The organism is Mucilaginibacter panaciglaebae (assembly GCF_039539265.1).
GTDB classification, from domain to species: domain Bacteria; phylum Bacteroidota; class Bacteroidia; order Sphingobacteriales; family Sphingobacteriaceae; genus Mucilaginibacter; species Mucilaginibacter panaciglaebae.
Genome location: NZ_BAABCV010000001.1, coordinates 288,358 through 346,028, shown reverse-complemented (window position 1 = coordinate 346,028; position 57,671 = coordinate 288,358). Strand labels below are relative to the sequence as shown.

Below are 57,671 nucleotides of genomic sequence, written 5' to 3'. Positions count from 1 at the left end.
TGCCGCAGGCTTTGGTTAAAAAGGCTGACACAAATTAACCGCTATGGTGGCGATATCCGGGATTTTCAGGATTTTTTGCCAATAGAGGAAGAAGAGATTGAGCAACACAATGACCGTAATATACAGTTTACCAAAATGGAAAGCGCGCTTAAATTATTAGGCGAGCCATGCAAAACCATAATGGAAGACTTTTATATACATAACAGATCGATGCAGGATATCTGTGAGCGTTTTGGTTATACTAATGCAGATAATGCCAAAACGCAGAAATATAAATGCCTGCAAAGGCTGAAAAAATTGTTTTTTCAGCAAAAGTAAAGAGGAGCATGAAAATGAGTGATAATCAGCTTTTAGAGACAATTGAACGTTACCTTAATGGCGAAATGAAAGCCGATGAGCGTAAGAAATTTGAACTGCTGCGTAAAGAAAATGCCGAGGTGGACAGCAAGGTTGTCGAGCACAAGCTTTTTATAAGTTTGTTAAAGCAATACGGCGAGCGCGTAGAACTGGAGAGCCGCTTAAACGCTATCCATGACGAAATAGACGTACATACTTTAAAAGAAAATCTGATGGTACATCCCATCTGGATCGTTCAATTTTGGCGTCATCATCATTCGAAAATATCGGTTGCTGCGTCGATAGGTATCATTGCATTTTTGTCGGCTATGTGGTTTACCGGAAAACTGAATAATAGTACCAACTCAGAAATCATCGGCCTTAAAAATAAAATGAACAGGCTGGAAGGGTCAATCACTAATCAGGGGCGTTATATTAACGCTATTAAATCAGAAAAAGGTAAAACTACTGTTGACAAATACAGTGCTACTGCAACCGGTTTTGCTATAACATCTGACGGGTTGATTGCGACCAACTACCATGTGGTTGAGGATGCTGATGCCGTATTTGTACAAAATGCTGACGGAAATACGTATAAAGCCGAGGTGTTGTATACAGAACCTCAGCATGATATTGCTATTTTAAAGATCACTGACAAATCTTTTGAAAAACTGGGTACAGTGCCTTATACTTTTAAAAGGGGAGAGGGCGCACTGGCCGAACAGATATCAACTTATGGCTATCCTGACGGCTATCCGGCTTATGTTCCGGGATCGTTGTCATCATTATTTGGCCAAAACGGCGACACGCTGCACTATAAAATTACTATGCCAATCAATCCGGGCAATAGCGGCGGACCGTTATGGGACAGCAAAGGCAACGTAATTGGTATAACAGATTCAAAAGAAGCACATTTTGAAGGGGAGCATTTTGCCATCAAAGCCAAATACCTGTTAGATGCTATTAAAAACATCCCGGCCGATTCGCTGGAAAATAAGGTAATATTAAACAAAAAGAATACGCTGACAGGGTTATCTGAAGCGCAAAAAGCGGCTAGGGCTAAGAACTTTGTATTCATGGTTAAAGTTTATTAACCCTGAGTATTCTATCTACCTATGGACGAGATAAGGCGCTGTTAAGCGCCTTTCTTGTTTTTAAATACTTTGTTTCTTTGTCATCTTTGACTAACGGGAGAGAACTATACAGAAGCTAAGCATGGATTAATATCAATGCATAGATTTCTCGCTGTAGCTCAAACTGACAAGGGAGAAAAGTGTTATCTATCTACTTCACCCAATACAAAATCTATACTACCCACAATTGCAATCAAATCCGCAATCATTACGCCTTTGGCTATTTCAGATAAAACGGAGAGATTATTGAAACTCGGGCCTCTGGCTTTTACCCTAAAAGGAACTTCTGACCGGGGATCAGTGTGTATAAAATAGTAACCCAGTTCGCCTTTTGACCCTTCACCTCTTACATAATAGTCTTGTGGCTTGGGGGTAAGTTTCCGTGGTAATTTGGCGCGGGGATCAAAATCGGGTGTGCGTTTCAGATCTTTCTGCAAACGATCTAAGCATTGTTCCATAATATTCAAACATTGCTCAATTTCATCTACACGCACTTTGTATCTATCCCAGCAATCACCTACCGAGCCCATTTCCCCTTTTCCAATAGGAATATCAAAATCAATTTCGGGGTAAACTGAGTAATTATCGATACGGCGCAAATCCCATTTTAAACCAGAAGCGCGCAGCACAGGGCCCGAACAACCGTAGTTAATAGCTACGTCGCGCGGTAGTATACCGACATTAGCTGTGCGGCTGATGAAGATTTGGTTATCAGTAAGCAGTTGGTTAAGCTCTGCCATTTTTGGTTTAAAGTATTCGATAAACTCACGGCAGCGCTCTTCAAAGCCTACCGGCAGATCATAAAATAATCCGCCTACCCAAATGTAGTTGTAAAGTAAGCGTGAACCTGAAGCCCATTCCAGCATACCCATAATATGCTCACGGTCTTTAAATACCCACAAAAAGGGCGTGAAAGCGCCGATATCAATTCCATAAGTACCTATAGAAATTAAGTGGGATGCAATGCGGTTCATTTCACTCACCAACACGCGGATATACTCTACCCGCTTAGGTATGTCTTTGTCAATGCCAAGCATGCGTTCAACACCCATTACCCACACATGGGCATTAGTCATCGAAGCCAGGTAATCCATTCTGTCCGTAAATGGTATAGTCTGCTGATAGGTAAGCGATTCTGCGTGTTTTTCAAAACAGCGGTGAAGGTAACCTACATGCGGAATTACTTCTTTAACAATCTCACCATCGGTAATTGTTTCTAACCGTAAAACGCCATGCATTGACGGGTGCTGAGGCCCAATATTCAAGACCATGTCCTCAACACTGGCGTTAGCGATTTTTTGATAATATGCTTGTAATGCGTCAGTCACTTTAATTCACTGTTATATTGTTGTCGTTGCGAGGAGGTAAACAAATCGCGAATTTGCTGGTATTTTTTTCTCCTTGCAATTGCCGCGCTACGCTCGCAATGACATTTTATTGAATCAATCTATCTTAATTCCTTTATAATATTCTGCGTTTTTGTAATCCCTTCTTAATGGATAACCTTCCCAATCATCAGGCAATAATATTCTTCTCAAATCAGGGTGGCCCTCAAAAAAGATCCCTACAAGGTCATATGCTTCGCGTTCGTGCCAGTCGGCGGTCCGGTACACTGATGATACGCTTTTAAATACTGGTTCGCCGCCCTCCGCCCGATCAAAGGGCCTGCTTATTTTTAGCGTCAGCTGTAGTTGATAGGGCATTGATGTTAAATGATAAACCACACCAAAACATCCGGCTTCAACACCATAATCAACACCGCTAAGGCAAGCTAAAAAGTCAAAATAAGTTTTGGGATTTTTGCGTAACTCAAGGCATACTTCGGTAATTTTATCCGGTGCTATGAGCAACGCAGGCTGTAAGCCGCTGGTTTCGTCGCCTTCAATGACATCGGCACCAAATTTATCAATTAGTAGTTGTTTGATCTCCCCGAAACTCATGGCGCTAACCTAACTTTTTTCCAGTTTTTGTTGTCAATCTTTTTGTACACAATGCGGTCATGCAAACGGCTACGACCGCCCTGCCAAAACTCAATTAGCCGGGGCTTTAAAACATAACCACCCCAATACGATGGTTTGGGTACTTCTTTTTCAGCATATTCTGTTTCTAACTGACTCATTTTGTTCTCCAATTCGTCGCGGTCAGTTATTTCCTGGCTTTGTGGCGATGCTAATGCGCTAATCTGACTTAATTTAGGACGCGAATGAAAATATCTTTCAGATTGCTCCCTGCTCAATTTCTCGATAGTGCCCTCAATACGCACCTGGCGTTCAAGGCCTATCCAATGAAATACAATAGCAGCGTTTGGGTTTTTAGCCAGTTCTTTGCCTTTGCGGCTTAAATAATTAGTGTAAAAAGCAAAGCCGGTATCATCAAATCCTTTTAATAACACAATACGGGCAGATGGGCGGCCGTCACTGGTAGCTGTTGCCAGGGTCATGGCGTTTGGCTCAGGTATTTGGGCTTCAATGGCTTCATTAAACCACTGATCAAACTGTTTTATAGGGTTAGCGCTGATGGTCTTTTCTGATAGAATAGCAGCGCTGTAATCCTGTCGTAGGTTCTGTAATTCTTCCTGATTCATTACTGCAAACTTACAAATTAATTATACCGTAAATAGTTAATATTATATTTCGTGCAGCCATGTTGAACATATTTTACTTTAACTTGTTAATTAAATGTAACCTAAGAATAAGTTTATGTTAAATTCTACCACAGCCGCCCCGGGGCGATTATTAATATCTGAGCCTTTTATGATGGATCCTAACTTTAAGCGGTCGGTTATTCTACTTACAGAATATGCTGATACAGGCGCTATGGGCTTTATCCTGAATCATCAAAGCGAATATTTGCTGGGCGATGTTTTACCTGATATTTCATACTCCGAAATACCTGTTTACGTCGGTGGGCCGGTAGCTGCAAATACTTTACATTTTATACATTGTGTGCCCGAAAAAATAGAGGGCGGCATTGAAATATGCGACGGCGTATACTGGGGCGGTGATTTTGAAATTATTAAAGAATTAATAAATACCTACCGGTTAAATGAAAACGAGATTAAGTTTTTTATGGGGTATTCAGGCTGGACGCCGAGCCAACTGGATGAAGAATTACAGGAAAACAGCTGGATAGTAGCAGAAAAATGCAGCGCCGGAACTTTGTTTAGCAATAGCGAACACAATATGTGGAAGGAAGTAGTAATAAGCCTTGGTAGCCGTTTTGCGCATATTGCTAATTTCCCTGAAAATCCTCAGTTAAATTAACGGAGTATAGCTCGGGTGACATTATTATTATTTCCCCGGTGCCTTCATTTCCTCAGCCGATTCTTCAACTTTCTTCTTCAGGTTTTCTTTAAATGCGATGAGGTTTTTAACCACTTGCTCATCAGCAGTTGAAATGATTTGCGCTGCTAGTATCCCTGCGTTTTTGGCCGCATTTAAAGCAACCGTAGCAACCGGAATACCATTGGGCATTTGCAGTATGGACAGGATAGAATCCCAACCATCAATAGAGTTACTTGATTTTACCGGCACACCGATAACCGGCAGATGGGTTAATGAGGCCACCATGCCAGGTAAGTGAGCTGCACCGCCTGCGCCGGCTATGATAACCTTGATACCACGACCGGCGGCTTCACGTGCGTAGGTAAACATACGATCGGGCGTACGGTGAGCCGACACCACAGTAATCTCATAATTAACGCCTAGTTCGGCTAACACGTCAGCGGCATCCTGCATAACCGGAAGATCCGATTTGCTGCCCATAATGATTCCTATTTTTGGTTGGCTCATATTCATATTTAAAGCCGTCATTGCAAGGGACGAAGCAATCTCTGCAATAGACAGTCAATCTAGTAAATTTAATTCAGCGAAGCTATTAACTATTAATCAACGCTTGATTACGAGTATATATAGACCCGCAATAATACGAGTGGGACTAGCTTATTACCTTTAGCGTGCCCTGCACAAATCTGGCTTTCTCAATGGCCTTTTCTCTGTCAGTATCCACTACCGTTACATGCCCCATTTTACGGAATGGCTTAGTTAAAGCTTTGCCATACAAATGCACATATACGCCCTTACACTTTAATATTTTTTCAATTCCCTGATAAACGGCAGGCCCTTCAAAGCCGGGCTCGCCCAGTACATTGATCACTACTGCATTACCTATGCAGGCGGTATCGCCCATTGGCTGGTTAAATATCGCACGCAGATGTTGCTCAAACTGAGATACTACATTCCCCTCAATGCTTTGGTGACCGCTGTTATGCGGTCGCGGTGCCAGTTCGTTTACCAATATACGGCCATCTTTTGTTAAAAACATCTCAACCGCCAACAAGCCGATTATTTTAAGATCCTCCGCAATTTTTCGGGCAATGCGATCGGCCTCTTCCTTAATTTCCGCAGAAAAAGTGGAAGGCGAAATCAGAAATTCCACCAGGTTAACTTCAGGATTGAATTCCATTTCCACCAATGGAAAAGTTGCTACTTCGCCATTCTCATTACGGGCTACTATAACACTGATCTCTTTTTCAAAATCTATCAGTTGCTCAATCAGGCTGGGTTCAGTAAAAGCATTTGCCAATGAGCTTTCGTCGGCAACTTTATAAACTCCGCGCCCGTCATAACCGTCGCGTCTTAATTTTTGTATGTAGGGGTAGTTAAAGCCGGCTTGTTTTAATTCATCAACAGAACCAATTACTTTGAACGGCGCCGTAGGAATATCGTTCTCCTTGAAAAACTGCTTCTGCAGCCCCTTATCCTGTATCAGGCGAATGATGCGTGGCTGTGGATAAACGAGTACGCCTTCTCGTTCCAATTGCTCTAAAGCGTCAACATTTACTTTTTCGATCTCGATAGTCAGGAGGTCAACCTTTTTGCCAAATTTGTAAACGGTTTCATAGTCGCCCAAAGAACCTGCTACAAATTCATCGCATAGTTTGCGGCAAGGAGCCTCACGATCTGGATCGAGCACTTTCACCGTTACATTATAGTTTATGGCTTGCTGTATGAGCATGCGGCCCAATTGTCCGCCACCTAAAATTCCAAGTTTAAGATCTCCGTAAAATGCTTTCATTTTGTAAATGCAAGTTTACCCCAAATCTTTTAATTATAGATAATCAATTTTGGTTTTGTGTGGATACGGTGATTCATCCGGCAATTAATTGCTCGCCTTGTATCTTTTTCTGTAATTCAATAATAGCGCCGATCAGCGCTTCAGGGCGTGGAGGGCAGCCCTGTACATAAATATCTACCGGGATAACACGGTCAACCCCTTTTACCACATGATAGCCATGCTGCCAATAGGGGCCGCCACAGTTTGAGCATGAACCCATGGAGATAACATAACGCGGCTCGGGCATCTGTTCGTACAGCCGTTTAATACGCTCTGCCATTTTAAAAGTTACTGTGCCGGCAATGATGATAACGTCCGACTGCCGGGCTGAGGGACGCGGAAATACGCCAAGGCGGTCCATATCATACGACGAGGCGTACGATCCCATCATCTCGATCGCGCAGCAGGCAATACCAAACCCCATTGGCCATAATGATGACAAGCGCGACCAGTTTAACAAGTCGTTTAGTTTGGTGACTATTACGCCGCCGCCTTCGCTGTTAACATCGTTACTCATCAGTTGACTTTTTAAAAGTTGGTTTAAACATAGGCTTACGTATTGGCGCCGGAAAAGCTCTTTCAGACGTTGCTATAACAGCTTCTTGCTGTACAGTTTCGGCTGTAAATGCGCGCACTTTAAACGAGCTTTGATCAATATTTAACTGATCATATAACGAATCAGGAATGTTTGTATTGCTTGAAGGTATAGCTTGTTTGGGTTTTATCCAATCCAAATCACCTTTAACCCAAACGTATACCAAACCTAATATCAGGATACCTAAAAAGATAAACATTTCTGCTAACGAAAACCAACCCCAGCGCGCGTCGGCTGCTATAATTTGATGATTGCCGAAAACTGTCGCCCATGGAAAGACAAATACCATTTCTACGTCAAACAACAAAAATACCAGGGCAATTACATAAAAACGCGAGTTAAATGGCAGCCAGGCGTTGCCGGTTGGTTCTTCACCGCACTCATATGAAGTTAGCTTTTCGGGCGTAGGATTATGAGGGGCTATCAGTCTGTTTATAAAAAACATCAGCCCCATGAAGATAAATCCGGTGATCAGGAAGATAAGTATCTTGCCAAATTCTGATATTTGCGGAACTTCGACCATGTTGGCAAATTTAATAAAACAAACAGATTTTGACGCCATAATTATTGGCGGTGGCGCTTGCGGATTAATGTGCGCCGTACAAGCGGGCTTTTTAGGCAAACGTACGTTGATACTTGAAAAGAATGATAAAGTAGGCGCCAAGATATTAATTAGCGGTGGTGGCAGGTGTAATTATACCAATTTATATGCCTCGCCCAAGCAATTTATATCTCAAAATGAGCACTTTGCGAAATCGGCTTTTGCACAATGGACAGTGGACGACACTATTAGCTTTTTTGAAACTTATGGTATTATCGGCAAAGAAAAAACGCTCGGCCAGTTATTCCCACAAAGCAACAAAGCCGCCGATGTAGTAAAAGTTTTTACAGAACTATGTCATGATCTTGACCAGGAAATACTTACTGAAGCCGATGTTAAAAGCATTGATCAGGTGGATGGTGGATTTGAGGTGACTTATGAAAATAAGGGAAAAACTATCAATTTATATTCCTCCAAAGTAGTTATAGCAGCTGGCGGATTACCCATTCAAAAGATGGGTGCAACTGATTTTGGCCTGCGCATAGCCCGAAAATTTGGTTTAACAATAGCCGACACAGCTCCGGCGCTGGTACCATTAACCATTACCGGTAAAGAGCAGCAATGGTATGAGCAGCTATCAGGCAACAGTATTTTTTGCCGGGTTTGGAACGATAAGGTCAGTTTTGAAGAAAATATTTTGTTTACACATTGGGGATTGAGTGGTCCGGCAATTTTGCAAATATCGTCTTACTGGCGGCCTGGCGAATTTATTTATATTGATTTATTACCCAATCAAAACATCGCCCAATTAATACAATGCGAACGGGAGACAAATGGCAAAAAGACCTTATTAAACTACCTATCGGGTTTGTATACCCGCAAGTTTGCCGAAGCTTTAAACGGTTATCTCCCGATAGAAAAAAATTTGGCGTCACTAAGCAAAACAGATTTAGGGGCAATCGATGATCTGATCCATCAGTTTAAAGTAAAGCCTGCCGGCGATAAAGGCTATGATAAAGCCGAGGTCATGCGAGGCGGCGTATCAACCAATGAGCTTTCTTCAAAATCCATGGAGACAAAAAAAGTTCCCGGCCTTTTCTTTGGCGGCGAATGTGTAGACGTTACCGGTTGGTTAGGTGGCTACAATTTTCAATGGGCGTGGGCAAGCGGCTTTGTTATTGCACAAAACATTTAAAATTTTTTAGGAGAATTTTACAAATAAATTTATATTTGTAACGTTCTTGTTACAACTTCTGAATTAGGACATTTTGATGTCTTCTATAAATAAACGAACTGCCGGCAAAGCCGGCTATTACAAGACAGGGCCAACTGATGCTTTTCCCCAAACCATCGGAAATGGTTCATATCAATAGGCCAGGCCCGCCTTGTAATATCTCTGCAAACAAACATCGCACATCTGATATTTCTGAATTGTTGTATAATTGTAGCTCGTGAGCAACAGGAAATTTCTTTATTTAACCGGCTATCAATGGCTTTGGGCACTTTATATTGCGGTGGCTGTATATACTTGTATTTTTAAGTATACCCGTGGTATAGATAACAATTACAAAATTTTTAGGGCCTCATACTTTCATGCACGGCAAGAAAAAGACTTATATGCGAGCTACCCGCAAGAGTATGGCGATTTGTATTACTATGGCCCCGTATTTCCGCTTGTCATAGCACCATCCTCCTTGCTTCCTCATGGTTGGGGCTTTTTGTTGTGGGAGTTAGCTAATGCGATAGCAATTTTATGGGCCATTCATCTGTTGCCCTTCACTGTCAGGCAAAAGAATCAATTACTGCTGCTTTGTGCTATTGAATATGCTAACTCGGTGTTTTACATGCAGTTTAATCCGGCTATTACAGCCATGATTTTGCTGAGCTTTATATTGGTTGAGCGTGGGAAAGAGCAATGGGCCACATTATTTATTGTGTTAGGGTTTTTAATCAAACTATATCCAATTATAGGTTTAACGTTCTTCTTGTTTTCGCGCAATAAAGGCAAATTTGTTTTGTGGGCAGCCATATGGGCTGTAGTACTCTTAATTGCTCCGCTTATTTTATATAGTCCGGGATATATGGTCAACTCATATCATCAATGGCTCGCGGCGGTGCATAGCAAAGTCGGGTTAAATGCCTATTTTGATTCGCCGCAGGATATATGTGTTATGGGGGTTGTAAGAAGACTTACTCATAATATCAATGTACCTAATGGTCCGTTTTTAATTGCAGGGGCTTTTTTATTTTTATTGCCGCTGCTTAGATTTAGTCAATATAAATCCTTTAAATACCGCGCCCAGGTGCTGGCTTCAGCTTTAATATTGGTGGTGATATTTAGTACAGGCGCCGAGCATCCAACTTATATTATTGCGGTTACCGGAGTATTTATCTGGATGCTGATACAGGATAAACCGTATACAACGGGCAATATCATTTTGCTGGTATCGGTGCTGGTGTTAACCGGTTTAGGCTTGACCGATGCCTTTCCCAAATTTATTCGTGAACCGTACATCGCTAAATATTCAATGAAAGCCTGGCCCGTGATAGTGATATGGGTAAAAATTGTTTACGAGCTGCTGTTCAATAATTTTGTAGCCGAAAACACCAAGATCGATCGGCAATATGAGCGCCTGAAGAGTAAAGATTGGCTAATGAGCATCAGCTAAGCTTACTGTCCATGGGCTGCTTGTACCTGATAAAAGTAAGTTAACAGCTTGTTTATATCACGCAGGCTAAACTTTTTGGTCTGTATTTTTTCTACGACATCGGGCTCGTCACCCATGATCTCTGTCATTACATCGATGAAGTTTTCATTAGTAAGGGGTTTCATACTTGCTGTATTTGCGCCATAGTAGTAAACCGCTTTACCGCTCCGCCCTCGACTACCACCACCTATCGGAATGGATATACCGCCACCAAGCCCGCCACCAAAGCCCCCTGTGCCACCTCCACCCGCCATACCAACACCAATACCCGGACTAAGACCTACACCGCTGCCATCGCCGGCGCTGCCTTTGGCTTCAAAGAGGCGTAAAGGGCCGTCAACGGCTACACGGACAAAATCCAGATCATATTTAGCCCAGCCCTGTGTCGGAGCTACGGCAACTACAAAACTGTCGCGGCCGGCTACGAATGAGCGCAGATCGCTGGCACTTAGTTTAATAGTTTCGGCTTTTTCATCCTCTTTATATTCTATGAAACCTTCGCCTTTTATAGGCCCCTTGCCGCGCGGATCAATCCGGATAAATCCTGTATTTTTGGTTCCTTTGATGTCATAAAAGCGGCCGGGTTGCCATGATTGTGATTTTGCTGTTATAGACAACAGCATACAACATAAAATGATTAAAATTGGTCGCATAAGAGATACAAAACACAAATAACGTAATTTTAAGCTATTTAATATGATTACTGTTGATTTACGCAGCGACACCGTAACTAAGCCCACTCCCGGAATGCTGGCTGCTATGTTTAGTGCCAAAGTGGGCGACGATGTATTTGGCGAGGACGAAACTGTAAATGCACTTGAGGAGAAGGCTGCGGCTATATTCGGTATGGAAGCGGGTATCTATTGCCCATCGGGTACTATGACTAACCAGATAGCCATTAAATGCTTTACGCAACCACTAGACGAACTGATTGCCGATCAAACCGCACATGTTTACCGGTACGAGGGTGGAGGTGTTGCATTTAACTCGGCGGTATCAACCAGGTTGTTGAATGGGTATCGCGGGGTATTAACTGCGGAGATGATAGAACCCGAGATCAATGCAGAGAATGTGCACTACCCGCGCACCAGTCTGGTAGTTTTGGAGAACACTGTGAACAAAGGTGGCGGGGCCTGTTATACTTTAGACCAGATCAAACCTATTGCCCAACTTTGTAAAACACGCGAACTTAAGCTGCATCTTGACGGAGCCCGCATATTCAATGCCCTTACCTATACAGGCGACAACGCTGCGGATTACGGTAAGTACTTTAACGGTATATCTGTATGTTTATCTAAAGGTTTAGGTGCTCCTGTAGGTTCTGTTTTATTGGCTGATAAGGAAACAATCAAATATGCACGCCGCGTGCGTAAGGTTTTGGGAGGCGGCATGCGGCAGGCCGGTTTTTTGGCAGCAGCAGGTATTTATGCTCTTGATCATCAGGTAGAGCGGTTAAAGATCGATCATGCTCATGCGCGTATTGTTGCCGACGCACTATCAGCCTCGCCGGCCGTGGCGAATGTTTTGCCTGTTGAAACTAATATCGTCCTGTTTGACACTATTGAACCCGCCGACACTATACTCAACAAACTGGCTGCTCAAGGCATTCGGGCTATGTCCACCGACAAGCACCGTATCCGCTTTGTGCTGCATCTGGATGTGCATCCTGAACAGGTAGAACATGTGATTAAAACGATTGGTTTGTTAGTTCAGTAGTATCAGGTGTTTCGCTAAAAAGTGAAACACTTTGAAACACTTGAAACACTTTTTTGCTTTAGTATACTGTAAATGAGGTTGTTGTGAAAAACGAGTGAAACACTTTGAAACAGTACAAAAGGTTGAGGTAAATGGTGTTAAATTATTGATAAACAACAACTTATTATGTTTTTACGGCTTGCCAGATAAAATGCGGTGAAACACCCTGGCGGGACAGTAAATCATAAAACATTTTTCGCTTTCAGAATCCGGGCAAAAAAAGAGACGCAATATATTGCGTCTCTACCAAAATTAATCGTTGTTCATGGGTAGTTCATAAATGAATCAATGAAACCAGTGAACTATTTAACCAGCCTGTCGCTCATTTGCCTTTCAACCATCCACCCGGGATATTCTTTTGGTAACGCGCTGATCTCGTCAATCCGTTTCAATTCATCAACAGATAATTGAATTGTTGTTGATTTCAGATTGTCATTTAACTGATCGATATTTTTAGCACCAATAATAGTACTGGTAATGCCCTTTTGCTGTCGCACCCATGCCAGCGACACCTGGGCCACCGACACACTATGTGCTTTACTAATATCGCTCAACACATCAATAATATCGTAGGCCTTTTCTTTATTCACCGGCGGGAAATCAAATTTTTCCCTGCGTGCATCGTTTACGCTTTGATTGTTACGTGTATATTTTCCTGACAGAAAACCACCGGCTAACGGGCTCCAGGGCATAATCGCCAAATTTTGATCTTGTGCCAGCGGAACAATCTCGCGCTCGATATCCCTACCCGCAACCGAATAATAATATTGCAGACCCACAAACTTATTCCAGCTATGTTTTTCAGCAATACCCAGGGCTTTCATCACCATCCAGGCCGGCCAGTTGCAAATGGCTATATAACGTACCTTGCCGGTCGAAACAATATCATTCAAGGCACGTACAGTCTCTTCAATCGGTGTAAACAGATCTGCACCATGTACATAAAGTAAATCAATATGATCCAGTTGCAAACGAGTTAAACTGGCATCAACCGACTGGAAAATATTAAAACGACTCAGTCCCACATCATTCACGTCTGGGCTCATTCGGCCGCGCACTTTGGTTGCAATCACCAGGTTGTTGCGGTTCAAACCTAAGTCAATGATCGACTGACCCAGCAGTTGCTCAGATTTACCGTACGAGTAAACGTTAGCCGTATCTACAAAGTTAATACCGGCATCTACAACGGTTTTCATCATCTGGTTAACCTCGTCTTGCTGCACGCGGCCAATATTACCCCATATGCCCTCCTCGCTGCCACCAAAGGTCATGGTGCCAAAGCAGATCTCGGATACCAGCACGCCGGTATTTCCTAAAAAGTTGTATTTCATAAGTTGATTGGTTTATGTATTAAAGTATAAAGTTGGGTATTGTGTTTAAATAAAATTGTCAAACATTCATGAAAAATTGCTGACTTACAATTTTACCGTCCCGAACGCCGTAAACACATAGTTCTTTTACCTTTTTGTCCAGACCTTCTATTGTTAAATCCAAAAGTAAACTGATTGCAAAATGAGTGTCCCCGTATATGGGTGCCGACACTTCTACCGAATGCATTATTACCCGCCGCAAAAACGCTTTTTCACGTTCGATAAGCACGGCAAGCCCTTCGTTTGGCGGTGCTTGAGGGTGCATAGGATCAATACTGGTGGCATTCTCGCTGTAAAGCTCTTCGTAGGCTGTTACAAATTGCTGTTCTTTGAGTAAGGTAACTAATCTTTCGGCAATAGTGGTTATTGTTTTCATAGGTTATCTTCAATACTTGGAAAATTAACATTTACGTCTAGTTGCATAACCAATCACCTATAATTCAACATTCGGCTGACAATCCTGGTCGTTTGCATGATTCATCCGATCTCTGATCAACTGGCCTAAAAGCTCAAACTAATCATCCGCGAAACCGTTATTATCACAAATGAACAGACTCATCAAAAAGCTCGAAAAAATTGGGCGCGACCCAAAGGTTACTGCAAAGGCTGTCGGACTGCGTTATGTGTCTGATTCGATGCCCGGTTATACCCGAAAAAAAGCAGGCAGCAGCTGGAGCTATATTGATCCGGACGGCAAGGTTGTTAAAGACAAGAAACTCATCCAGCGCTTCAATAAACTGGTAATACCGCCAGCTTATACCAACGTTTGGATATCGCCTTATGAGAATGGACATTTGCAATTTACCGGTACTGATGTTGCCGGCCGCAAACAATACCGCTATCATGCCGAGTGGAACAGAATACGCAATCAATCTAAATATTATCGTTTGCAAAGCTTTGCCGCACATTTGCCGGCCATTCGTGAACAGGTAGATAAAGACCTGGCCCGCCGCGATCTTGACCATGAAAAGGTAGTTGCGCTGGTGGTGCGGCTCATGGAGTTAACCAGTATCAGGGTAGGTAATGAATCGTACAAAAAACTATATGGCTCATTTGGGTTAACCACGCTGCAAGACCGCCACGTTAAGATTGAAGGCTCAAATCTGAAATTTGAATTCAAGGGCAAAAAAGGTGTCTTTCACAAAATAGCACTGCAAAGCCGAAAGTTGGCCCGTCTGGTTAAACAATGCCGTGATATACCGGGTAAAGAGCTGTTTCAATATTATAACCAGGATGGGACACGTTGTTCCGTAGGATCGGGCGATATCAATACTTATCTTAAAAATATTACCAGCGAGGATTTTACTGCGAAAGATTTCAGAACATGGGCGGGCAGCGTAAGTGCACTGTATGCTTTTAAAGAGGCCGGAGCCTTTGATACCGTTACTGAATGTAGAAAGAAGATCGTAAGTGTATTAGATGAAGTCGCTATAAACCTGGGTAATACCCGCACCGTCTGTAAAAAATACTACGTGCATCCCACCATTATTAAAAGCTATGAAGAAGGCAGGCTGTTTAATTATATTAAAGAGCTGGATGAAGATAAGGATATCAAAGCCACCGAGTTGAACATGGCTGAGAGAGCGTTGCTGGAGATTCTGGATAAAGAAAAGCTGGCAGAGGCGAGTTAGAACAAAATCTGACTGTCATCTCGACCAACGGGAGAGAACCATACACAAGTTAAATATAATTAACTTATTGGTGTATAGCTTTCTCGCTCTGCTCGAAATGAACAGGGCTTATCATTACGTCCTATTTTGCCAACGTATACTCACCCCAAAAATCGGTGGCCGCTTGTCCGCCAAGATTTGGGTTATCGGGAGCGATTAAAAAAACGGTGATAGATTTGTGTACGCCGTCAGAACTAAACTTTGTTATCATATTACTGCCTCTTTCATTAATCATTACCTGGTAGGCAAACTTTATGGGGTTTTGAATATTCAATCCCAGATCTTTTAATGAAATAGCCGCTTCATAGTTAAAACGCAGTTGATGGTCTATTGCACACGCAGCTTTGATACCGTCTAGGTTATAAACAGAAATTAAGCTGTCTGCACCCTTAATACCTATTACTTTAATCATCTTTGTTTTTTGTTGAATATAGGTGTTTGTCGCAGCGATAAATGAATCTAGTGCGGCAACGGCAGCGTTATCGCCCGGTTTTGCCTGCGGTGCATCCTTTACGTTTATTCCCAAATAACTATCGGTTACAGGGTAGGTTACTTGTATGCTTTCGGAGTCTTTTTTCTTACCCGATCTGTTGATGGTTAAAGTAATGCCGCCTTGTGTTATGCGGTCAATAATATCCTGCCGTATGGCCTGTACGGTAAGGTATAGATATTTATCGTCGTTAGACATGGTGTAATAAAACTGCGTATGGCCGCTGTAAGCCTGCAGCTTGTCGCCCCACTCATTAAGCTTGCCGTCAATTTTGATATTGGCGGGTGCGCGCAAACTGTTTTTTTGTGATGAGGTAACTTTTTGGGCGTGTGCGGTTATGCAAATACATGCCAGCACCAGGCAGGTAATAGTTTTCAGATTCATGATAGATAGGTTGGTGTTCGTTAAGTAGTGTTATTGCTGCTTCGTGGTTATCTCAATGCTCTTATTTTTTTCGTCATTGGCCTGATTGTTATTTTTGGAATCATCGGCCGGAGGCTTTTTGTCATCGACTATCCTGATTTTTTCTATCATAGATGATGCTGTTTTTTTCAAATCGTCCGGCGTAGCTTTTTTACCGTTAATTCTGATAGCCCGGATCACTTTCCCCATCCGCATAGCGGCACTGTCGTTATCTGGCCTAAACAACATAACTTTTTCAATATTTTTACCTTCAAACGGCTGGCTTTGCATTGCTAATTCCGGCGCATTATCTGGTGGTCCGGCAACATCATCACGAAAGGTTATAAACCCGCGCTTTTGTGCAATGCCGTTCTGTTTTTGGAAATGTGCCAGGATATTAATGGTATCCATTTTAGCATGCGGCCGCATAGCCTCGAATTCTCTGGCAGATACCGGCTGACCGTTGATTGTATAAGCAGATAGCTGTCCGGATACTTTTTTAACCTCAAATGTCAGGTTCTTTTTGGCGATGGAATCGTTTTTAAATTGAAAGATCACAGGCATAGCCGTTCTTTTATCGGTGTTGATTAAATGTACCAGAAACTTGTGATTTCTCTTTTTCTTAGCTTTAATAACCACCTCGGCAATAGGGCCGCCCACTATCTGCCGTACCGATGCACTGATGCTGTTATAGGCGACTTTGCTTTTGCCAACAATGCCGGCTTTTGAAATGCTGAACACAAAAAGGCAGACTACTACCGTCGGAATCAACAGGGCGTAACGGGTGAGATTGGCTTTTGACGAACGGCGGGCATTCATCATGCGGATACGTTTCTTTAGCGTCGAAAAGTTAAAATGAGTAGTGATACCTGGCGATGTATTGATGCCCAGGCCAACGTTTAAAAGGCTATACTGGTAAGCTTTGCTATCTGTGCCTTGCTGCAATATTTTCCTGTCGGTAATAAACTCAATATTTTCGCTGATGGCTTTCTTGATGAGCCATATACCGGGGTTGAACCAGTAAAATATTGCGCTGATCTCAGCGAGTAAAATGTCTAAAGTATGCCATTGGCTTACGTGCACGTGTTCATGCTGCAGGATGCTTTTCAAATCGGCAGCGTCAATATTATTAGGATTGATAAAAATGCTGCGCCAAAATGAGAACGGACTAATGTCGGCATCAGTAATCCGCACCTCGTATTGCTGCAGGCTGCCTGGTTCTGAGCGGCGATAAATACGGTAGAGTGATATAAACTGTACCACCAATCGCATAGCAAAAACGGCGGCACCAATCCAGAATATCATGGCGGCCCAATTCCAGTACCATTGATTGGTCAGCAGTTTTTCGGCAGGGGTTTTCAGATTCACTACTACCTGGCGTATCGGCGCCAATTGTTGATGCCGGCCTATAAAACTATCGATATTAATAAAGGGATAGACCGACGAAAAGATAATCCCTAATACTAAATAACAACGGTTAAGTGTATAAAAAGTGAGTTTGCGCAGCACCAGGTAGTATCCGAGGCAAAAAGCAATAAGCGCTATGTTAACTTTAAGCAGGAAAATAAATAGTGCCGGCATGACATCAAGGTTTAGGATTCTCAATAAGGTTAATGATCTCCTTTAACTCGCTGGCGCTGATCTTTTTGTCTTTGGCAAAAAAGGCTACCAGGTTTTTATAGGAGTTTTCGAAATAATCGTTCACAAAACCGCTCATAAAGCGTTTTTTATAATCTTCTTCTTTAATAGCTGCTTTATAACGGAACGAATTACCTATTTTTTTGCTGGTGACAAATTGTTTACGTTCAAGGTTCTTTACGGTCGACGCCAGTGTGGTGTAGGGAGGTTTTGGCTCGGTCATAGCATCTAAAAAATCTTTAATGTAACCTTCGTTGCATTGCCATATGGCCTGCATAGCCTCTTCTTCCTGTATCGATAATTTTTCCATTTGATTACGATGTTTTCGTAAATCTACGAATCGTTCGTAATTAAACAAAATTAAATTGCCATATATAATTAACAATTGTGTTACTTTAACATATTTTAACACCATGGCTATAACAACTACGGTAATAACCGGCGCAACATCTGGCATTGGAGAGGCTGTAGCTTTTGCGCTGGCTAAGAAAGATCATGCGCTTTACCTGCTGGTGCGTAATGTTCAAAAAGGTGAGGAGGTTAAACAGCGTGTTGTTAAAGAAACCGGTAACCAGGACATCCATATCATCTACTGCGACTTAACTGATCTGGCTACTATAGTTGCCGCTGCCGAGCAGTTAAAATCAAAGCTTTTTAATGTCCAGGTGCTTATCAACAACGCTGGCGGTATGTTTAATAAATTCAAATTGACTAAAGACGGTTTTGAAACTACTTTCCAGTTAAATCATTTAGGCCATTTTCTGCTTACCGAACGGCTGATGCCGCTACTTGAAAAAGGCCACGCACGCATTATTAATGTAAGCTCTGCGATGCACAAAACGGGTAAGCTGGATGTTGAGCATATCAACGATAGGCAGCGCTATGCTGCAACCAAAGCCTATAGCAACAGCAAACTATTTAATATATACTTCACCAAGTCGTTAGCCGGGCGGTATGCCAGTAAAGGAATAACTGCCTTTGCATTGCATCCGGGTGTGGTTAAGACCAACTTCAACACCAAGTTAAGCGGTGGGTTAAAGTTTTTTTTCTCGCTCGCTACGCCTTTTATGATTAGTGCCGAAAAAGGTGCGCAGACAATTGTATATCTGGCTACGGCGCAGAAGCTGCAATCAAAAAGCGGAGGTTATTTTGTTAAACAAAAGGCGGTTAGGCCCGCTAAGATAGCCAATGATGAAGCAGCCCGCGAAAAGCTATGGAGCCTGAGCGACAACATGGTAGCAAAATTTAATACATAACTTTAATAAATATTTGTTGGAACATTAAAAACTATCTGCTACTTTAGTGACTTAAATATGACAATCATGCATTTCAACAAAAAGCTCTTAATACCCGTAGCGTTGATCTCAGGTGTAATTTCCCTGGCATCAATGACGATGATTAACCAGCAACAACCTCAACAACAGCGCGTTGACCCGCCGGTTACTAATCTTAAAGTTTTGCCTAAGAAGCTTACCCACAAAGAGGTTGAACATATTATGGATAACTGGGCGGCTGCTTTAGGCGTAAAATGTGGTTTTTGCCACGAACCTAACACCACCGGCAGAGGAATGAACTTTGCCAGCGACGCGAAACCTGAGAAAAAAATGGCCCGCGAAATGTATTTAATGGCTGCCAAGCTCAATAAAAAATATTTTAAAGGAGAGAAAGACTCATTAGGCGTAGCTAAATTGGGCAGCGTAAACTGCTATACTTGTCACCGCGGTGTTGCGCACCTGGAAGCTGCAACATGGCCTGAACGTAAACGTGGTAATATGCCGCCTCCGGGTAGTGCAAGGCCACAAGGCGGTGCCCCGCAGCAACGCTAATAATCGCCGAACAAAAAAGCCTTACGAATACTAATTCGTAAGGCTTTTTTGCTAATAGTGATAATTATTTTATAAATGAAAATGCTGAGTTGATAAATGAGAATACTGAGTTAATATAAGAGTGTTTTGATCCGTGGGTTTGATCTTGTACCTGCATAGATGTACCTGTATTATTACTTAATGACAAATAACACTTGGTACAGACAATCAATATAATAAATATAGATACTATTAAAAATTGGAAATCTTCTTTGGTTTTGATGTTTCTATCGAACCATGATAGCAGTCCGCGTTTTTTAGACATAAATAGGCAGCATTTATATTTTATTCTTGTGGCGATAATAAATGCAAGCTTAACAAATGTTATCAATAAAAGTTTGATAAATTATCAAATTGTTAACAATTTATTTTTATAACTAATTTATTTACATGCAGTAGTGGTTAAGTCAAATATTTTACATTTGTTTAGATATGCAAAAAATATTAATAGCCAATCGCGGCGAAATAGCTTTAAGAGTAATGCGTTCGGCGCGCGAGATGGGTATAAAAACGGTAGCAGTTTACTCGGCTGCCGATAGGGATGCTTTGCATGTACGTTATGCGGATGAAGCTGTTTTTATCGGCGAGGCGCCGTCCAACCAATCATACCTGTCAGGCGATAAAATTATCGAAGCCTGCCGCATTACAGGTGCTGAAGCTATACATCCCGGCTACGGTTTTTTAAGTGAGAATGCCGCATTTGCACGCCAGGTGCGCAACGCCGGCTTAATCCTGGTCGGCCCGTCTCCTGAGGCTATGGAGGTGATGGGTAATAAGCTGTCAGCCAAAGCGGCGGCCATGCAATATAACATACCGATGGTGCCCGGTACCGAGGAGGCAATTACGGATATTACTGAAGCCAAACGACGCGCTATCGAAGTTGGCTTTCCTATTCTGATCAAAGCTGCCGCAGGGGGCGGGGGCAAAGGCATGCGTATAGTTGATACCGTAGCCGATTTTGAAGAGCAAATGCAGCTGGCTGCGTCAGAAGCAACCTCGGCTTTTGGTGATGGTTCGGTTTTTATTGAGCGATATGTGTCGTCGCCTAAACATATCGAGATACAGGTGCTCGGCGATACGCATGGTAACATTGTCCATTTATTTGAGCGCGATTGTTCGGTACAGCGCCGGCACCAAAAGGTAATTGAAGAAGCACCATCGGGTATACTGACGCCTGAGATCCGCAAAGCTATGGGCAAATGCGCGGTAGATGTTGCGCGGTCTGTTAATTACACAGGCGCGGGTACAGTTGAGTTTATCATGGACAGTGAGCTCAATTTTTATTTTCTGGAGATGAATACCCGCCTGCAGGTTGAGCACCCCGTAACCGAACTGATTACCGGCATCGACCTGGTAAAAGAGCAAATCAAAATAGCCCGTGGCGAGGCTATTAAGTTTAGGCAGGAAGACTTAAGGATAAGCGGACATGCCATTGAGCTGCGGGTTTATGCTGAGGACCCTGCCAATAATTTTCTTCCGGATATTGGCACGCTGCAAACTTATATAACCCCAAAAGGCCCCGGGATACGCGTGGACGATGGCTTTGAGCAGGGTATGGAAATCCCGATTTACTATGATCCAATGATCGCTAAATTGGTTGCCTACGGCAAGGACCGGCCAGAGGCTATCGACCGTATGGTTCGTGCTATTGAGGAGTATACCATTACCGGAATTGCTACTACGCTGGGTTTTGGAAAATTTGTGATGCAGCACGATGCCTTTATCTCGGGTAAATTTGATACTCATTTTGTAAAGAAATATTTTACCCCCGAAGTACTTCAACAGGATAATGAGGACGAAGCTGAAATAGCAGCTTTGGTAATGCAGCAATTGCTTAGTACTGCTAAAACCACGGTTGCTGAGCCGGCCACTGCCCCGTCAAATTGGACAAAGAGCCGGCGCGAATTTTAGTTACTTTGGAGTAATGACTGCAGTTCGTCGATCAACGCTGCTTGCGCAGCATTTAGTTTCATTTTGGCATTATCGATACTAAACCATCCCGCCCGGTCAACCTCCGGGAAGCTGGACAATTTACCTGACCGTGGCGGCCATTCCATCTCAAATAAATTACTTACAATGGTATCGGCATTAATTTCACCTTCGGCGGCCCAGGCATGTACTATCTTTCCGCTTTTTTGTTTGATAGGCGATAACTTAATAAATTGATCAGCAGCGATCTGCTGACCGGTTTCTTCCTCAAATTCGCGCTTAGCTGCAGTTAATGGATCTTCATCAGTCAAAAACTCGCCTTTGGGTATTGACCAATATCCGTCGTCCTTATTCTTAAAAAACGGTCCACCGGGATGCACAAGGAAAATCTCCAGTTGCCGATTTATGTTGCGATATAGTAAAATTCCGGCACTTTGATTAGAGATATGCATACGTGATAGATAAACCTGATTTAATATAATTAGTTTTGCAGCACAAATCTATAAAGGCATTATGTTTACAGGGATAATTGAAACCTTGGGTAAAGTTACTGATTTGCAGCATGAGCAGGGTAATCTGCACATTACAGTAGCGTCGGCAATATCAAATGAGTTAAAGATCGACCAGTCTGTAGCTCATAACGGTGTTTGTTTGACCGTAGTGGCTGTTGAAGACGGTAAACACACCGTAACTGCTATTGAAGAAACCCTGAATAAAACTAATCTTGGCCATCTCCAAACCGGCGAGCCTGTTAATCTTGAACGTTGTATGCAAATGAATGCCCGCCTTGACGGACACATTGTACAAGGCCACGTAGACCAAACCGCTGTTTGTATACAATTTAAAGAGCTTGACGGTAGCTGGGAATACACCTTTGAATATGACGCTACCACAGGCAATGTTACGGTGGAGAAAGGCTCCGTTTCTGTTAACGGCATTAGTTTAACTGTGGTAAACTCGCAGTCAAACAGTTTTTCGGTAGCAATTATCCCTTATACCTATGAGCACACCAATCTGCATAATGTAGGGGTTGGGTCTGTTGTAAATCTGGAGTTTGATATTATTGGTAAGTATGTTGCACGATTGATGAATCGATAACTACTTCCGGCCCAGTTCTGCAATACGTTGTTTGCTGTAATTAATATAGCCTTGCTGCCATTTGTCGGGTTTGCCGGCTATATACTTTTTGTAATACTTTAATGCGTTGCGTTTGTCTCCGAATTTACTGTCGTACAAAGCACCCAGATAATAATAAGTTAGCGGGTCGTCGTTATAAAGCAACGCTTTTTTATAAGTTAACAACGCTGTGTTTAATTGCTTAAGGGCTTCATAGCTATCAGCCATTTCGTTGTAGTAAGTAGCGGTAGCAGGCGATATACTGGCTACCACGGCCTTGTTAAGGTACACAATAGCATTCTTTTGGTCCTTTAATTGTTTATAACAAACACCTGTGTAATAACAGGTGGTCTCATTTTGCTGTGCTTCGGGTAGCGCAAGCAGGGTTTCTAATCCGCATTGATAATTTTTAAGCTGATAGTAGGCTATACCCAATTTGGTGTTGGTAGATATAGATATGTCACCGAGCTTTAGCAGCTGTTCGCCTGTTTTTACTGTCTCTACCCATTTTTTTCGTGCTGAATACAACCTGAGCAGGCTTTGCAGCAACACAATGTTCTCCGGATCGGCAACTAATGCCTGATTGAGCACCTTTTCGGCTTGTGGAAGTGAATCTGATTTAATGAACAGATCGCTCAGATCGGATGCCACATCAAACTCTGTCGGGTCAATATTATTAGCCTTTTTAAGATAGTTTAATTGTCGGGGCTCATCATAGTTTTGGCTGCTGATACCGGCCATTTGCTTGTATACCCAGAAATTGGAACTGTCTTTTAAAATGTATTTCTGATAATAACCTGCAGCCCTTACCGCATTACCACGGCGCAGGTTAATGCCAGCAACATTATACAACGCTATCAGGTTAGTAGTGTCGGTGTAATAAACGCGCTGATAGTAGGTTTCCGCATCGGCAAGTTTGCCTGCCATTGACGCGGTATAGGCCAGGTTCGACAGCTCTCTCACATCAGAAACCGGCTCAGTGTAAATACTCTTCAAATAACTTAAAGCCTCTTTAAACTGTTGGTTTTGATAGTATTGCAGCAATAGGCCGTCGTCGGTTTTGCGAGTTTGCTGCGCTGTTACCGGTGCATTAAATAAGGTGATCGTCAAAAATAGAAGAGATAGATATTTCATACAACTAATTTGTTAGTTTTATCAACTAATATATTAGTTATAAATAAAAAATCCAAATCGGAACGATTTTTGGTTGTGATTAACAAACAACACTATAACTTATGGATACTTTAAAAAAATTTGGGCTGATGGAAAAGATTGTCCATGAATTGGAGGATCTGAAAAATAGCCAGCAGGCGGTTATCGCCAAATTGACGAAAATAGAAGTGGATAATATTGATCTGGGTGATAAACGCCTGGAAAAAGAATTACCAGACATGCACCAGCGGGTGTCAGACAATCTGGATACTATTGCCAGCCTGCTCGGAGATTTTGCATCGCAAACAGATGCCTTCAGCAATAAAAACAATATTAACGCCTTAAAAGAGCAGGAAGCTTTAAAAGCGTAAAGGCAAACTTTATCGTCGTCACTTTAATTGACGATTTTAAAAGGCTCCCTTTGAGGGAGCCTTTTTGTTATCAGTTGGTGAAAAAGCCATCGTATTTTATAATCTTATAATCATCAATAGTTGCGTCAAGCCTGGCGGTTCCGTTGGGTTCTAAATTAAAAACATATTTAGTGATCTTACCGCCTTTAGGCTTGATAGTGATCGTTATGTCACCGTTCTTTTTCTGTTTTACCTGGTAATCGTACGTGGTAGCTACAGCTTTGCTTGGGTCTTGCGCAACCGACGTAGTAGTATTAGCGTCTGTCCCCTGCGTTTTTGTTTTATCAAAGTAGGGCAGATATGATACCACAGAATCAGGCGTAAGCGTCGCATAATAGCCTCCGCCTAATGTCTTATGATTATCCTCAGTACGGTCTGAACTAACCGAGGCGCCTATTTGATTGGCATCCTCAGGCAATGTAGCAGCTTTAGCGGTAAATCGAAATTTTTCGTCGTCGGCCATTTTCTTAATATCCGTAGCCGAATAAGTTTTTTGTTGATCCTGAGCGTAAGCAGCATTGATACTTACGATGGCGAATAATAGCAATAATAAACGTTTCATTTTTTTAAGTGTCAGCGTTAACAAAATATAATCGTCTACTTGAATTACAAATCCGGTAGCTATCTGTTTAATTTTAATTATTATTTTTACAGATAAGTAACCACACACCATTATGACCGTACCCGAGATAATGGCTACCCTGCAACAACACGGCGACGAAGGCATCAAGAAGATTCTTTTGAAGCATGGTGTTAAAGAACCTTTCTTTGGTGTTAAAGTTGAGTACTTAAAAATTATCCAGAAAAAAATCAAGACCAATTACCAATTGGCCAAAGACCTTTATGCCACCGGCAATGCCGACGCCATGTACCTGGCAGGATTAATTGCCAGTGATGAGCATATGAGCAAAGGTGATCTTCAAACCTGGGTTAGCGGGGCACTGTCGAATAATATAGCTGATTATACCGTGCCCTGGGTAGCTACAGGCAGTAATTATGGTTTTGAGCTGGCGCTGGAGTGGATTGATGATGTTGAGGAAAATGTTGTCTCTGCGGGATGGCATACACTGGCAAACCTGGTGTCACTTAAACTGGACAGCGAATTAGATTTAAAAGAACTGAAGATTTTACTGGGCAGGGTTGAAGAAAATGTGCATACCTCGCCTAATCGCATACGTACCGGGATGAATAATTTCCTGATTTGTTTAGGTAGTTACGTAACGCCTATGACCGATGAAGTTATTGCCGCCGCCAATCGTATAGGGCAGATAACCGTTATAAAAGAAGGCACAGCCTGCAAAACTCCTTTAGCAGCCGATTACATTGCAAGAGTGAAAGCTAAAGGCAACTGGGGCAAAAAAAAGAAAACGGTAAAGTGCTGACACTTTACCGTTTTCCAGATCTTATAGCAAGATAGTTGCTAATCTAACTTATCATCTATGTTTTTACCTTTCATAGCGGTGGCAATAGCCTGATCCATTAGTCGTTCGGCAAAGGGGCGGGTAAATTCGTTTACCATATCGATTTGCTTTAAGATAGCGTCTTTATCGCCGGTTGCCAGGATATCCTTCAGGTCTACAATATATTGTTTAGTAGCTGTAAGCTCATCCGCTGATAAATAACTTCCGTTTTTATCTATAAAGCGCTCAATGGTGTAAACCATTTGCTCACCCTCGGTACGGGCTTCAATCAACATGCGTGCATTCACGTCATCTTTAGCGTGAGTAATGCTGTCCATTAGCATTTGTTCAACCTGAGCGTCGGTAATACCGTAGGTTGGCTTTACATCGATTTCCTGTTTAACGCCCGAACGCAGTTCGATTGCCTGAATCTTCAGGATACCGTCGGCATTCAGCAAAAAGTTAATATCCACCTTAGGGAAGCCCGCAGGCATAGCCGGAATGCCTTTCAATTCAAATTCGGCTAACTTCCTGTTTTCTTTGATGAGATCGCGCTCACCCTGGTATACAGCTATTTTCATGTTTACCTGTCCATCCTTCGACGTGGTGTACTGCCGGCCGGCTTTAGTAGGTACTTTACTGTTACGCGGAATGATCACATCCATCAGGCCGCCCATAGTTTCAATGCCAAGAGACAGCGGCGTAACATCCAGCAACAAAATATCTTTACGGTTGCCGGCCAAAATATCTGCCTGTATGGCTGCACCTAAAGCTACCACCTCGTCAGGGTTTACCTGGTCATGGACGGGGCGTTTAAAGAAATCGGCCACCATTTTTTTAACTACTGCCGTGCGGGTTGAGCCGCCCACCATTACTACTTCATCAATCTGGTCGATGGTTAATTTGGCATCGCGTAAGGCATTTTCGCAGGCTGCAATGGTTTGTTGTACCTTAGGCAATATCAATTGCTCAAAGGTGTCGCGGTCAAGTGTGCACCAGATATCGCCCAATTGTTCGTTGAAAAGGCTTTGATGGCTGAATGCTTTCTTTGCTTCCTCCGCTTTTAAGCGCAGGGCCTGAGCCAGTTCGTGGTTGGCCACCAATTCAGCCCTGTTCAGCTGGTTTTTCTCTATCCAGTAGTCAACAATAGCGCGGTCAAAATCGTCACCCCCTAAAAAGGTATCGCCATTGGTTGACAGCACTTCAAAAATGCCGTTTTGTATTTGCAGTATCGATACGTCAAAAGTACCGCCCCCTAAATCGTAAACCGCAATGGTTTTCGTCTCGTCGGGGTTTAAGCCAATGCCATAAGCTAAGCTGGCTGCTGTAGGCTCATTTACGATACGTAAAACGTCCAGTCCGGCCAGTTTACCGGCATCGCGGGTGGCCTGGCGTTGCGAGTCGTTAAAATAAGCAGGCACGGTGATCACGGCACGGTTGACCGGGGTTTTCAGAGCATGCTCAGCACGTGCTTTTAACTCTTTTAAAATCAAGCCCGACAGTTCGATAGGTGTATAAAATTTATCGCCTACGTTTATTTTTACCAGGCTTTCACTATCATCGTCGATAACTTTATAACTGAAAAAATCTTTGTAATTTTCAATGTCTTTATAGCTGCGGCCTAATAATCGTTTAACGGAGAATATGGTATTCCGCGGGTCAGTCACCAGGTAATCCTTAGCTTCATTGCCTACAGTAACTTCGCCATTAGCGCCAAAATGTACCACCGATGGTACCAGTACGCCTTTGCCGGCGTCATTAATCACTTGCGCATCTTTATCCGGATTGATAAAAGCTACCAGCGAGTTGGTAGTACCCAGGTCAATACCTACAATGATCTCCTCTTTTTGCAGAGAGCCGGTTGCCAGGTTGATAGAAATTTTAGCCATTACTAGTATTAAAAATAATGGGCAAATGTAGGTAGTTTTACGTTAGCCCGTGTCATGGACTTATAATTTTGGAGTAGCTTTAGCCGTAATACCGATGGTCGGGAGATTTTATAATAGTCTTGAATACACAATTGGCGAAAAACAAGAAGGTAAATAACAATAAGGTCTTCATGGTGTTACTGTAAAACTTACTAAATTGTTTGAAAACTTTAGAAGCTTCTGTATTTTATGAAATTTTGCCTTAATTAGTCGTAGGATGCGAAAGCCTATCAAATTTATAGTGCCGTTATTATTTGTTGGAGCCGTTGCCCAAGCACAAGTATTTGGCGGCAATCCACCCTCAATCAAATGGCGACAGGTGAACACCCCGGCAGCTAAAGTTATCTTTCCGGCAGGTATGGATTCTATCGGCTCAAGGGTCGCTGACATTATAAGCCGTATTAATCCGGCGGTGCAACCTACTATTGGTTATAAGCAAAAGCAGATCAGTATTTTGCTGCAAAATCAAACGACAATCTCAAATGCTTATGTTGGCCTGGCGCCGTTCAGGAGTGAGTTTTATTTAACCCCCGATCAAAACAGTTTTGAAATAGGCACCTTGCCCTGGGCCGATCAGCTGGCTATACATGAATTCAGGCATGTGCAGCAATATAATAATTTCGACGTTGGTTTATCAAAAGCACTCCATGTAGTATTTGGACAGGGCGGGCAGGCCCTGGGCAATGATCTATCCATACCTAACTGGTTTTTTGAAGGCGATGCCGTTTTTAATGAGACACATGTAAGCCGACAGGGCAGGGGGCGGATTCCCTACTTTTTTAATGGCTATCGCGCACTCTGGGATGCCGGTAAAAACTACAGCTGGATGAAGCTGCGCAACGGCTCATTAATTGATTATGTGCCTGACTGGTATCCGATGGGTTATATGATGGTGGCTTATGGTCGCGAGAAATATGGCGATGCTTTCTGGAAAAATGTAACACACGATGCCGCATCTTACCGGGGTTTGTTCTACCCGATGCAGAAGGCTATAAAGCGCTATTCCGGTCAGGATTTTGATCAATTTACTAAAGCCGGTTTTGACCATTTTAAATCTATTTACTACAAGGACGAACATATCGTTGATAATAGCCCATACGAAAGCCAGGAGTATCCGGTATTTGCAGATGACAGCACGTTGATATACGTTAAAACAACGTTTAAAAATTTATCAGAGTTTATCATCAATCATAATGGTATCGAGCGTAAAATTGTTACCCGCGCGTTGTCTTTAAATAATTATTTTGATTATGCCAACGGTAAAATTGTTTATGGGTCTGTTCGCCCTGATCTGCGCTGGGGCTATCGTGATTACAACGAGTTGAGGCTGCTAGATGTAAACACAGGCAAAGAGATAACAATTACTCATCATACCAAATATTTCTCCCCGTCGCTGAGTAAGGATGGCAAAAACATTGTAGCCGTTAAGGTTGATCCATACGGAGCTAATCAATTGAATATCTTAAATGCCGCCGATGGTAAGCTTATCGTATCTATCCCTAACCGGGAAAATCTTTTTTACACATATCCCAAGTTTTATAGCGATACTCAAGTCATTGCCGCTGTACGTGACAGACAAGGCAAAGTGAGTTTAGCTTTAGTCGATATAGCAACCGGCCGTGTGAAATACCAGCTGCCATTTTCTTATCAGCCAATAGCATTTCCGGCAGTATATGGCAATATGGTGTATTTCTCGGCCAGCTCGGGGATCAATGACCGCTTATTTGCCATGAATGTTGCTACAGGAAGATTGTATACCACCAACCAAACCGGATTAAACAGGTATCAGCCTGCGGTAACTAATAATAAATTGGCCTGGGTTGAATTTACGGCTACGGGTTACAAAATCAGGCAGGTAGCTAACACCCCCGATAAATGGGCTGCGCTGCCTGGCAATAAAATCCCAGGCAGGCTGGCATCCTTCAATATTTCAAGTTTGGCTAAAGATTCGGCAACTAATTTGTTGCCGGATATTCCTAATAAACCCATGCCGGTTACCAGGTATAATAAGGCTTATCACCTGTTTAACTTTCATAGTTTGACGCCCGATTTTAGCGATCCTAACTATACTGTTACGCTCGAAGGCGACAACGTGCTGAATACCTTCCAATCGCAGGTGCTTTTTAACTATAACCGCGACGAAGGTTATAAAGAGTTTGGTTTTGATGCTGCTTACGGCGCGCTGTTTCCATTTATTACGGGTGGCGTTGATTACACGCTGGACAGACGTGCTGTTTATCAAAACACCCAGGTTTACTGGAATGAAAGCGACGTGCATGCCGGTTTGCAGGTGCCACTTAACTTTAGCGCCGGCAGGAATATTACCGGGCTTACTGTTGCTTCCTCGATCCATTTTGCGGCTACATCTTTTCAGCAGACCTTACAGAAAATATTTAATAAATCATACGCGTACCTGAACAATACAGTAAGTTTCAGCAATTTCATACAACAGGCCCGGCAAAACATTTATCCGCGCTTTGGCGAAAGTATCACGTTTAATTATAAAGTTGCTGTAAGTAGTTTAACGGCTACACAAACATTAGTTACCGGTACACTGTATCTACCTGGTTTGGCCACAAATCATAACCTGTTAATTAACGTGGCGCAGCATCAAAAAGGGCAAGAAAATGTGATCAGCTTCTCCAACGATTTCCCGTTTAGCCGCGGTTATACAGCCGAAAATTTGCATGAATTGCAGAAGATTGGAGCCGATTACCATTTCCCAATTGTTTACCCCGATGCCGGTATTGCCAATACAATTTATCTGATGCGGATTCGGGGTGATTTGTTTTTTGACTATACCCATGCCAGATATTTCTATACCCGCACTGAATTAATAGGTTCAGATTTCAGGTCGGTTGGAGGCACTTTATATTTTGATACCAAGTGGTTTAACCAGCAGCCGTTAACGTTTGGGGTGCGATATAGCCATTTACTGGACCGTGATTTGTTCGGTGGTGCCGGACCTAATGTGGTTGAAATTGTATTACCGGTTACGTTCTTTTAAGTATTGAGATCTTCGTTAGCGTTGGCTATTATCGATCTTACCCGTTTGGCATCAGTGACATCAATTGCATATTCATCACCTATGGTACTGCCCATCACAATATGGTCATTGGCGTACTGCATTTTGCTTTGAACCCGCGATTGTAAAGTTCCGTGTATCTCGTTAACTCCGGTAAATAGTACCAGCTCAGCCGCATTGATCTCGGTAACTCCGCTGCCTGCCATGATGGATATGCGGCTATCTGCCTGTTTAACCAGCTCGGCAATAACACGCGAACCCTCGACCGCAGTACTTTTGCCGCCAGAGGTCAGAATGCGTTCAAACCCCAGTTCGATGATATCCTCTAAAGCCTGGAAGTAATCGGCGCACATATCAAACGCGCGATGGAAGGTTGCACCCAAACCGGCTTTTTTTGCCATTTGTACCAAGGTGCGATTGCGCTCTATGTCTACAGTACCGTCGGCGTTTAAAATACCGGTAACAATGCCATCGCAACCTGCGTCGATACAATATTGCACGTCAGCTACCATGGTCTCAAACTCAATATCACTATATAAAAAATCAGCGCCGCGGGGTCGTATTAGTACGTATAATTTGATATTTAATAACTTACGTGCAACGGTGATATGTCCGGGCGAGGGGGTGGTGCCGCCGGCATATAAATTATCGCATAGCTCAACGCGTACGGCGCCGCCTTCCTGGGCGGCTAATGCCGAGGTGATTGAATTTGCACATACTTCAAGAGCGACCATAATATCAACAATTTAATTACCAGCAAATATAAATTAGCGGTAAACGATTAATCTTTTACCGTTTCATAAAAATATTTTCCGGGGATGATCAGGTCCTGTTTTTGGGCATCGCATACGGCATAAGTAAAACCTTTGTGCAATGCATAGGCTCCATACTCTCCTTTTTTGTTGATGGCTAAAAATCCAACCTGTATTTCTTTTACAGTTTCAGGTTTCTTTTTAATGATGCGATGACAAGCCTCTTTGCAAGCCTCCTGCGGAGTATAACCCTGTCGCATCAGTTCCACTACCAAAAAGCTGCCCACGTTCCGGATCACTTCTTCGCCAACACCAGTTGACGTGGCGCCGCCAACTTCATTGTCTACATATAAGCCGGCGCCGATGATCGGACTGTCGCCCACGCGACCATGCATTTTCCAGGCCATGCCGCTGGTTGTGCACGCGCCTGATATATTGCCTTTGGCGTCAATAGCCAGCATACCAATGGTGTCGTGGTTAAACTTGCCGCCCGGCATGTGGTTTTCAATGTTCATCACCGGTTTATACTCGTGCTTAACCAACCATTTTTTCCAGGCTTTTTCTGATTCTGGTGTCAGCAGCTTTTCTTTTTTAAAGCCCTGTTCAATAGCGAATTGCCGTGCGCCATCACCTACCAATAAAACATGCGGGGTTTTTTCCATCACCGCGCGGGCTACCGATATGGGGTGTGCTATGTCTTCCATTGCTGCTACCGCTCCGCAGTTACCCTGTTCGTCCATTATACAGGCATCCAGCGTAACATGTCCGTCGCGATCGGGATAGCCTGCACGGCCTACGCTGTGATTGTGTAAGTCGGCCTCGGGCACCCGCGCTCCGGCTTCGACGGCATCCAGTGCGCGGCCACCTTTTGATAAGATCTTCCAGGCTGCTGCATTGGCGGCTACGCCAAAATCCCAGGTTGAAATAACTATCGGATGATTATTGGCGACAGGCTGATTCAAAACCCTTTTTGCCATTGCAGATGCTGAAAGCGCAGTCAAAGAAGCGCTTATTGAAGATACTTTGATGAATTTACGGCGGTTATACATTTAGGCAATATATGAAAAATGATCTTTTAAATTTATGCAGCGGGTTTCCAAAAAGTGACAATTAATCCACCCAAAACAACCAGTGACCCACCAACAACAATTGGAAGAGAGGGAACCGTTTTAAAAGTGAAATAAGTGATGACCTGCCAAACTACAAACAAAGTGGCTATGTATAAGCCTACTACTTTACCAAATTCGACAGGAGCCAGGTTTAGAAAAAAGCCGTAACCAAATAGTAGTAGTGTCCCTACCAGGCCAAACCCTATTCTCGCTATGCCGGTGTGCTCATAAATGGTTTTACGTATAATGGCATCGCCGCTAACTTCAAGTGTGGTAGCAACTATCAAAAAAATAATTGGATGGATATTCTGCACAACTGATTTCATTATAAATTAAAATAACAGATGGCCGTTATTCGGCCTCGTCAGACTGCGCCAATATCTCCCGGCATTTTTCAAAATCGCGTTCAAATACTTTGATTTTGTAGGCACCAAGGGCATCTGTCTGCAAAGGATAAATATTAGCACCATTTTCATCTATAAAGCAGGATATGCCGGCAGTTTGCAGCTTGCCTAATGCAATTTCGGCTTGCATAAAGTTCATAAAGGTATCGAGGGTTACTATTTTGTCTTCCATAGTATGAGATAATTTCTCTAATGTAAGCAGGTTTTTTTAATTTGGCGGTATCATGAACCGTATTGACCGTATATCGGCTATTTTGATCCAGTTGCAATCGCGCAGAGTGGTAAAAGCTGCGGATATCGCCGAACGTTTTAATATCAGCCTGCGTACTGTTTACCGGGACGTAAAGACTTTGGAAGAAGCCGGTATCCCGCTCATCGGCGAAGCCGGAGTAGGATATTCTATTATGGATGGTTATCGTTTGCCGCCGGTAATGTTTACCAGGGAAGAGGCTACAGCCTTTTTGACCGCCGAGAAGTTTGTTGAAACTTTGACCGATGCTGCAACCGCCACTCAGTATAAATCGGCTATGTATAAGGTTCGCGCCATACTGAAAACTACTGAAAAGGACATGTTGGAAAGCATGGACGACAGGATAGAGGTGATCAAAGGTGTACACATTCCTGAAATGGCGAACACTGATCATATCCAAACCGTTCTGCATAGCATTTCGCAAAAGCAGGTATTGTCGCTAAATTATTTTGCACAGCATAGCCAGGAACATACTAAGCGTTATGTCGAGCCCATAGGTATATTTTTTATGAGCGGCTTCTGGCATTTGATCGCTTATTGTCGCCTACGAAAAGATTATCGCGATTTCAGGGTCGATCGTATTAAGAACCTGTTAGTTACCGACGAACATTATACTGACGAACATCCATCGCTCAAAGATTATATCGCCCAAAAAACAATAGAGAAGGAATTGGATGCGGTAGTGATTCTGGTGGATAAAAGTGTGTATCCACACCTGGAGCATCAAAAATATTACAGCGGATTTATTTCTGAGAAATCTAAGGGCGACGGGATAGAGATGACTTTTCTGACCAGTTCATTAGAAGGTTTTGCCCGTTGGTACATGATGTACGGCGAAAATGCCGAGATCGTAAGTCCGGATAGCCTGCGCGACCGTGTGCGTGAGCTTACCGAGCGTTTAATGCAACGTAATTTTTCTGTAAGCTACTGACACAAGGTTGTCATTAATGCTTGTTTTTTTGTGAACAGATCAACAAATTATCTGTTAAACTAAAACGCTAAATAACTCGTTATGACAAACATCAGTTCAAAGACAAGCCTCACTATCCATGCACCAGCTGCCCTGGTTTGGAAAGCATTAACCGATCCTGAAATCGTAAAACAGTATTTTTTCGGTACCAATCAGCAATCCGACTGGCAACAGGGAAGCACCATTACCTGGACCGGCGAATGGGAAGGCAAAACCTACCAGGATCATGGTAAGATACTTGAAATTACCCCCGGAAGCTACGTGAAATACAGCTATTGGAGCAGTATGGGCGGCACTGAAGATAAGCTTGAAAACTATCAAAATGTAAGTTATATTTTGAATGAAAAAGATGGTGTTACTACACTGGAGATTGGGCAGGAAAATATAAAAAGCGAAGCAGCCAAAGAACACTCAGAACAAAACTGGCAGGGGATTTTCGGTAAGATGAAGGAGATGGTTGAGCGTGGGCAGGTAAAGTAATTTTCCAATTGTCATCCTGAGCGATAGCGAAGATCTGAGAACTATTTAACCGCCGCTCAACAGATTCTTCGCTATCGCTCAGAATGATAAAGTTATTAGAGTATATTGGGTTTAGCGTTCAAAGCTCATTCGCTTGCCGCTAACGTCGCTTATAAATTTACCCTCGCTCCAGGCCAGGTTGCCTGATACGATGGTGTGTTTAACAGACGATCTGAAAGTAGCACCCTCGAACGGACTCCAGCCGCATTTGTAAAGGATATTGTTTTTATTTACCTGCCAGGGCTGGTTGAGGTCGACAAGCACCATGTCGGCAAAGTAGCCTTCACGAATGAAGCCGCGTTTTTCTATCTGGAAACAAATGGCAACATTATGCGCCATTTTCTCGGCGATTTGCTCTAAAGTTATTTTTTGATGATGATAAAGTTCAAGCATAGCCACCAGCGCATGTTGTACCAATGGCCCGCCGGATGGGGCTTGCAGATAAGGCTGTGACTTTTCTTCGATAGTATGCGGGGCATGGTCTGTCGCAATGACGTCTATACGGCCATCTAACACAGCCTGTAAAATGCCGTCACGGTCATGCTCAGTTTTTACTGCCGGGTTCCATTTGATAAAATTGCCTTTTGTTTCGTAATCCTTATCGCTGAACCACAAATGATGTATGCAGGCCTCAGCAGTAATGCGTTTGTCTTTTAACGGTGTCGAGTTATCAAAAAGATGCGTTTCTTTTTCTGTCGATATATGTAGAATATGTAACCGTGTATTATGTTTTTTTGCTAACGCGACAGCCATCGACGATGATAAATAGCAAGCCTCCTCGCTGCGAATAACAGGGTGCAGCCTAACGGGGATATCGTCGCCCATTAGTTCGCGGTAATGAGCCAGGTTGTGTTTGATGGTGGCTTCATCTTCGCAGTGGGTAGCAATAAGCATTGGTGCCTGAGCGAACAAGTGTTCAAGGGTTACGGGGTTATCAACCAGCATATTGCCGGTTGATGAGCCCATGAAAACCTTGATGCCGCAGACATTCTTGCCATCGGTTTTCAAAACTTCGTCCAGGTTGTTGTTTGATGCGCCCATAAAGAACGAGTAGTTAGCCAGCGAGGTTTGCGCGGCTATCTGGTATTTATCCTCTAACAATTCCTGCGTCAAAGTATTAGGCACGGTGTTAGGCATCTCCATAAATGAAGTAATACCCCCGGTCACCGCCGCCCGGGATTCGGTATAAATATTAGCTTTGTGCGTTAACCCCGGCTCACGAAAATGCACCTGGTCGTCAATAGCGCCAGGTAAAAGATACAAACCTTCTGCATTAATAACGGTAGCTGCCTGCGCGTCAATCTGTGGGGCAATCTTTTCAATCAGACCGTCTTTTATCAGGATGTCGGCTACAAATTGTTTATTTTCGTTAACTACGGTTGCTGCTTTGATGAGGATGGATGCCATGCTGCAAATATACAATGCAACGGCTACACTACCGTTTATCCAATTCAAAAATATCCGGATAAGCCAAAGCAGCTTTCAGAATAAAGTTTAGAGAGTCGGTTACCCAGATATCGCCATTAATGGCCATTTTTAAAACCTCGGGCGCGGGTTGGGTAATTATCAAAATATCCTCGGTTGGATCCAATTTTTGCTTTGAATTAAATTCGGCATCAAACAAAATAAAACCATAAGTAACCTGATTAAGCTTAGTTGGATTATTAGCGATCTTTCCTAAAGATATCAGCTGATCTGCAGTTGCGCGAATGCCGGTTTCTTCTTCCAACTCATTCAAAGCTGATTCGATGATCGAACGATTTTTTTGCTGCATACCTCCCGGTAGCTCGGTCAGTACCTGCCCCAGCGCATGTTTATATTGTTTTACCAGCACTACTTTCCTGTCTTTGGTTACTGCTAAAACCTGTACCACGTCGCCCATCGGAGAATAGTAATAGTCGTCAATGATTTTACCGTTGGCCAACCTAACGGTGTGTTTTAACACCGGGAACCACCTGCTCGGCGATACATCCTCTTCATTAATTAAAGTCCATTTCTTTATTTCTCTGTCTGGTTGCATAGCGATAAAATTAGCGCTTTTATGCCAAAATTCACTAACCGGAAACCTTTCATCTTTGAGGTTTCGCCTTTCCCCTCAAAGAAAACTATCTTTGCGGCATGGCAGCAACTTTTGAGGATTTTAAATTTAACCGGCAAATTTTAAACGCCATTGCCGATGCGGGGTATACAGCCCCGACTCCTGTGCAAATCAAAGGCATCCCGCCAATTATGAACGGGCAGGATGTAATGGGCATTGCGCAAACAGGTACCGGTAAAACTGCGGCTTATGTGTTGCCGATAATTATGCGGTTAAAATATGCACAAGGCCAACATGCCCGCGCGTTGATAGTAGCACCAACACGCGAACTGGCCATGCAGATTGAGGACAATGTGAAGGCCTATTCAAAATATACAGACTTACGTATTGTTTCAGTTTATGGCGGATTAGGACCTAAAACGCAGATAGAGAATATTACAAAAGGTGTCGATATCATTGTAGCTACACCGGGCCGCTTTATGGATATTTACCTGGCCGGGCATATTGTTACTAAAACTCTGCAGGTGCTGGTACTTGATGAGGCTGATAAGATGATGGACATGGGTTTTATGCCGCAGATAAACCGCATCCTGGAAGTGGTGCCGGTTAAACGGCAGAATCTGTTATTTTCTGCAACGATGTCTGAAAAGGTGCATCAGTTATCGGCTAATTTCCTGGAGTTTCCTACGTTGATCGAGGTTACGCCCCAGGCTACTCCTGCCCAAACCGTTGAGCAAAGGGTATATCATGTACCCAACATGAAAACCAAGATCAACTTATTGCGTGAATTACTGAATGATGAAGGTGATATTACCAAGCTGATGGTTTTTTGCAAAACCCGTACCGCTGCCGAGGACGTGTACAAATTTCTGTTGCGCAAGTTTGGCGAGGAGCAGGTAAAGGTACTGCATGCCAACAAAGGGCAGAACACGCGCATTAACTCCATGAATGCCTTTAAAAATGACGAAGTCAAGATACTGGTTGCAACCGACGTGGCGTCGCGGGGCATCGACGTAAGCGATGTTAGCCATGTAATTAATTTCGATGTGCCGGTGGTAATTGAGGATTATGTGCATCGTATCGGGCGTACCGGGCGTGCGCTGCAATCGGGTGTAGCCATTACTTTCTGTAATCCGGCCGAAGAATACTATCTCAATAAAATACAAAAACTGATACGCCAGACCATTCCTGTATTTGATATTCCTGCCGGGGTATTTGTTGAGGAAACGCCATATGAAGAACGCCAGGATCAGGCAAAAGAGATCGATATGCAAAAACGGCGGGAAAACCCTGAGTTTAAAGGTGCTTTCCACGAAAAGAAGACCGTCAATCAGCGCAAGAAGTTCGATGCCGAAAAAGCGAAACGTGTTGGGCATGTAGGACAGCCTAAGGGCAGGGGCAGAGGAGCGAAAAAGAAGAGATAAAGCCCCCTCTAAATCTCCCCCGGTAGGAGAGACTAATAATAAAACTTATAGAAGAGTCCTTTAAAAATCTCTCCCTACCGGGGAGGGCTTGGAAGGGGCCAATTAGCATTAATGAAAATAAAAATCACTCCGCTAAATTTCGCAACTGCGTTCTTTCTGTTCCTGTTCGGGTATACATGGATATATGGAGCGGCTGTTACCGGCTCGAGATATCCGCATTTGAGCGGGGCTATCAGTCTTATTTTCCTGCTGTTTGCTTTCGTAGTGTCATTTATGGATATAATGTTCCGTAATTTCTTTCCGGACACCAAAAAGTTATGGCTGATTGAGTTAAGCTTTATAACTTTGGCCGCAATAATTTTTTTACTTGTTAAATAACCATAAATGAAAACTGCCGAAATAAAAGTTACTGTAGAACTCGACGATAATAATGTTCCTGAAAATATTCTTTGGGAATCAACCGATTCAGCCAATAAAGAGGCTGTGCCTGTAAAATCAATGATGCTGGCGCTGTGGGATCATAATTATAAAAATGCCTTGCGTATTGATCTATGGACAAAAGATATGTCGGTAGACGAAATGAAGATCTTCTTTTTCCAAACCCTGATGACTATGGGCGACAGTTTTTTACGTGCTACCGGCGAAACAAACATCATTGAAGACCTGCGTGATTACTGCGACCACTTTGCCGATAAAATGCAGATACCAAGATCATAATTATAATATTTCCATATGCGCTTACCCTCATTAGTATCATTTATCGGGTTTGTATTGTTAATGGCGGGCACATGGTGCCCGCTGCTGCGCCCGTTCCATTTATTTAATATGGATGTTTACGATTTGAATCGTCCGTATGGTATGGTGATTTTATTAATAGCTGTAGTGGGTATTTTAGGCGTAATACTAAACCGTAAACAGTTGGTGCGTTTAACCGGATGGCTATCTTTTATATTGGTGCTACTGTTATTTGTTGCCGCTTATATGAAGGTTCATACCAGCTTTAGCTTTTTGCCATTTAAGTCTATTGCCGGGTTTTTGGCCAGGCAAATCAAATTTAAGTGGGGGTGGTATTTATTATTCGCAGGGCCGTTGGTTGCCTTAGCCGGATCGATGGTGAAAACCTCAAAGTATTCGCGATAGCTCTAAATGTTGAAAAAGTGGTACAACAATAGTTAATTAGCGTTGTTTTAGAGCCTTTGGTTAATAATTCAAATAGTTTTTTTGTGCAAACTTATCTTAAATGATCAAATTATCTTTCCGAAACCAGGTGCTTATCGGTTTTGCCGTTTCCATTGTATTGGTATTTGTTGTTGGGTTTTTATCCTTTAGCAGTATTACGCAACTTGAAGATGATACCAATATGGTTGCTCACACTCAAAAAGTGATCAAAACATCGGATAATTTATTACAGCAATTAATTGATGCTGAAACCGCAATGCGTGGTTATGGAGCAACTGGAAAAAAGGTTTTTTTAGGGCCATATAATGCTGCGGCACCTAACATTCATGTAGCTCTTGAAGATATGCGGTCTCTTATTCCGGATAATCCTCTTCAGGTAAAACGCGTGGAGGCTTTAACCGAGCTGATAAACTCTCAGTTAAATGTGTTAAAAACAAACATAGAAGCGCGTTCAACCAAAGGTTTAGAATACATGGTGGCAAATAATTTATTTGTTGCCGGCAAACAGAACATGGATTCTATTCGTCATGTATTATCGCAAGTAAAAGATACAGAAAATCAACTATTGGCCCAGCGTAAAGCCAGTTCACAGCAGGCATCTACAAATGCTATTATATTTATTGGAGTTGGCTGTACTATATTTTTGGTGATCATTATCGTGCTTTTCTTTTATATACAAAGAACATTTGCCGAGCAAAAAAAGATAGAAGATGAGATTAAGATAGCCAATGTTGAGTTAGAAAAAGTATTGGCAGAAAATGAAACCCAAAATTGGCTGCTTACCGGAACCGGTAACCTAAATGAGAAAATGCAAGGCCAGCAAAGCGAAAAAGAGCTTACCCAAAATATCCTGTCAGAAGTAGCCGGCTACACCAAGGCCTTAACGGGTACTATTTATTTGCATAATGAAAAAGAAGGCCGTCTTGATTTTTATTCAAGTTATGCATTCTCAGATCCTGTTTATATCAAACAAACTATTGCTTTGGGCGAGGGTTGGATAGGTGAGGTTGCACGCAGCGGCAAATCAGCAATAGTTAAAGGAAAACTGAACAATAAACTTGAACTGCAGTCATCTGTATTGTTAGATAGCAATGTTGAAAGTTATATTCTTCCATTCTTTTTCGACAAAAAATTAAAAGGTGTAATAGAGGTTGCTTACCGCGATCTGATTAATGATCAGGTTAAAGATTACCTCGGACTTGTCAGTAACGATATCGGTATTTCTGTAAATACGGCGCAGGCACGTACCATTATGCACGACCTGTATGAAGAAACGCAACAACAAGCCGAGGAGCTGGCCGCGCAGCAGGAAGAAATGCGCGTTACCAATGAGGAGCTGATGAACAAAACCGAAATGCTGGAAGCATCAGAAGAAGAGCTGCGTGTGCAGCAGGAGGAATTGCGTACCATCAATGCCGAGTTAGAGGAAAAAGCCAGCTTACTGGAAGAGAAAAACCAGGCTATTGAAGAAGCCCGGGCAGCAATCAACACCAAGGTTGAAGAGCTTGAAACTACCGGAAAATATAAATCTGAGTTTTTGGCTAATATGAGTCATGAGCTGCGTACACCATTGAATAGTATCCTCGTGTTGGCGCGGATATTAAAAGATAATAAACCAGCTAACCTTTCTGAAGATCAGATCAAATATGCCAGTGTAATATTCAACGCAGGTAATGACCTGCTGACGCTCATTAATGATATTCTCGACCTTTCTAAGATTGAGTCGGGCAAACTGGAGATACAAAATGAGGATGTCAGAATATCAGATATCCTTACTGATATAGAAAGCCTGTTTGCCGAGGTGGCGGCCAATAAGCAAATACGCTTTACCACCAGCATAAAAAATGCGCCCGAAACTATCTTTACCGATAAGATGCGGGTAGAGCAGGTAATTAAAAACCTGCTGTCAAATGCGTTTAAGTTTACCGCAGAGCAGGGCGCCATTGCCATTGCCGTTGATGCAGGCAAATCACCGCAAACGGTTGCCTTCTCTATTAAAGATACCGGTATCGGTATCGCTTCTGATAAACAGAAGGTTATTTTCGAAGCCTTTCAACAAGCAGATGGCTCAACCAGCCGTAAATATGGTGGTACGGGCCTGGGTTTATCTATCAGCCGCGAGTTAGCATCATTACTGGGCGGCGCCCTTACCTTGCGCAGTAAACAAGGCGAGGGTAGTGAGTTTATACTAACTATTCCGGTGCAGGCTAAAGCTGCCGCAGGTGCTGAGAATGACCGGGTGCCAACCGTAGATAGTTTTACTCCGGCTAAAATGGCCTTTAAACCGCTGCCGAAACCGGTACGTAAATTTGATCGCGATCCATTGGTAGTAATTGTTGAGGATGATAAAAATTTCGCTACAATATTACAGGACTATTCGCACGATCACGGTTATAAATCGGTGATTGTCAATGAGGGAACTGATGCAATACAGATTATAAAAGATAACCAGCCAGATGCGGTAATACTGGATATTATGCTGCCTGGCAAAGATGGCTGGCAGATATTGAAGGAATTAAAGCAAGATCCTGAAACATCAGATATTCCGGTGCATTTAATGTCGGCTGGCGATGCTACAGCTAACCGAGTGCGTAAAGAAGGTGCCATAAGCTTTTTGAAAAAACCTATAGACACCAGAGCACTTGATAAGTTATTTGGCGATATTATGGCTAATAGCGGTACTCAGTTCAGGCAGATCTTGTTGGTTGAAGACCATAAAGCACAAAGCCAGGCTTTGAAAGATATGATGCAGGCCAACGGCATCACGGTCGATCAGGCGTTTGACGGCACGTCAGCTTTTCGTTTGCTGCATGAAAATGAATACCAATGCGTCATTTTGGACCTTAATTTGCCGGATATCTCAGGATTGGATTTATTAGACAAGATCAAGGAGGTTGAGCGTTTCTCATCCTTGCCTGTTATTATTAATACGGCTATGGAGCTTGATAAAACATCCGTAAGCAGACTGATGAAATATGCGAATGCGATGGTTGTTAAAACAAATAAATCATCAGACAGGTTAATTGACGAAGTAAATCTGTTTTTAAATAAAATAAGCACTATAAAGCCGCAACCGGCTACAAGGATAACAAAAGTCATGACGACAGGAAGTGAAGGCGTTAAAGGCAAAAAAGTATTGATTGTAGATGATGATATGCGTAACATCTTCGCATTAAGCAGCGCCCTGCAGGGTTATGATATGAATGTCGAGATAGCTAATGATGGCGAAGAAGCCTTAGAGAAGCTGAATGAGATTTCGGATATTGATATTGTGCTGATGGATATTATGATGCCTAAAATGGATGGTTACGAAGCTACCCGCATTATACGTAAACAAAGTAAGTGGGCCCGCTTGCCGGTTATTGCGCTTACTGCAAAAGCCATGAAGGATGATCGCGAGAAATGTATTGAGGCCGGTGCTAACGACTATATCACCAAACCGGTAGATATGGACCGTCTGATGGCGCTAATGCAGTTATGGCTAGATAAATAATATGCATGCTGCTGCCGAAACCATAACTAGCCCCCAGATAACTGAGATCATTGATCTGGTAAAAAAAATATATGGCTTTGATTTTAGCAGCTACACCAAGGCTTCGTTAAAGCGCAGAGTTACACGCATAATGCAGTTGAAGAAACTGCAATTTTATGACCTGAAACACGTGCTGGTTAATGACAAAAATTTTTTCCAGCATTTTTTAGAAGAGGTTACCGTGAACGTAACCGAAATGTTTCGCGATCCAAGTTTTTATAAGGCTTTTAATGACCAGGTTATTCCTTATTTGTCGTCATACACGCATAGTAAAATATGGTGCGCTGGCTGTTCGTCTGGCGAGGAGGTTTATTCGATGGCTATTTTATTGCAGCAAGCAGGCATCCGTAAAAAATCATTCATTTATGGTACTGATATTAATACCGAATGTTTAAAAGAGGCACGCAAAGGTATTTATAGCCTGCGTAAAATAAAAAGTTACTCAGAAAACTATCAAATGTCCGGGCTTGAAGGATCATTAACCGACCATTTTACTATCCTGTACGACGCGGCTACAATACATAGCGAATTGAAACAAAACATATTATTTTCGGTTCATAATCTTGTGTCAGACAATGTATTTAATGAATTTCAATTGATAACTTGCCGTAACGTATTTATCTATTTTGAAATAACTTTGCAGGAGAGGATACTTGACCTTTTTTACAAGAGCCTTACCCCGCTTGGTTTTTTATGTCTGGGATCAAAGGAAGCCATCCGATCAGATTTTTTCAAAAAGAAATTTAAAGTCATCAACCAAAAGGAAAATATATATCAAAAAATTGGCTCTTGATTCGCATATCATTGAACGTTGGCGTAGCTCGGAACTGCTGTTGCTGGGGGGCTCTGCAGGCTCGTTTAAGTCCATATATAGTGCGGTCAAGGTATTTCCCCCTACACTTAATAAAGCAGTGCTAATTATCATACATCGTAAAAAAAACTTTTTCAGCGAAATTGAAAAACTATTTGCTCAAAATAGCCGTATGTCGCTGCGCGAAGTTTGTGATAAAGACGTAATCAACAACAATACCGTTTATATCGCGCCTGCCAATTATCATACCTTGATTGAAAAAGACAGATATTTTAGTTTAGACGTGTCTGATGCGGTTTGGTACTCAAAGCCTTCTATTGATGTCGCTTTTGATAGCGCTTCTGATATATATTGTGAAAAGTGTACTGCTGTGCTTTTCTCCGGGGCTAATCCAGACGGCGCGGAGGGGTTGCTCAAATTACGTCAAAACGGTGCGCTCACTATAGCTCAGAGCCCCCAGGAGGCGGAAATGCCGGAGATGCCACAAGCCGCAATTAATATGGATGCTGCACAATATGTGCTGGACACTAAACAAATTCTTGAGCTTTTTCAACTATAAAATATACGCACTAAACTTATTATAAATGCCGATCCCAGTTAATATCCTTATAGTTGATGATCGCCCGGAAAACATCATTGCCCTGGAGGCATTACTAAAGCGTAATGATATCAAAATTCTTTCAACCACATCGCCAAACGACGCGCTTAAAATTGCCTGGGAGAATAATATTGCTATAGCCCTTGTCGATGTACAAATGCCCGAAATGGACGGTTTTGAGTTCGTGGAAATGCTGAAATCAAATCCGCGTACAAAAGATATTCTTGTGCTTTTTGTTACCGCTATATCAAAAGAAACGCGTTATGCAGTAAAGGGACTTGGCGTTGGCGCAGTTGATTATTTGTATAAACCGCTCGATCCGTACATTACTTCGGCTAAAGTCGATTCATTTATACAATTGGCCCGGGCGCAAAAGGAGGTGAAGCAAAAAAATGAGGAGCTTGAAAATTACGCTATGGTGGTTAGCAACTCGGCCGATATTATTTGTACGGTTGATGCCGAAACGCTGCGTATTAAAACCGCTAATCCTGCTACGGAAACAATATTGGGTTATCGACCGGTTGAACTGATAGGTAAAAGTATTTTGGACAGGGTAGTGGACGAAGACCGAACTGCTTTCCGTAATCGCTTGGCTGACATTATTAAAGAAAATCGGGCATTAGCCGTTTTAGATTACCAATTTATTACTTTTTCTAAAAATCCAATTTCGGTTGAGTGCCGGGTGGCTTATCGCAACAAAACGCTTTTTTTTAATATTAATGACGTCACGCCACAAAAAAGCTACGAAAGCCAGCTGATCAAATCAAAGGAAGCCGCCGAGATAGGTAAGAAAGCAAAAGAGGCTTTTCTGGCTAATATGAGCCATGAATTGCGCACGCCTATAAACGGTATTATAGGTATTACTGCTTTACTACGCAAAACCTCGCTTACCGACCAGCAAAGCAGCATGATTGATATGCTGGATGTATCTTCGCAGTCATTATTGGGAGTGATAAACGATGTGCTGGATATTTCAAAGATCGATGCCGGTAAATTCAGCATTATCCGCTCGCCTAATAAAGTACGCGACCTGATACAGTCGGTTTACCGGTTATTAAAATTTAAGGCAGACGAAGAGCATATTGAGTTTTTTCTCAGCGTAGATAAAGATATCCCTGAATATTTAATGTTTGATTCGCTTAGGTTAAATCAGATATTAATGAATTTGCTCAGTAATGCCATTAAATTTACCAAACGCGGTTACGTAAAACTAACTGTAGTGCAGTTGACCCGCGAAGCTGATAAGGTGAGGCTGCAGTTCAAAGTTGAGGATACCGGGATAGGTATACCTAAGCATCGGTTAAATGATATTTTTGAATCTTTTGAGCAAGCCGACGAGGATACTGCTAATAAATATGGCGGTACCGGCCTGGGTTTGGCTATTGTTAAAAAGTTGGTCGAACTAAAGGGGGGCCAGCTAACCGTAGATAGTCGTGTGGGCGAAGGCAGCGTGTTTACTTTTACCAACTGGTACACCATAGCTGGTAAACCAATCAAAGAGATCAGTAGAAAGCCGGCTGGCAAGCTAACGACGTTTGAGGGCGTCAGTATTCTTGTTGCCGAAGATAACCTGGTTAACCAGTTCATGCTGTCAAAAATATTGAACGACTGGAACTTGAAGTTCGACATTGTTAATAATGGGATGAAGGTTTTAGACAAACTAAAAGAAAATCACTATGACCTGATATTAATGGACACTCATATGCCCGAGATGAACGGCTACCAGACTGCCCGCAAGATCAGGATTGATTTTGAAGAACCTAAGCGCAGTATACCAATAATTTCATTGTCGGCCGCTACTTTTGACCATGAGCAACAGGAAGCTTTAACATCCGGTATGAATGATGTGTTGGCAAAGCCGTTTTTTCCTGCTCAGTTGCATGAAAAAATAAAGCACTTGCTGGCATTGCCCGGGGGCTAAAACTCAAGCTTAGTTTGGCCAATGCCGGCTATTTTGGCCTCATGTTCAAGCAGCCATTTTTTGCGCCACAGCCCACCGGCATATCCGGTTAGGCTGCCGTTTGAACCAATAACGCGGTGACAGGGCACAACCACCCATAAATTATTTTTGCCATTTGCCGCAGCAATGGCACGTATAGCCAGGGGGCTGTTCATGCGTAACGATTGTTCATTATAGGTTATGGTTTTGCCATATTCAATCTTCCGCAATTCTTGCCATACTTGTTGCTGAAAATCAGACCCCGGCTGCTTTATGGGCAAATCAAATGTACGGCGTGTGCCTGCAAAGTATTCGTCAAATTGCCTGGCTGCTCCTAATAATAAGGACGATGATGGTTCTGAAACCTCATGATGCTCGTCCAAAATATGTATGCGGCTGATAAAACCATCGTCTTCAACAATCATGGCGGTGCCTACCGGTGTTTTGTAATACATTACTGGCATAAAGTAAAATTAAGGCTCTTTTTTGCTAAAGCCCAATTTAAACGCGCTAATTGCTATTTTTACGCCGATGAAACTTTTTGACCAGACGTGGGAACTTCTTAAAAAGGAAGTTGTGCTTGAGTGGCGCTCAAAATATGCTTTTAATGGCGTACTGCTTTACGTGGTGTCAACCGTATTTGTCTGCTATATTTCTTTTAGCCTCACACCGGGTTTTGACAAAAGCGAGGGCTACAAAGTGGTATGGAATGTGTTGTTTTGGATTATAATGCTGTTTGCATCAGTAAACGCCATAGCCAAAAGTTTTTTGCAGGAAAGTAAAAGCCGGCTGTTGTATTACTATTCAATTGCCAGTCCGCAGGCTATTATTTTATCCAAGACCATCTATAATATTTTGCTAATGTCGTTGCTTAGCATACTGGCATTAATAGTATATCTGCTGTTTTTTAATAATACCCTCGGCGATCCCTTTTTTTATTTTTTAGTGGTGATACTGGGTAGTTTAAGTTTCTCGACAGTATTTACCATGATATCCGCCATCGCCTCAAAAGCAGGCAACAATGGCGCCTTAATGGCGATATTAAGTTTCCCGGTAATTATCCCCGTTATCTTAATCCTTATTCGCCTAAGCAAACATGCAATGGACGGCATTGAACGCAGCTTGAGTTACGGCGACATTGGCGCTTTGTGCGCCATAAATGCTATTGTTATTGCAACAGCTTTGTTGTTATTTCCGTATCTATGGCGCGATTAATAATACAGACCCTTAAAGTTCGTTAAATATCATTTTAATTAGCAATATGAAGTTATTGAGGATATTATTGATGATGATGGTGCCTGTCATGAGTTGGGCGCAAAGTGTAGTTGTTACAGGTAAAATAACTTCCGCTGATACCAAGGCTCCGGTGGCCGGTGCCAGCGTGTTTTTAAGCAATTCGTCATTTGGTACCTCAACCGGCAAAGACGGTAAATTTACGCTTACCAGTTTAAAACCCGGTCAATATAATCTGGTGGTAAGTTCGGTTGGATATGAAGATGAATTGAAACTTATATCTCTTGTCGATGCCGGGGTTGTTCTGAATATCGAACTTAAGCCTAAAATTACCCAGCTAAAGGAAGTGACTATAGCGCCAATATCTAAATCAGATAGAAAACAGGCGCTTGAGCAGTTTAAACAAGACTTTATTGGTACAGATGAAAATGCGGGAAATTGTAAAATTGTAAACCCTGACGTTCTAAACTTCAGTTATCATCAAAATAAAACGGTATTAGAAGCTTATACTGATGAGTTTCTGCTGGTAGAGAATAAGGCGTTGGGTTACCGCATTAAGTTCCTTCTCAGAAATTTTAAAAGCGAGCTTCAAACCGGTAACATATCTTATTCGGGCAGTCAGGTTTTTGAAGAGTTAAAAGGTGGCAAAGTAAAGCAGGAAAGGTGGCACCGGAAGCGTGATGAGGCTTATTATGGGTCTGCCATGCATTTTTTTCGCGCTTTATACAGGGATAGTTTAGATGATGCAGGCTACCGTATTTATCGATTGTCGCGAGATATTAATGAATCTAGGCCGGCCGACCGTAATATTCAGGCTCACCTTGTAAATGCCAGAAAATTAAGTCGCGATTCGTTGATTTTTTGGGTAAATGCTGCCCACGATTCACGTTATACGCATCAGAAATTTCATGGCCGGTTCAATGTAAAAGACATCGTTAAATCAACTGCTAATCCAAACTTAAAAGAAGTGATCTTCCCTGATCATCTATATGTTGTTTATACCAAAAAATGGGAGGCGAATTTTTATAAAGATGTTTATCGTAGCCCTAATGATCTGAACTACCAAACTACGATAGTTAGCCTGGTTAATAATAATCCGTCAATTGTAATCGATAAAAACGGGACTATCATTGGCCCAAGCCCGATGTATGAAGGGTCGTGGTCGCAGGCGCGCCTGTCTGTACTATTACCGGTTGATTATACGCCTTACAGTACGCAACAGCAGTTTTTGGAAACTCAAGCATTAAAAAGAGATTAGAATCAGCTTCATTTAATATTTTTTATACCTGATTTCAGTATAATTTATCGGCAATTGCTTTATTTCGTAATTTCAAGCGCACAAAATTTCCTATGCGATTTTTACGGTTACTGTTGTTTTGTTTCTTACTGCCGGCCGCTGTATTGGCACAAACGGCTTCTATAACGGGTAAAGTAGTAACCAAAGCTTCAAAAACTGCCATACCGCAAGCCAGTGTTTTTCTCAGCAATTCGTCTTTTGGTACCTCAAGCGGGTCAGACGGATTCTTTATGTTAAACAGGCTAAGGCCGGGGCAATATACACTTGTGGTAACATCAATTGGCTTTGAAGATTTTACCAAAAAAATACAGGTAGGAGATGGGCCTGTAAATGTTGAAGTTGAGCTGGAGCCTAAAACTATTCAGTTGCGTGAGGTGAACATATCGACCACCGCCAAAGCCGATTGGAAGCGTAATTTCGAACAGTTTAAAAAAGATTTCCTGGGGTCAGATAATAACGCAAAGCTGTGTCAGATATTAAATCCTGATGTGATTTACTTTACCTACCATAAAAAGGTACTGACCCTGGAGGCCGAGACAGATAAGTTTTTAGTTATCGATAATAAAGCGCTTGGCTACCGGGTAAAGTTTCTGTTAAAAGATTTTAAAAGCGATGGCATAGCCGAAATTATAAGTTATGGCGGCGAACGTTTGTTTGAAGAGCTGCCCGGCTCTAAAGCACAGCAAAAAGCCTGGCAAAAGGCCCGTGACGATGCTTATTACGGATCGCCGATGCATTTTTACCGGGCACTGTATACTGATAAATTGGTTGAAGAAGGGTTTGAACTTCATCATCTTACCCGATACTTGAACCCGGCACTGCCGCCTGACGATGTGCTGCGCCAAAAAATCAACAAATTTAAAAGTCTGAACATGATTGATTCGGCCAACCATTGGATAGAGGTGGCTAATATGTCAAAGTATTATATGGATAAGGTCGCCCAAACGCCCTATGCTTCTTTTGAATTGTTGCGCCAAACAAAAACGCCGGGCATTTTCGCCATCACATTTCCTAACTATCTGTATGTGATGTATACTAAAAAACGCGATGAGAATAATTATAGAGATATCTTTCGGCCGTTGGATATGCCTAATTATGAAATTAGCGTAATTACATTAACTGACAACCCACCAGTAGCCTTTTTTGACAAAAATGGCATTGTAATTAACGGCGAACCATTGTATGAAGGCACATGGAGCAAATCGCGTTTGTCACAGCTTTTACCGGTTGATTACGTGCCGTCAGAGAAACGTTAGCCTCCAATACAAATAATTACTACATTTGCCCTACCAATCATACAATGAAATTTATATATCAAACCTGGTGGAAAGTACTTGCTGTAGTGTTGGTAGCGTACACACTTATTGGTGGATTATTGTTTAGAGTACCACGTTTAGATATTCTCCACGAAACAATCAGAAATTTATATTTCCACGTGCCTATGTGGATGGCCATGTTAACCGTATTTGTGGTATCTGTAGTTTATAGCCTAATGTATTTGCGAAGCGGAAAGGAAGAGCACGACCTGGCCGCAGTTGAATGTATTAATACTGGGATGATATTTTATGCTTTGGGGCTTATTACCGGCATGCTTTGGGCAAATTATACCTGGGGCGAGTTTTGGAGCGGCGACCCGAAGCAAAATAGTGCTGCTATAGCGTTTTTACTATATTGCGCTTATTTGGTGCTGCGCAATTCAATTGATGAGGAACAAAAACGAGCCAAAATAGCAGCGATCTATAACATCTTTGCTTTCCCGATAATGATCGTGTTGTTATTTGTTTTACCCCGTTTAACAGATTCATTACATCCGGGCGGAAGCGGAGGCAATCCTGGCTTTAATAAATACGATCTGGATAGCCACATGCGAATTGTACTTTATCCGGCTTTTATAGGTTGGAGTTTAATATCACTTTGGATAGCTACTTTGCGTTACCGCATACGTTTAATTGAAAATAAAAGACACAACATAAACTAATGAAAAGAGTATCCGTCTTCATATTATTGCTGCTATCATTTGTAAGCGCATTCGCGCAGCAGCCCAATCAGGTTGAAATGGCCGATGCTTTTCGCAGCTCGGGTAAAATATATGTTGTTATAGCTACTATAGTTATAATTTTTATCGGATTAGCTATATATCTTTTCTCTATCGACCGGCGGTTGAAAAAAATCGAAAAAGAAAATAAAGACTGAATATAAGTCATTGTTGTTTAAACATAGTTTTTGTACTATTGTTACAATAGGTATCCGTTATATGGATATAATAAATTGCGATTTTGATAAAATTTATATCAAATTTGAGGTGTTTATTAACAAAATCATATTTTATCAACTTTACTTATGGCTACAAATAATTCAGCCGCTAATCAGGAAACCCACTTCTTTGCCGATGTGTGCAGCAACTTCGATTACGCAGCACAGTTTACCAAACACGACGCTGGTTTATTAGACCAGATCAAATCATGTAACAGCGTTTATCGTTTCCGTTTCCCGATACGCCGGGGTAATAGCTTCGAGGTAATTGACGCCTGGCGCGTAGAGCACTCGCACCACCAGTCGCCAACCAAAGGCGGTATCCGTTACAGCGAAATGGTTAACGAAGACGAGGTTATGGCGCTTGCTGCGCTCATGACTTATAAATGCGCTATTGTTAATGTGCCTTTTGGCGGCGCTAAGGGCGGCATAAAAATCAATCCCAAGAACTATACTATACAAGAACTTGAAAATATCACGCGGCGTTACACCGTAGAGCTGGCGAAGAAAAACTTTATAGGCCCAAGTATTGACGTCCCTGCACCCGACTACGGCAGCGGCGAACGCGAAATGAGCTGGATTGCCGATACTTATGCTACCATGAATCCTGGTCAGTTGGATGCAATGGGGGCAGTAACAGGTAAGCCAATTGCACTGCATGGTATACAGGGCCGCCGCGAAGCAACCGGCAGGGGGGTGGCCATTGCCGCCCGGGAATGCGTTACTGTGGCCGAAGATATGCATAAATTGGGTTTAACACCAGGCATAGCTGGTAAACGTGTTATCGTACAGGGTTTAGGTAACGTTGGTTTTTATTCTGCCAAATTTCTGGCTGAATTTGGCGCAACTATCGTGGGTATCTGTGAATTTGAAGGCGCTATATATAATGAAGATGGTTTGGATGTCGACTCAGTATTTCAGCATCGCAAGGCAACCGGCTCAATACTTGGATTTGCAGGAGCAAAGCAGGAGTTTAAAAATACAATGGAAGGCTTAGAGCAGCCATGTGATATTTTGGTTCCGGCAGCTTTAGAAAATCAGCTTACCGTGAAAAACATCCGCAATATCAAAGCAAAAATTATAGTAGAAGGTGCAAACGGCCCGACAAGCCCGGAAGCCGAAACTATATTTTACGAAATGGGTGGTATCATTGTACCCGATATGTATGCTAATGCCGGCGGCGTAACCGTTTCTTATTTCGAGTGGCTAAAAAATTTGTCGCATGTGGCATTTGGTCGTATTAACCGAAGGTTTGAAGAAAATAATAATCTTAACCTGGTAAATATGGTTGAGGGTATAACCGGAGTGGCTTTAACGCCTGCGCAACGTGCTAATATTGTTAAAGGTGCGTCTGAACTGGAACTGGTAAACTCAGGGTTGGAGGATACAATGATCCGTTCATATCATGAAATACGCGAGATATACAAAACCAACGAAAAGATTGATGGCATGCGTACTGCAGCATTGGTGGGTGTTATTAATAAAATAGCAATTTCTTACCAAAATTTAGGTATCTGGCCATAATTGATTGAATGTATGAAATTTAAAGGCAGGCCGTAAGGCCTGCCTTTGTTGTTATGGATAATACTGTTGCGTAAATTAGTGTGTTGGTTATGTTTTGGGGATGGTTTTGAAAGGCAACGATTTTCTCGCACGCTGCGTAATTATCATAGTGATTACGATAGATCTGAAACCAGTGTTTAAGCCACTGTTTATTATACTCTTGCTGTTCAACGTGCAGGCTTTGGCACAATTGCCGCCCAACGTAGGCTTTGAGGACGGTTCTTTTAATGGCTGGATCTGCGCTGACGGAACTGTAGATAATAACGGCATTCTGCATTTGGGCAGTCACGGCCCGATAGTTACCAGACACACCTTATTTAATAAAGAAAATGACGGAGGTACACTGGATAGATACGGCAAATTTCTGGTACTTTGCCCCAATGGCAGCAGGTTTTCAATGCGCTTGGGAAACGATAGTGTGAATGCTCAGGCAGAGAGTATTAGTTACACTTTTCAGGTACCTGCAACGGCAAATACATCGCCTTATGTGGTGGCTTTTAATTACGCAGTGGTATTACAAAATCCCGATCATCAGTCTTTTCAGCAGCCCAGATTTGTGGCACATATATATGATGTGCAGGATAAGGTGTATATACCCTGCCCGGCGTTTGATTTTATAGCATCAACCTCATTGCCCGGGTTCAAATTGTCTGATGTTAAAGCGACAAACAGTAAAGGCCAGGACGCGGTGATCTATTACAAAGACTGGTCGACCGTTACTATTAATTTACACGGTTATGCCGGCAAATTCATGCGGCTTGAATTCACCACGCAAGACTGTTCAGAGGGCGGGCATTTTGGTTATGCCTATCTGGATATTGATGAAGGTTTATCTACCAGTGCAATAAGCGGCGCCAATTATTGCGACCCCGCGCAGCCCGTCCTGCTTCAAGGCCCGCGGGGTTTTGCCAGCTATGAATGGTTTAATGCCGATCTTTCTAAGTCGCTGGGCTCGGGGCAATTGTTAACTATTTTCCCGCCACCGCCTGATAATACCCAGTATGCAGTAAAGATTACTCCTTTTCCCGGCCAGGGTTGTGAAGATATTCTGTACGCGTCTGTCAGTAAAATTCAGGATGGCTTGACATTAAAAGCTATAGATACGCTGTATGGATGCCCCGAAACGGGCGTGGATTTGACCGGGCCGTCAATAACGGCTGGTAGCAGCCCTGGTTTTAAACTTAACTATTTCACCGATGTTTCTGAAACCACCCATGTGCGCGATTCGACCAGGGTGTTTTTATCAGGCAATTATTATATCCGCGGTACTATGCCCGATAAATGTCCGCATACAGCACAAGTATATGTAAAACTGACGGCCCCGGTTATAAAAGCTACTGATCCGGAACCAGTCAGATACCCCGCTACAATAGATATTACTAAGACATTTGTCAAACAACCAGACATAACCTATAGCTATTATACCGATGCCGGTGCAACTATTCCGCTTGAAAATTATACAGCTATTAGCCTCACCGGCGATTATTTCATTAAAGCTAAGAGCAGTTTTGGTTGCGAGGTTATTACCGGGATTAAAGCAACTATATTGCCGCCATTACCTTATATAGTAACTGCTCCCAACGTATTTACCCCTAATAATGACGGTGTTAACGATCTTTTTAGCATGCATATTGAAGGGTTTGTACAATTTAACAGCCTGAATATTTATAATCGCTATGGACAGCTTGTACATACCTCCAAATCAGCGTCCGATTTATGGGATGGTAAAATGAATAATCGTCAGCTGCCTGCCGGTACTTACTACTGGTTGTTTAAGGGTGTGGATACATACTATCATCAACAGATCACCAAAAGTGGTTCAATCGCTATTATCAGGTAGTTTAGATAAATTCTAAATAATATATATCTTCAGTAATAAACATTATTACCTGTACGTTTTGTATTTTTGCAGAATTAAGTTCAGGGAGATAATTGTAAATGAAAAAATCATCCATATTTGGTCTTGTTGTTATTGCTATCGCGATAGCTGTAATTATTAGTGTTTACTCAAGCTCAAGCACTTACGGTTCATTTAGAGATGCGCAAAATACCACAGGCGAATTGCATATTGTTGGTCACTTAAACAAAACCAAGCAATTGGTTTATGATGCCACTAAAGATGCCAACTACTTTTCTTTTTACATGAAAGACAATAAAGGTCAGGAGTGTAAGGTGGTTTTTACCGGTAGTAAACCTCAGGATTTTGAGCGTTCGGAGCAAATTGTGTTAACCGGCCAGATGGAAGGCGGAGAGTTTCATGCCTCAAAGATCTTAATGAAATGCCCGTCAAAATATACTAAAGACCAAGTAGAAATATCAGAGGCCAAATCTACGAAACAGGCCAGCATCTAAACATAAAATCAGTTAATGGATACAGCTTTTAAAGGCGAACACCTTTTACCAGGCCATTTTGGCCAGTTCTTTACAATTTTGGCATTTGGCTCGGCCCTGTTTGCGGCAATAAGTTATTATTTTGCAACCACCAATCCAACTGATACCTCGTGGAAACGTCTGGGCCGTTTAGGCGCCTATATCAACACCGTTTCAGTAATCGGTATTGGCGTATGTTTATTCTACATTATCCTTAATCACCTTTTTGAATACTATTACGCCTGGCAACACTCGTCACGATCATTGCCTACCGAATATATCATTTCAAGCTTTTGGGATGGGCAAGAGGGCAGCTTCTGGTTGTGGACTTTCTGGCAGGCAGTATTAAGCAATATATTGATCTGGAAAGCCAAATCATGGGAGGCGCCTGTTTTAACCGTCGTGTCATTGTCGCAAGCTATATTAGCAACTATGCTCATTGGTGTAGATGTTTTTGGTGCACGTATAGGCTCATCGCCATTTATTTTGTTACGAGAGGCTATCGACCTGAAGGCCCAGGCTCCCATCTTTGCTACAAACCCTGATCTGTACCATAGCTATCTAACCTATATCAAAGATGGTAATGGTATGAACCCGCTGTTGCAAAACTATTGGATGGTAATACACCCGCCAACACTGTTCCTGGGTTTTGCTTCAATGATAGTTCCATTTGCCTATGCAATTGCCGGTTTATGGCAAAAACGGTACAAAGAATGGGTGCAAGCTGCTATTCCATACGGATTATTTGCTATGATGATATTGGGTACCGGTATTATTATGGGTGCTTTCTGGGCGTATGAATCGCTGTCATTTGGCGGTTTCTGGGCGTGGGACCCTGTAGAAAATGCATCGATCATCCCGTGGTTGATCTTGGTCGGGGCGGTCCACGTTATGATCGTTTATAAAAATACCGGGCACTCCTATATAACCTCAACCATTTTGGTACTGGCCAGTTTCGTGCTGGTATTATATGCTTCATTCCTGACCCGTAGCGGTATTTTAGGCGATACTTCGGTACACTCATTTACCGATGCAGGTTTGTTCTGGCATTTGGTGTTCGATGTGGTGTTATTCTTGTTAATAGCCGTTGTTCTGTTGGTTATACGCTGGAAGGAATTACCTAAAACAACTAAGGACGAAGAAACTTATTCGCGCGAATTCTGGATGTTTGTCGGATCGGTATTTCTATGTCTTTCATGTTTCCATTTAGTAGTAGTATCGTCTATCCCGGTATGGAACGCTATCTTCGGTACCAAGATTGCGCCTCCTTCTGATCCGGTAAAACACTACAACATTGTACAGTCATCATTTGCTGTAGTAATTACTTTATTAACCGGCTTCACGCAGTTCCTGAAATATAAAAAGACAGATAGTGCTAAATTTTATATATCAACCCTCGTTTACCTGGTAGTTGCTATATTGATCACCTTGCCGGTTATCTACTTTACAGGCGCTAACAAGCTGCAGTTTGTGTTTATACTGATTGTGGTTGGCGCTATTTATTCTATCCTGGCCAATGGTAAAGTACTGGTAGACGCATTTAAAGGCAAGTTCAAACTCGCAGGATCAGCAGTTGCGCACATTGGTTTTGGCTTTATTATGGTGGGTGCCCTGATATCGGCAGGTACCAGTAAAGTGATATCTGAAAATACCACCGGCGAGCAGTTTTCTGAGGATTTTATAAAATCGAAAAATAATCCGCGCGAAAATATCATCCTTTACAAAAATACACCCGTTAAAATGGGTAAGTATACCGTAACCTACGTCGGCGATTCGGTATCGGCACCAAACCATTACTTTAAAGTAAACTATAAACAGTTTGATGCCAGTGGCAAGCTTATTGAAGAGTTTATCTTAAAGCCCAATGCGCAAGCCAACGAAAAAATGGGCCTGATCGCTTCGCCGGATACCAAACATTATTTATTCAGCGACTTGTATACACACGTCAACATGTCTAACGCGATCACCATTAACGAAGGCCAGGCAGCCGACGGGCATGGCGAGGCCGACGATGATAAAAAATACGAGGCTCCAATACCCTACGAGGTTGCAGTAGGAGATACGATACATTTTAGAGAAGGTTATGCCATATTAGCCAGCCTGGGCAAGGTTGACCATGTACAGGATATTACCCTGAATGACAAGGATGTTGCTATTGGCGCTAAGCTACAGGTGGTATCAAACGGAAAAACCTACGAGGCCGAACCAGTTTACATGATCCGCAACAACAACGCTTTTGACTTTGCCCGTAAGGTTGACGATGTTGGCGTTAAATTCCGCTTTAGCCAGGTTTTACCTAAGAAAGGTAAAGTGGAAATTACCCTTTACCAACAACCCGAAAGCGCCAAGAAATGGATAGTGATGCGCGCCATACAGTTCCCGGATATTAACTTTCTATGGGCAGGTACCATCATTATGGTTATCGGTATTTTACTGTCGATATTTAGAAGGAATAAGGAGTTGAAGACTAATTAAGTTTGCCATTGCGAGGAGGAAAGACGAAGCAATCGCACTCGTTCTTGCTTTTCTGCTTGCGATTGCCACGCTACGCTCGCAATGACATGATAAAATATGCGCATCACCATCATCGGATCTGGCAATGTAGCCACACACCTGGCAGCCGCGTTTAAAAACGCAGGACACCGCATTGTGCAGGTTTATAGCCGCGATGCACAGCATGCTGCCCTGTTGGCTTACCATGTAAAAGCCGATCCTGTTTGCGACCTGAGCCAGATCGATCTTGAAACCGACCTGTTTGTCATCGCTATAAATGACAACGCTATAGGCGCCGTTGCAGAACAATTGGCCCAATATGGCAAATTAATGGTGCATACATCGGGCGCTACGCATAT

At 42.5% G+C, this 57,671-nt stretch carries 58 protein-coding genes (2 of these 58 only partly in view); 34 read left to right on the top strand and 24 right to left on the bottom strand.

The window, feature by feature from the left end:
* Together ABD772_RS01585 and ABD772_RS01580 are read left to right on the top strand one after the other, a co-directional pair.
* Positions 1–318 carry the 3' portion of an RNA polymerase sigma factor gene (locus tag ABD772_RS01585; protein ID WP_345100643.1) on the top strand. Its footprint begins 255 nt before the window's first position, so 318 of the gene's 573 nt are visible here — the last part of the coding sequence; the start codon falls outside the window, past its left edge; the stop codon is at positions 316–318.
* A 14-nt stretch (positions 319–332) separates the two neighbouring features.
* Positions 333–1,430 carry a S1C family serine protease gene (locus tag ABD772_RS01580; protein ID WP_345100641.1) on the top strand — a complete coding sequence of 366 codons (1,098 nt, stop codon included), beginning with the start codon at positions 333–335 and terminating at the stop codon, positions 1,428–1,430.
* A 182-nt stretch (positions 1,431–1,612) separates the two neighbouring features.
* Here the strand turns inward: ABD772_RS01580 and ABD772_RS01575 are convergent, their stop codons facing one another.
* The 3 genes from ABD772_RS01575 to pdxH all read right to left on the bottom strand — a co-directional run bounded on the left by ABD772_RS01575 (position 1,613) and on the right by pdxH (position 4,053).
* Positions 1,613–2,740 carry an NADH-quinone oxidoreductase subunit D gene (locus tag ABD772_RS01575; protein ID WP_345100818.1) on the bottom strand — a complete coding sequence of 376 codons (1,128 nt, stop codon included), beginning with the start codon at positions 2,738–2,740 and terminating at the stop codon, positions 1,613–1,615.
* A 171-nt stretch (positions 2,741–2,911) separates the two neighbouring features.
* Positions 2,912–3,409, bottom strand: coding sequence for an NADH-quinone oxidoreductase subunit C (locus ABD772_RS01570; RefSeq protein ID WP_345100639.1), 498 nt, complete (start codon positions 3,407–3,409; stop codon positions 2,912–2,914).
* Entirely contained in the window at positions 3,406–4,053 is a 648-nt protein-coding gene (pdxH, locus tag ABD772_RS01565; RefSeq protein WP_345100637.1) for a pyridoxamine 5'-phosphate oxidase, read from the bottom strand. Before pdxH ends, ABD772_RS01570 begins: the two co-directional genes overlap by 4 nt.
* A 115-nt stretch (positions 4,054–4,168) precedes the next feature.
* On the opposite strand from pdxH, the gene ABD772_RS01560 reads away from it, so the two are divergent.
* A complete protein-coding gene (locus ABD772_RS01560) occupies positions 4,169–4,732 on the top strand; it encodes a YqgE/AlgH family protein (protein ID WP_345100635.1) in 564 nt (187 codons plus the stop codon).
* Between the two features lie 27 nt (positions 4,733–4,759).
* Here ABD772_RS01560 and purE read toward each other — a convergent pair whose 3' ends face one another.
* The 4 genes from purE to ABD772_RS01540 form a co-directional block, all read right to left on the bottom strand.
* Positions 4,760–5,260, bottom strand: coding sequence for a 5-(carboxyamino)imidazole ribonucleotide mutase (gene purE, locus ABD772_RS01555; protein ID WP_425562803.1), 501 nt, complete (start codon positions 5,258–5,260; stop codon positions 4,760–4,762).
* Positions 5,261–5,405: 145 nt separating this feature from the next.
* The gene (locus tag ABD772_RS01550; protein ID WP_345100632.1) at positions 5,406–6,545 is read right to left on the bottom strand and encodes a 5-(carboxyamino)imidazole ribonucleotide synthase; all 1,140 of its coding nucleotides are present in this window, start codon (positions 6,543–6,545) and stop codon (positions 5,406–5,408) included.
* Positions 6,546–6,618: 73 nt separating this feature from the next.
* Positions 6,619–7,101 carry an NADH-quinone oxidoreductase subunit B gene (locus ABD772_RS01545; protein ID WP_345100631.1) on the bottom strand — a complete coding sequence of 161 codons (483 nt, stop codon included), beginning with the start codon at positions 7,099–7,101 and terminating at the stop codon, positions 6,619–6,621.
* Positions 7,094–7,702 carry an NADH-quinone oxidoreductase subunit A gene (locus ABD772_RS01540; RefSeq protein WP_345100630.1) on the bottom strand — a complete coding sequence of 203 codons (609 nt, stop codon included), beginning with the start codon at positions 7,700–7,702 and terminating at the stop codon, positions 7,094–7,096. Before ABD772_RS01540 ends, ABD772_RS01545 begins: the two co-directional genes overlap by 8 nt.
* Between ABD772_RS01540 and ABD772_RS01535 the strand changes: the two genes are divergently transcribed.
* Both ABD772_RS01535 and ABD772_RS01530 read left to right on the top strand, forming a co-directional pair.
* Positions 7,701–8,915, top strand: coding sequence for a BaiN/RdsA family NAD(P)/FAD-dependent oxidoreductase (locus ABD772_RS01535; RefSeq protein WP_345100628.1), 1,215 nt, complete (start codon positions 7,701–7,703; stop codon positions 8,913–8,915). The genes ABD772_RS01540 and ABD772_RS01535 overlap by 2 nt on opposite strands.
* Positions 8,916–9,171: 256 nt before the next feature.
* Positions 9,172–10,389: a glycosyltransferase family 87 protein gene (locus ABD772_RS01530; RefSeq protein WP_345100627.1), complete on the top strand. Its 1,218-nt coding sequence runs from the start codon at positions 9,172–9,174 to the stop codon at positions 10,387–10,389.
* Positions 10,390–10,391: 2 nt separating this feature from the next.
* Here ABD772_RS01530 and ABD772_RS01525 read toward each other — a convergent pair whose 3' ends face one another.
* A complete protein-coding gene (locus ABD772_RS01525; RefSeq protein ID WP_345100626.1) occupies positions 10,392–11,051 on the bottom strand; it encodes a hypothetical protein in 660 nt (219 codons plus the stop codon).
* A gap of 73 nt (positions 11,052–11,124) precedes the next feature.
* Here ABD772_RS01525 and ABD772_RS01520 point away from each other — a divergent pair, with 73 nt between their 5' ends.
* On the top strand, positions 11,125–12,144 hold the full coding sequence (locus ABD772_RS01520; protein ID WP_345100624.1) for a threonine aldolase family protein: 1,020 nt from the start codon (positions 11,125–11,127) through the stop codon (positions 12,142–12,144).
* Positions 12,145–12,485: 341 nt separating this feature from the next.
* On the opposite strand, the gene ABD772_RS01515 is transcribed toward ABD772_RS01520, so the two are convergent.
* Positions 12,486–13,514, bottom strand: a complete 1,029-nt coding sequence (locus tag ABD772_RS01515; protein ID WP_345100622.1) for an aldo/keto reductase — start codon at positions 13,512–13,514, stop codon at positions 12,486–12,488.
* 58 nt (positions 13,515–13,572) lie between these two features.
* Positions 13,573–13,929, bottom strand: coding sequence for a SnoaL-like domain-containing protein (locus ABD772_RS01510; RefSeq protein ID WP_345100620.1), 357 nt, complete (start codon positions 13,927–13,929; stop codon positions 13,573–13,575).
* 169 nt (positions 13,930–14,098) lie between these two features.
* On the opposite strand from ABD772_RS01510, the gene ABD772_RS01505 reads away from it, so the two are divergent.
* Complete coding sequence (locus tag ABD772_RS01505) at positions 14,099–15,184, top strand: DNA topoisomerase IB (RefSeq protein ID WP_345100618.1); 1,086 nt, start codon at positions 14,099–14,101, stop codon at positions 15,182–15,184.
* A 121-nt stretch (positions 15,185–15,305) separates the two neighbouring features.
* On the opposite strand, the gene ABD772_RS01500 is transcribed toward ABD772_RS01505, so the two are convergent.
* The 3 genes from ABD772_RS01500 to ABD772_RS01490 are packed head-to-tail and all read right to left on the bottom strand — an operon-like array spanning position 15,306 to position 18,063.
* Positions 15,306–16,097: a hypothetical protein gene (locus tag ABD772_RS01500; RefSeq protein ID WP_345100617.1), complete on the bottom strand. Its 792-nt coding sequence runs from the start codon at positions 16,095–16,097 to the stop codon at positions 15,306–15,308.
* Between the two features lie 30 nt (positions 16,098–16,127).
* Entirely contained in the window at positions 16,128–17,696 is a 1,569-nt protein-coding gene (locus ABD772_RS01495; RefSeq protein WP_345100616.1) for a M56 family metallopeptidase, read from the bottom strand.
* Positions 17,697–17,700: 4 nt separating this feature from the next.
* Positions 17,701–18,063 (bottom strand): BlaI/MecI/CopY family transcriptional regulator, encoded by a 363-nt coding sequence (locus tag ABD772_RS01490; RefSeq protein WP_345100614.1) that lies wholly within the window; start codon positions 18,061–18,063, stop codon positions 17,701–17,703.
* 103 nt (positions 18,064–18,166) lie between these two features.
* Between ABD772_RS01490 and ABD772_RS01485 the strand changes: the two genes are divergently transcribed.
* The 3 genes from ABD772_RS01485 (at position 18,167) to accC (ending at position 21,529) form a co-directional block, all read left to right on the top strand.
* Positions 18,167–19,009, top strand: coding sequence for an SDR family oxidoreductase (locus ABD772_RS01485; protein WP_345100613.1), 843 nt, complete (start codon positions 18,167–18,169; stop codon positions 19,007–19,009).
* A 66-nt stretch (positions 19,010–19,075) separates the two neighbouring features.
* A complete protein-coding gene (locus tag ABD772_RS01480) occupies positions 19,076–19,579 on the top strand; it encodes a c-type cytochrome (RefSeq protein WP_345100611.1) in 504 nt (167 codons plus the stop codon).
* 471 nt (positions 19,580–20,050) lie between these two features.
* Entirely contained in the window at positions 20,051–21,529 is a 1,479-nt protein-coding gene (gene accC, locus ABD772_RS01475) for an acetyl-CoA carboxylase biotin carboxylase subunit (protein ID WP_345100609.1), read from the top strand.
* On the opposite strand, the gene ABD772_RS01470 is transcribed toward accC, so the two are convergent.
* A complete protein-coding gene (locus tag ABD772_RS01470; protein WP_345100607.1) occupies positions 21,526–21,999 on the bottom strand; it encodes an NUDIX hydrolase in 474 nt (157 codons plus the stop codon). The two genes, accC and ABD772_RS01470, sit on opposite strands and share 4 nt — an antisense overlap.
* 61 nt (positions 22,000–22,060) lie before the next feature.
* On the opposite strand from ABD772_RS01470, the gene ABD772_RS01465 reads away from it, so the two are divergent.
* On the top strand, positions 22,061–22,645 hold the full coding sequence (locus ABD772_RS01465) for a riboflavin synthase (RefSeq protein WP_345100605.1): 585 nt from the start codon (positions 22,061–22,063) through the stop codon (positions 22,643–22,645).
* On the opposite strand, the gene ABD772_RS01460 is transcribed toward ABD772_RS01465, so the two are convergent.
* Entirely contained in the window at positions 22,646–23,797 is a 1,152-nt protein-coding gene (locus ABD772_RS01460) for a hypothetical protein (RefSeq protein WP_345100603.1), read from the bottom strand.
* Between the two features lie 101 nt (positions 23,798–23,898).
* Between ABD772_RS01460 and ABD772_RS01455 the strand changes: the two genes are divergently transcribed.
* Positions 23,899–24,186 (top strand): hypothetical protein, encoded by a 288-nt coding sequence (locus ABD772_RS01455; protein WP_345100601.1) that lies wholly within the window; start codon positions 23,899–23,901, stop codon positions 24,184–24,186.
* 70 nt (positions 24,187–24,256) lie between these two features.
* Here the strand turns inward: ABD772_RS01455 and ABD772_RS01450 are convergent, their stop codons facing one another.
* Positions 24,257–24,787: a DUF4251 domain-containing protein gene (locus ABD772_RS01450; RefSeq protein WP_345100600.1), complete on the bottom strand. Its 531-nt coding sequence runs from the start codon at positions 24,785–24,787 to the stop codon at positions 24,257–24,259.
* Positions 24,788–24,899: 112 nt separating this feature from the next.
* On the opposite strand from ABD772_RS01450, the gene ABD772_RS01445 reads away from it, so the two are divergent.
* Positions 24,900–25,607, top strand: a complete 708-nt coding sequence (locus tag ABD772_RS01445; RefSeq protein WP_345100598.1) for a DNA alkylation repair protein — start codon at positions 24,900–24,902, stop codon at positions 25,605–25,607.
* A gap of 38 nt (positions 25,608–25,645) precedes the next feature.
* Here the strand turns inward: ABD772_RS01445 and hscA are convergent, their stop codons facing one another.
* Positions 25,646–27,514, bottom strand: a complete 1,869-nt coding sequence (gene hscA / locus ABD772_RS01440) for a Fe-S protein assembly chaperone HscA (protein ID WP_345100597.1) — start codon at positions 27,512–27,514, stop codon at positions 25,646–25,648.
* Between the two features lie 256 nt (positions 27,515–27,770).
* Here hscA and ABD772_RS01435 point away from each other — a divergent pair, with 256 nt between their 5' ends.
* Positions 27,771–30,560, top strand: coding sequence for a TolB family protein (locus ABD772_RS01435; protein ID WP_345100595.1), 2,790 nt, complete (start codon positions 27,771–27,773; stop codon positions 30,558–30,560).
* Here ABD772_RS01435 and ABD772_RS01430 read toward each other — a convergent pair.
* The 4 genes from ABD772_RS01430 to ABD772_RS01415 form a co-directional block, all read right to left on the bottom strand.
* Entirely contained in the window at positions 30,557–31,312 is a 756-nt protein-coding gene (locus tag ABD772_RS01430; RefSeq protein ID WP_345100593.1) for a copper homeostasis protein CutC, read from the bottom strand. The genes ABD772_RS01435 and ABD772_RS01430 overlap by 4 nt on opposite strands.
* Positions 31,313–31,359: 47 nt before the next feature.
* Positions 31,360–32,307, bottom strand: a complete 948-nt coding sequence (locus ABD772_RS01425) for a glycosylasparaginase (protein WP_425562802.1) — start codon at positions 32,305–32,307, stop codon at positions 31,360–31,362.
* A 104-nt stretch (positions 32,308–32,411) separates the two neighbouring features.
* Complete coding sequence (locus tag ABD772_RS01420) at positions 32,412–32,765, bottom strand: hypothetical protein (protein WP_345100589.1); 354 nt, start codon at positions 32,763–32,765, stop codon at positions 32,412–32,414.
* Positions 32,766–32,790: 25 nt separating this feature from the next.
* Positions 32,791–33,015, bottom strand: a complete 225-nt coding sequence (locus ABD772_RS01415) for a putative signal transducing protein (RefSeq protein WP_345100587.1) — start codon at positions 33,013–33,015, stop codon at positions 32,791–32,793.
* A gap of 52 nt (positions 33,016–33,067) precedes the next feature.
* On the opposite strand from ABD772_RS01415, the gene ABD772_RS01410 reads away from it, so the two are divergent.
* Together ABD772_RS01410 and ABD772_RS01405 are read left to right on the top strand one after the other, a co-directional pair.
* On the top strand, positions 33,068–34,024 hold the full coding sequence (locus ABD772_RS01410) for a helix-turn-helix transcriptional regulator (protein ID WP_345100585.1): 957 nt from the start codon (positions 33,068–33,070) through the stop codon (positions 34,022–34,024).
* 81 nt (positions 34,025–34,105) lie between these two features.
* Positions 34,106–34,543, top strand: a complete 438-nt coding sequence (locus ABD772_RS01405) for an SRPBCC family protein (RefSeq protein WP_345100584.1) — start codon at positions 34,106–34,108, stop codon at positions 34,541–34,543.
* 111 nt (positions 34,544–34,654) lie between these two features.
* Here the strand turns inward: ABD772_RS01405 and ABD772_RS01400 are convergent, their stop codons facing one another.
* Both ABD772_RS01400 and ABD772_RS01395 read right to left on the bottom strand, forming a co-directional pair.
* Positions 34,655–35,989 (bottom strand): dihydroorotase, encoded by a 1,335-nt coding sequence (locus ABD772_RS01400; RefSeq protein ID WP_345100582.1) that lies wholly within the window; start codon positions 35,987–35,989, stop codon positions 34,655–34,657.
* A 28-nt stretch (positions 35,990–36,017) separates the two neighbouring features.
* On the bottom strand, positions 36,018–36,602 hold the full coding sequence (locus ABD772_RS01395; protein WP_345100581.1) for an NUDIX hydrolase: 585 nt from the start codon (positions 36,600–36,602) through the stop codon (positions 36,018–36,020).
* Between the two features lie 98 nt (positions 36,603–36,700).
* On the opposite strand from ABD772_RS01395, the gene ABD772_RS01390 reads away from it, so the two are divergent.
* From ABD772_RS01390 to ABD772_RS01355, 8 genes are all read left to right on the top strand, one after another.
* Positions 36,701–38,044, top strand: coding sequence for a DEAD/DEAH box helicase (locus ABD772_RS01390; RefSeq protein WP_345100580.1), 1,344 nt, complete (start codon positions 36,701–36,703; stop codon positions 38,042–38,044).
* Between the two features lie 111 nt (positions 38,045–38,155).
* Positions 38,156–38,422, top strand: a complete 267-nt coding sequence (locus ABD772_RS01385; RefSeq protein ID WP_345100578.1) for a hypothetical protein — start codon at positions 38,156–38,158, stop codon at positions 38,420–38,422.
* Positions 38,423–38,428: 6 nt separating this feature from the next.
* Positions 38,429–38,761: a gliding motility protein GldC gene (gene gldC / locus ABD772_RS01380; protein ID WP_345100577.1), complete on the top strand. Its 333-nt coding sequence runs from the start codon at positions 38,429–38,431 to the stop codon at positions 38,759–38,761.
* A gap of 15 nt (positions 38,762–38,776) precedes the next feature.
* A complete protein-coding gene (locus ABD772_RS01375; protein WP_345100575.1) occupies positions 38,777–39,184 on the top strand; it encodes a DUF1129 domain-containing protein in 408 nt (135 codons plus the stop codon).
* Positions 39,185–39,284: 100 nt separating this feature from the next.
* Complete coding sequence (locus tag ABD772_RS01370; protein ID WP_345100573.1) at positions 39,285–42,716, top strand: response regulator; 3,432 nt, start codon at positions 39,285–39,287, stop codon at positions 42,714–42,716.
* Position 42,717: 1 nt separating this feature from the next.
* Positions 42,718–43,548 (top strand): CheR family methyltransferase, encoded by an 831-nt coding sequence (locus tag ABD772_RS01365; RefSeq protein WP_345100571.1) that lies wholly within the window; start codon positions 42,718–42,720, stop codon positions 43,546–43,548.
* Complete coding sequence (locus ABD772_RS01360) at positions 43,538–44,125, top strand: chemotaxis protein CheB (RefSeq protein WP_345100569.1); 588 nt, start codon at positions 43,538–43,540, stop codon at positions 44,123–44,125. The genes ABD772_RS01365 and ABD772_RS01360 overlap by 11 nt, the downstream gene beginning before the upstream one ends.
* Before the next feature lie 25 nt (positions 44,126–44,150).
* A complete protein-coding gene (locus ABD772_RS01355; RefSeq protein WP_345100567.1) occupies positions 44,151–46,085 on the top strand; it encodes a hybrid sensor histidine kinase/response regulator in 1,935 nt (644 codons plus the stop codon).
* Here the strand turns inward: ABD772_RS01355 and ABD772_RS01350 are convergent.
* Complete coding sequence (locus tag ABD772_RS01350) at positions 46,082–46,558, bottom strand: methylated-DNA--[protein]-cysteine S-methyltransferase (RefSeq protein WP_345100566.1); 477 nt, start codon at positions 46,556–46,558, stop codon at positions 46,082–46,084. The two genes, ABD772_RS01355 and ABD772_RS01350, sit on opposite strands and share 4 nt — an antisense overlap.
* Positions 46,559–46,634: 76 nt before the next feature.
* Between ABD772_RS01350 and ABD772_RS01345 the strand changes: the two genes are divergently transcribed.
* The 10 genes from ABD772_RS01345 to ABD772_RS01300 form a co-directional block, all read left to right on the top strand.
* A complete protein-coding gene (locus ABD772_RS01345; RefSeq protein ID WP_345100564.1) occupies positions 46,635–47,318 on the top strand; it encodes a heme exporter protein CcmB in 684 nt (227 codons plus the stop codon).
* Positions 47,319–47,364: 46 nt separating this feature from the next.
* Positions 47,365–48,594, top strand: coding sequence for a carboxypeptidase-like regulatory domain-containing protein (locus tag ABD772_RS01340; protein ID WP_345100563.1), 1,230 nt, complete (start codon positions 47,365–47,367; stop codon positions 48,592–48,594).
* Between the two features lie 92 nt (positions 48,595–48,686).
* A complete protein-coding gene (locus tag ABD772_RS01335) occupies positions 48,687–49,889 on the top strand; it encodes a carboxypeptidase-like regulatory domain-containing protein (RefSeq protein ID WP_345100562.1) in 1,203 nt (400 codons plus the stop codon).
* Positions 49,890–49,933: 44 nt separating this feature from the next.
* Positions 49,934–50,611 (top strand): cytochrome c biogenesis protein, encoded by a 678-nt coding sequence (locus tag ABD772_RS01330; RefSeq protein WP_425562801.1) that lies wholly within the window; start codon positions 49,934–49,936, stop codon positions 50,609–50,611.
* Entirely contained in the window at positions 50,611–50,826 is a 216-nt protein-coding gene (locus ABD772_RS01325; RefSeq protein WP_345100561.1) for a CcmD family protein, read from the top strand. The genes ABD772_RS01330 and ABD772_RS01325 overlap by 1 nt, the downstream gene beginning before the upstream one ends.
* Before the next feature lie 147 nt (positions 50,827–50,973).
* Positions 50,974–52,410: a Glu/Leu/Phe/Val family dehydrogenase gene (locus ABD772_RS01320; RefSeq protein WP_345100559.1), complete on the top strand. Its 1,437-nt coding sequence runs from the start codon at positions 50,974–50,976 to the stop codon at positions 52,408–52,410.
* A gap of 148 nt (positions 52,411–52,558) precedes the next feature.
* Complete coding sequence (locus ABD772_RS01315) at positions 52,559–54,289, top strand: T9SS type B sorting domain-containing protein (RefSeq protein ID WP_345100557.1); 1,731 nt, start codon at positions 52,559–52,561, stop codon at positions 54,287–54,289.
* Between the two features lie 98 nt (positions 54,290–54,387).
* Positions 54,388–54,801, top strand: a complete 414-nt coding sequence (locus ABD772_RS01310; protein ID WP_345100555.1) for a cytochrome c maturation protein CcmE domain-containing protein — start codon at positions 54,388–54,390, stop codon at positions 54,799–54,801.
* Positions 54,802–54,816: 15 nt separating this feature from the next.
* Positions 54,817–57,294, top strand: coding sequence for a cytochrome c biogenesis protein CcsA (gene ccsA, locus ABD772_RS01305; protein WP_345100553.1), 2,478 nt, complete (start codon positions 54,817–54,819; stop codon positions 57,292–57,294).
* A gap of 96 nt (positions 57,295–57,390) precedes the next feature.
* Positions 57,391–57,671: the beginning of a Rossmann-like and DUF2520 domain-containing protein gene (locus ABD772_RS01300; RefSeq protein ID WP_345100551.1), read on the top strand. 502 nt of this gene lie beyond the right edge of the window; the window shows 281 of its 783 coding nt (coding positions 1–281); its start codon is at positions 57,391–57,393; its stop codon lies beyond the right edge, outside the window.

Excerpts from the sequence above, each read along its gene's own strand:
- ABD772_RS01580 (WP_345100641.1), top strand. The coding sequence starts at position 333 with ATGAGTGATAATCAGCTTTTAGAGACAATTGAACGTTACCTTAATGGC.
- ABD772_RS01575 (WP_345100818.1), bottom strand. The coding sequence starts at position 2,740 with ATGGTCTTGAATATTGGGCCTCAGCACCCGTCAATGCATGGCGTTTTA.
- ABD772_RS01570 (WP_345100639.1), bottom strand. The coding sequence starts at position 3,409 with ATGAGTTTCGGGGAGATCAAACAACTACTAATTGATAAATTTGGTGCC.
- pdxH (WP_345100637.1), bottom strand. The coding sequence starts at position 4,053 with ATGAATCAGGAAGAATTACAGAACCTACGACAGGATTACAGCGCTGCT.
- ABD772_RS01560 (WP_345100635.1), top strand. The coding sequence starts at position 4,169 with ATGTTAAATTCTACCACAGCCGCCCCGGGGCGATTATTAATATCTGAG.
- purE (WP_425562803.1), bottom strand. The coding sequence starts at position 5,260 with ATGAGCCAACCAAAAATAGGAATCATTATGGGCAGCAAATCGGATCTT.
- ABD772_RS01550 (WP_345100632.1), bottom strand. The coding sequence starts at position 6,545 with ATGAAAGCATTTTACGGAGATCTTAAACTTGGAATTTTAGGTGGCGGA.
- ABD772_RS01545 (WP_345100631.1), bottom strand. The coding sequence starts at position 7,101 with ATGAGTAACGATGTTAACAGCGAAGGCGGCGGCGTAATAGTCACCAAA.
- ABD772_RS01535 (WP_345100628.1), top strand. The coding sequence starts at position 7,701 with ATGTTGGCAAATTTAATAAAACAAACAGATTTTGACGCCATAATTATT.
- ABD772_RS01540 (WP_345100630.1), bottom strand. The coding sequence starts at position 7,702 with ATGGTCGAAGTTCCGCAAATATCAGAATTTGGCAAGATACTTATCTTC.
- ABD772_RS01525 (WP_345100626.1), bottom strand. The coding sequence starts at position 11,051 with ATGCTGTTGTCTATAACAGCAAAATCACAATCATGGCAACCCGGCCGC.
- ABD772_RS01520 (WP_345100624.1), top strand. The coding sequence starts at position 11,125 with ATGATTACTGTTGATTTACGCAGCGACACCGTAACTAAGCCCACTCCC.
- ABD772_RS01515 (WP_345100622.1), bottom strand. The coding sequence starts at position 13,514 with ATGAAATACAACTTTTTAGGAAATACCGGCGTGCTGGTATCCGAGATC.
- ABD772_RS01510 (WP_345100620.1), bottom strand. The coding sequence starts at position 13,929 with ATGAAAACAATAACCACTATTGCCGAAAGATTAGTTACCTTACTCAAA.
- ABD772_RS01505 (WP_345100618.1), top strand. The coding sequence starts at position 14,099 with ATGAACAGACTCATCAAAAAGCTCGAAAAAATTGGGCGCGACCCAAAG.
- ABD772_RS01500 (WP_345100617.1), bottom strand. The coding sequence starts at position 16,097 with ATGAATCTGAAAACTATTACCTGCCTGGTGCTGGCATGTATTTGCATA.
- ABD772_RS01495 (WP_345100616.1), bottom strand. The coding sequence starts at position 17,696 with ATGCCGGCACTATTTATTTTCCTGCTTAAAGTTAACATAGCGCTTATT.
- ABD772_RS01490 (WP_345100614.1), bottom strand. The coding sequence starts at position 18,063 with ATGGAAAAATTATCGATACAGGAAGAAGAGGCTATGCAGGCCATATGG.
- ABD772_RS01485 (WP_345100613.1), top strand. The coding sequence starts at position 18,167 with ATGGCTATAACAACTACGGTAATAACCGGCGCAACATCTGGCATTGGA.
- ABD772_RS01480 (WP_345100611.1), top strand. The coding sequence starts at position 19,076 with ATGCATTTCAACAAAAAGCTCTTAATACCCGTAGCGTTGATCTCAGGT.
- accC (WP_345100609.1), top strand. The coding sequence starts at position 20,051 with ATGCAAAAAATATTAATAGCCAATCGCGGCGAAATAGCTTTAAGAGTA.
- ABD772_RS01470 (WP_345100607.1), bottom strand. The coding sequence starts at position 21,999 with ATGCATATCTCTAATCAAAGTGCCGGAATTTTACTATATCGCAACATA.
- ABD772_RS01465 (WP_345100605.1), top strand. The coding sequence starts at position 22,061 with ATGTTTACAGGGATAATTGAAACCTTGGGTAAAGTTACTGATTTGCAG.
- ABD772_RS01460 (WP_345100603.1), bottom strand. The coding sequence starts at position 23,797 with ATGAAATATCTATCTCTTCTATTTTTGACGATCACCTTATTTAATGCA.
- ABD772_RS01455 (WP_345100601.1), top strand. The coding sequence starts at position 23,899 with ATGGATACTTTAAAAAAATTTGGGCTGATGGAAAAGATTGTCCATGAA.
- ABD772_RS01450 (WP_345100600.1), bottom strand. The coding sequence starts at position 24,787 with ATGAAACGTTTATTATTGCTATTATTCGCCATCGTAAGTATCAATGCT.
- ABD772_RS01445 (WP_345100598.1), top strand. The coding sequence starts at position 24,900 with ATGACCGTACCCGAGATAATGGCTACCCTGCAACAACACGGCGACGAA.
- hscA (WP_345100597.1), bottom strand. The coding sequence starts at position 27,514 with ATGGCTAAAATTTCTATCAACCTGGCAACCGGCTCTCTGCAAAAAGAG.
- ABD772_RS01435 (WP_345100595.1), top strand. The coding sequence starts at position 27,771 with ATGCGAAAGCCTATCAAATTTATAGTGCCGTTATTATTTGTTGGAGCC.
- ABD772_RS01430 (WP_345100593.1), bottom strand. The coding sequence starts at position 31,312 with ATGGTCGCTCTTGAAGTATGTGCAAATTCAATCACCTCGGCATTAGCC.
- ABD772_RS01425 (WP_425562802.1), bottom strand. The coding sequence starts at position 32,307 with ATGGCAAAAAGGGTTTTGAATCAGCCTGTCGCCAATAATCATCCGATA.
- ABD772_RS01420 (WP_345100589.1), bottom strand. The coding sequence starts at position 32,765 with ATGAAATCAGTTGTGCAGAATATCCATCCAATTATTTTTTTGATAGTT.
- ABD772_RS01415 (WP_345100587.1), bottom strand. The coding sequence starts at position 33,015 with ATGGAAGACAAAATAGTAACCCTCGATACCTTTATGAACTTTATGCAA.
- ABD772_RS01410 (WP_345100585.1), top strand. The coding sequence starts at position 33,068 with ATGAACCGTATTGACCGTATATCGGCTATTTTGATCCAGTTGCAATCG.
- ABD772_RS01405 (WP_345100584.1), top strand. The coding sequence starts at position 34,106 with ATGACAAACATCAGTTCAAAGACAAGCCTCACTATCCATGCACCAGCT.
- ABD772_RS01400 (WP_345100582.1), bottom strand. The coding sequence starts at position 35,989 with ATGGCATCCATCCTCATCAAAGCAGCAACCGTAGTTAACGAAAATAAA.
- ABD772_RS01395 (WP_345100581.1), bottom strand. The coding sequence starts at position 36,602 with ATGCAACCAGACAGAGAAATAAAGAAATGGACTTTAATTAATGAAGAG.
- ABD772_RS01390 (WP_345100580.1), top strand. The coding sequence starts at position 36,701 with ATGGCAGCAACTTTTGAGGATTTTAAATTTAACCGGCAAATTTTAAAC.
- ABD772_RS01385 (WP_345100578.1), top strand. The coding sequence starts at position 38,156 with ATGAAAATAAAAATCACTCCGCTAAATTTCGCAACTGCGTTCTTTCTG.
- gldC (WP_345100577.1), top strand. The coding sequence starts at position 38,429 with ATGAAAACTGCCGAAATAAAAGTTACTGTAGAACTCGACGATAATAAT.
- ABD772_RS01375 (WP_345100575.1), top strand. The coding sequence starts at position 38,777 with ATGCGCTTACCCTCATTAGTATCATTTATCGGGTTTGTATTGTTAATG.
- ABD772_RS01370 (WP_345100573.1), top strand. The coding sequence starts at position 39,285 with ATGATCAAATTATCTTTCCGAAACCAGGTGCTTATCGGTTTTGCCGTT.
- ABD772_RS01365 (WP_345100571.1), top strand. The coding sequence starts at position 42,718 with ATGCATGCTGCTGCCGAAACCATAACTAGCCCCCAGATAACTGAGATC.
- ABD772_RS01355 (WP_345100567.1), top strand. The coding sequence starts at position 44,151 with ATGCCGATCCCAGTTAATATCCTTATAGTTGATGATCGCCCGGAAAAC.
- ABD772_RS01350 (WP_345100566.1), bottom strand. The coding sequence starts at position 46,558 with ATGTATTACAAAACACCGGTAGGCACCGCCATGATTGTTGAAGACGAT.
- ABD772_RS01345 (WP_345100564.1), top strand. The coding sequence starts at position 46,635 with ATGAAACTTTTTGACCAGACGTGGGAACTTCTTAAAAAGGAAGTTGTG.
- ABD772_RS01340 (WP_345100563.1), top strand. The coding sequence starts at position 47,365 with ATGAAGTTATTGAGGATATTATTGATGATGATGGTGCCTGTCATGAGT.
- ABD772_RS01335 (WP_345100562.1), top strand. The coding sequence starts at position 48,687 with ATGCGATTTTTACGGTTACTGTTGTTTTGTTTCTTACTGCCGGCCGCT.
- ABD772_RS01330 (WP_425562801.1), top strand. The coding sequence starts at position 49,934 with ATGAAATTTATATATCAAACCTGGTGGAAAGTACTTGCTGTAGTGTTG.
- ABD772_RS01325 (WP_345100561.1), top strand. The coding sequence starts at position 50,611 with ATGAAAAGAGTATCCGTCTTCATATTATTGCTGCTATCATTTGTAAGC.
- ABD772_RS01320 (WP_345100559.1), top strand. The coding sequence starts at position 50,974 with ATGGCTACAAATAATTCAGCCGCTAATCAGGAAACCCACTTCTTTGCC.
- ABD772_RS01310 (WP_345100555.1), top strand. The coding sequence starts at position 54,388 with ATGAAAAAATCATCCATATTTGGTCTTGTTGTTATTGCTATCGCGATA.
- ccsA (WP_345100553.1), top strand. The coding sequence starts at position 54,817 with ATGGATACAGCTTTTAAAGGCGAACACCTTTTACCAGGCCATTTTGGC.